A 57,671-nucleotide genomic window follows, 5' to 3' on the forward strand; every position below is an offset into this window, starting at 1 on the left:
AGCACAATCCATTTCAGGGAGGATTACTGCACCAAATTTTTGGAGAAGAATAAATGGTCTGCAAAAACAAATCGTGAACGATACTTCACATGGAATCGTCAAATTCGCAAAGGAGCATAAGTGTGATGTGATTGTATTTGAGTACCTTGATCAAATGAAAATGCCTAAAGGATTTTGGGGTGCGAAAAAACTCCGTTTCAAACTTCGGTATTGGCGAAAGAAAGGCATACAAAATAAAGTCGAAGAAATGGCCCATTACCTAGGAATGAGAATTTCAAGGATTAACGCTCGAAATACAAGTGCTTTAGCATTTGATGGCTCTGGAAAAGTGCAACGAAATGCTAAAAAAGACCTCGCTACGTTTACAACAGGAAAAGTGTATCATGCAGATTTACAAGCTTCATATAATATAGGGGCCCGTTATTTTATTCGTGCCATTCAAATTTCTCATGGAAATTCTCTGTTACGTCATGCAGGACTACACCTAGCTGAAGCAAGTTCAGGTAAATGGAAAGGGCAGATTGTCATTTCGAAACGTGGTAGGTCAAGACTTCGACGCTTCCTCTACTTAGCAACTATGAGCCTTGTGGTGAATAACCCTGAGTTTAAAGCTATCCATTCCCATAATGTGAGGGTTAAGAAGATAAAGAAAATGAAATCAATAATGAAACTGATAGGCAAACTAGCAAGGATTATTGTAGGAATAGCACGACGAAACGAATCTTACTGTCCAAATAAAGTCCAAGTATTAGCAGCATAAAAATAAACAATCGTTATATAAAATGTATCATTTAAAATACTTAACATAGATTTTGAATATTGTCTTATTCGTAGGATTTCAAATATGTACGGAGTACCAGGTTTCTCCAACAAAAGGGCAATGTGCCCCATTCGATTTAGCATAACTGGCCTCCACCCCTTGGATAGGCATGACGAAGGAATGAGAGGGCGAATGACCCGTTGAGACATGGGAGGGAAAGCCTCCAGGGGCGGCGTGGAGATGTACATTATATGGTAAAATGTGGAGTAGTAGCTAACTCCTTTATTTAACTATGCCTTCACGGAGCCAAAATAAACTGAACTCATTTCATTTATCAACTAATTTAATTCAAGGGTTATGAAATCCTGCGAATAAGTGAGCATTTAAGAGATAAACGTATCAAACTGAGGGAGTTGGAGAGGTTCACCAAAAAATAGGAAAATGTACTTACGAAAAATTCTAACTATTTGAGTTGTTATCGGTTATAGTAAATAGTATCAACGTAAAAGATTTACGAGAAACAAGGGAGTGTTTTGATGATTACCTATGCATCAAGAAGTGATGTGCCGGAGGGTGAAAAGTGGAAATTAGAGGATATTTATCCTTCTATAGAAGAGTGGGAAGCAGACGTACAAAAGATCGGACAAATGGCAGAAGGATTGAAGAAATACGATGGGAATATCCATAATGGCCAAACTTTATTATCCTATTTGTCAGAAAACGAAAAGGTATCTTTTTCTTTTAACAAAGTAGCTGCCTATGCAATGTTACAAGTTGATATTGATACACGTAATTCATTTGCCCAGTCACTACAAGATCGCACCAAGCAATTAGGTGTAAAATTGAGTGCGGCCACTTCTTTTTTTATGCCATTTCTATTAAGTTTGGAAGAAGCTACATTAAAGAAGTATATTGCAGAAGAAGAGGGTTTAACTTATTTTGAAAGAGATTTGTTTGAAGCATATCGCTATAAAGCACATGTATTAAGTAAAGAAAAAGAAGAAGTCATCTCTCAGTTAGGAGAAGCACTTTCTTCACCTAGTCATACATATAGCATGATAAATAATGCAGATATTAAATTTGGAGAAGTGACCAATGAGGATGGGAAAAAAGTAGAACTGACACGAGGGATGTACTCCAAACTGATTGAAAATAAGGATCGGAACAAACGAAAAGAAGCGTATAAAGCCTATTACCAACCATATGTTCAGTTGAAAAACTCGATTGCATCCACTTTAGCAGCAGCGGTGAAAAATAATGCCACGATTGCACGAATGCGAAACTATCCTTCCGCATTGGAAAAGGCATTATTTAGTGATTCCGTTCCAAAGGAAGTATATGAAAATTTAATTGCAACGACTAAAGCGCATATCGCACCAATGCATCGCTACTCGGAAATACGTAGAGAAATGCTCGGTGTAGAGGAACTGCGCCAATATGATTTATCTGTTCCTTTAGTGGAAGGGGCTGAACAAGACATCTGCTTTGAACAGGCATATGCCACGATGCTTAAAGCGCTTTCGCCACTCGGGGAAGAGTATACGAGAACACTGGAGTCCTTTAAAGATGCAAGATATATTGATGTGCGGGAAACACCCGGAAAACGTACAGGTGCCTATAATTTAGGCGTATATGGGGTACATCCATTTGTCTTATTAAATCATCATGATGACTTAAATAGTTTATTTACACTCGTGCATGAAATGGGGCATGCGATGCACAGTCATTTTTCACATAAAACTCAGCCGCAAATTACAGCAAAATATAGCATTTTTGTAGCAGAAGTTGCATCAACAGTAAATGAAGTATTGCTCATTCACTATTTACTTGAACAAGTAGAGGATGAAAAAGTGCGAAAATACCTGATCAATCATTTTATTGATAAATTTAAAGGAACACTATTTACCCAAGTAATGTTTGCCGAGTTTGAAAAAATTACTCATGAGAAAGCTGAAAAGGGAGAAGCATTAAATGCGAACGTGTTCAGTGAGATCTATGAATCATTATTCCGCGAATATAATGGAGATTGCGTTGTTTTCGATGATGAGGTGAAATATGGTTGGTCGAGAATTCCTCACTTCTATCGCCCATTTTACGTTTATAAATATGCAACAGGCTTTGCATCTGCCATTCATTTAGCGGATCGAATTTTAAAAGGAGACCAAGAAACTTTAGCGTCTTATCTTGAATTCTTGAAAAGCGGCAGCTCGGATTATCCGTTAGAATTGTTGAAAAAAACAGGTGTCGACTTAACATCACCAGAGCCGATACAAAATGCGCTGAAGCAATTTAGTGAATTGGTGGATGAATTTGCGAAAATGTAAGTAGGTGTCCCTGATTTTATGAAAATACATTGAATAAAACGGACCAAATCGTATATCGATTTGGTCTTTTTGATTGCTTTGTTTTCTAGTTCCGCTAATATCAAGACGAAGTTGTGATAGGATTTCATGGAAAGAAGGGAAAAATGTATAAGGAAGGAATGGATGCATATAGTTTCTCATGGAAAGAAGGGAAAAATGTATAAGGAAAGAGAGGATACGTATAGATTTTTATGGGAAGAAGGGAAAATGTATAAGGAAAGGGAGGATGCGTATAGATTTTCATGGGAAGAGGGAAAAATGTATAAGGAAAGGGAGGATACGTATAGATTTTCATGGGGAGAAAGAAAAAATGTATAAGCATAGAGCCGATCCTTATACATTTTCATAGATTCAACGCCAAAATGTATAAGGAAGCCTAGGTATATACATTCTTCTAAAATGAATCAAATTAAGAAATAGACCAATCTTATAATTATTTTTTATCCGCCTTCCAAATCGTCCAACGATCTTTTTCAACAATCGGTTGATGGCCGGGTAACTTTTCCTTCAGATAATCGACTAGGTCTTGCAATTGATAATCATTTAGCTCATGAAGGATGGAACGACCTGTTCGATTTATTACATCATCAAAAAGTTCTTGCCGCGTTTTATAGTTCCTCCTTGTTTCCCACAATGTATGTTCAGAAAATGTTTCAAAGCCAGTGTGCTTCAATGCATCACGAACATTCTCGCCGGAATGTCTTCGCGAAATTTCCTTTTCTACTAACTGTGGGTATTTTGTAAAAAAATATCCCCTAATATGTTCAGTACTTCCTTCAACTAAGCAATCATCAGGTGTACGATCTTGAATCATGCATGAGCCTCCACGTTTTAATATACGAAAGATTTCTTGAAAACAAGTTTCAATATCATTTAGATGATGGATAACTGCACGTATGAGCACGATATCGTATTGTTCACTAGGCAATCCCGTTTGTAAGGCATTGCCTAGCCTGAATTCAATATTTTGATAGGATTGCAAATTAACTTTTGCAGCAGAAAGCATCTTTTCTGAAAAATCCAGGCAGGTTACATGCAAGGCCCCCATATCTGCTAGAGCTTTTGCATAAATTCCACCGCCACAACCGATATCTAGCACTCTTTTTCCTTTAATATCGCATATCTGCTTAACAAATTGTATCCAAGAAGAGTCCGCTTCTCTTCTTGCATAGGTAAAATGGTCGTTTGGATTCTGAAAATTGATTGTCATCGCCAATCCCTCCCTGTTCTTGCTTTTAGATTAGCTCTATATATTTCATTAGTAAATTTAATAATTTTTATAAATACCCATAAGTATTTGTTATTTTGGACATAAATCTTGTACTTATGAATAACATGTGTAGTGGGAAAGAGAGAGGTAATCATTTAGTATTTCTTACTAAATTATAATTATTATAAAAAAGTATTGATTTTATTTTAATAAGTGTTATTATAGTTTCATAGTCAAAATAACTTGATGAGGTGATTTGATTGAGTACAAATAAGAAGTTAACGACAAGTTGGGGTGCACCAGTAGGAGATAATCAAAATTCAATGACAGCTGGCTCCCGTGGACCGACATTAATTCAAGACGTACATTTACTAGAGAAATTAGCTCATTTTAATAGAGAACGTGTACCGGAACGTGTTGTTCATGCCAAAGGTGCGGGTGCACACGGATATTTTGAAGTAACAAATGATGTTTCACAATACACGAAAGCAAAAGTATTTAATGGAGTGGGTAAACGTACACCATTATTCATCCGTTTCTCAACAGTAGCTGGTGAAAATGGTTCTGCTGATACAGTTCGTGATCCTCGCGGCTTTGCAGTTAAATTTTATACAGAGGATGGCAACTACGATATCGTAGGGAATAACACCCCTGTTTTCTTTATTCGTGATGCAATCAAATTCCCTGATTTCATTCATACACAAAAGCGTGATCCGCAAACACATTTGAAAAACCCTACAGCGATTTGGGATTTCTGGTCTTTATCACCTGAATCTTTACATCAAGTAACGATTTTGATGTCTGACCGTGGAATACCTGCTACATTCCGCCATATGCATGGCTACGGAAGCCATACATTTAAATGGGTGAATGAAGAAGGCGAAGGCGTTTGGATTAAATATCATTTTAGAACTGAACAAGGTGTGAAAAACTTAGCACCTGATTTAGCGGCTAAATTAGCGGGAGAAAATCCTGATTATCATACAGAAGATCTATTTAATGCGATTGAAAAAGGCGACTTCCCAGAGTGGAAGTTATATGTACAAATTATGCCTCTAGAGGACGCTAATACGTATCGCTTTGATCCATTTGATGTGACGAAGGTATGGTCACAAAAAGACTATCCATTAATTGAAGTCGGTCGAATGGTGCTTGATCGTAATCCGGAAAACTATTTTGCTGAAGTCGAACAAGCGACATTCTCACCTGGAACATTAGTACCTGGTGTCGATGTATCACCAGATAAGATGTTGCAAGGCCGTTTGTTTGCATATGCTGATGCCCACCGTTACCGTGTAGGTGCGAACCATAATCAATTACCAATCAACCGTCCGAAAAATGAAGTAAATAACTATCAACGTGATGGCCAAATGCGTTTTGGTAATAATGGTGGAGGCTCCGTATATTACGAACCAAATAGCTTCGATGGGCCGGCAGAATCACCGGAAGACAAACAGGCTGCTTATGCTGTTTCGGGATATGCGGATGCTGTTGCTTATGATCAATTCGACCATTATACTCAAGCGGGTGATTTGTATCGTTTGCTAAGTGAGGAAGAGCGTACACGCTTAGTTGCAAATATCGTTGAAGCAATGAAGCCTGTGAAGGTAGAAGAAATTAAGCTTCGTCAAATTCAGCATTTTTATAAAGCAGATCCGGAATATGGAAATCGCATAGCTGAAGGTCTAGGATTACCTCTACCTCAAGAAGTTTAATAGCATATTTATAAAAGTAGTATAGTAATCTCAATTTATTTCTCAAATTCTCAGGTTAGAGTAGGTATCCGTTTGCAGACGGGTACCTATTTTTAAATAGTGCATATTTTATATAAGGTGATCGTAATGTAAAAGGAGTGTTCGAATATGTTAAACAAAACAATTTGTCCTATATGTCATACAAAAATAAAATACTTAAAACATAGTATTCTTTGTAAATGCGGGATGAAATGTAAAACCAAAAAAACAATTGCTTAGTTATAAATGATCAGTTTAATTATCAATGTACCACTCCTTCCTAATTGTGAAAACGCTTCCAATATCTTTTTAATTAGCATATGATAGATATAGAGCTTCATATTTTTAGGGGGAGGTTACACAAATGGGGAAGCAAAAGAGGTTTGAAACAGAGGTTATTCATTGTGGATATGATTCGCTGCAACATCAAGGCAGCCTTGTTCCGCCGCTATTTCAAACGTCCACCTTTACATTTCCGTCAGCCGCAGAGGGAGAACGTCGATTTGCGGGAGAGTCGGAGGGGTATGTTTATTCACGTTTAGGAAATCCTACCGTAAAAGTACTTGAGGAAAGAATGGCAGCCTTGGAAAAAGGGGAGGTCGCACTTGCCTTCGGATCAGGAATGGCTGCTGTATCTGCAACTCTTTTTTACTTAACGAAAACAGGTGATCACATTCTTTGTTCGGAAGGAATATATGGCTGTACATTTGGGCTGCTGCAATTAATGAAAAAGAAGCATCAAATTCAGCATGATCTTATCCATTTTGCCGATGAAGAAACGGTCCGCGCAGCGATTCGCGATAATACAACCTGTATTTATATTGAAACACCGATTAATCCGACGATGAAGCTCGTAGATTTAGAGATGGTTTCTCGGGTTGCAAAGGAAAAAGGCATCCCGGTCGTCGTTGATAATACGTTTTGTTCTCCGTACTTACAGCAGCCATTAACATTAGGATGTGATTATGTCATCCATAGTGCAACGAAATATATTGGTGGACATGGTGACGTGATTGCTGGGATTGTCGTTGGCAGGAAGGAAGAAATGGGTGAAATGGCCATGACGACGCTGAAAGATATTGGAGGAATCATTAGCCCATTCGATGCCTGGTTGCTCATTAGAGGGTTAAAAACATTACCAGTGAGACTTGATCGCCATTGTGAAAATGCGAAAAAAATAGCAGTCCAACTGAAAAAGCATCCGAAAGTAAAGACGATGTACTTTCCTGGGGATCCGGATTTTCCACAATATGAGCTGGCTAATCGTCAAATGAAGCATCCTGGTGGAATGATCAGCTTTGAAATTGATGGAACAAAAGAAGAGGCCCAAGCCTTTTTAAATCACTGCCAATTAATTAAAATCGCTGTCAGCTTAGGTGATTCGGAATCACTCATTCAGCATCCAGCAACAATGACCCATGCAGTCGTACCTGAAGAGGAACGTTTGAAAATGGGGATAACCGACCAACTCATTCGTCTGTCTGTAGGGCTCGAAGCGTGGGAAGATATTTGGGAGGATTTACAACAAGCGTTGGATCAGTTGTGATATAGCTAAAAAGAAGCAGAGCAAACCCCATATGATTTGCTCTGCTTTTTCTATCGAATCTTTACGTAATCTTTTTAGAAATCAAAGTTATCAGGATCTGGTCCCACACGATGGTTCTCATTTAAACTATCGATTCGTTTCATATCATCAGCTGATAATTCAAAATCAAAGATGGTAGAGTTTTCAATAATTCGGTGTTCTTTTGTTGATTTAGGTATTGTGATAATACCATTTTGCAAATCCCATCGTAAAATTACTTGAGCGACTGATTTATTATATTTTGTTCCTATTTCTTGTAATGTAAAGTTATCTAGTAACTGGCCTTGCATTAAAGGTGACCATGCTTCCAATTGAAGTTGATGCTGTTTACAAAAAGCGAGAAGTTCTTTTTGGGATAAACGTGGGTGCAGTTCCACTTGGTTCACCATTGGTTTAATTTCTGCATCCTCCATTAAGTTTTGCAGATGATGAATTTGGAAGTTGCTTACGCCGATTGCTTTAACTTTTCCTTCTTGATAAAGGGTTTCTAATGCTTTCCAAGAATCTTTATATTTTCCCTCAACTGGCCAGTGAATAAGATAAAGATCTAAGTAATCTAATCCAAGTTTAGTTAGACTTGTATTAAATGCTTCAAGTGTTTTTTCGTATCCTAAGTCTGCATTCCAAACTTTGGATGTAACAAATAATTCTTCGCGAGATATGCCCGCTGCTTTTAATCCTTCACGAATTCCGATGCCTACGCCTTCTTCATTTTCATATACAGCAGCTGTATCGATACTCCGATATCCATTTTTGATTGCTGATGAAACTGAATGAATGGTGTCATCATTTGGTACTTTAAATACACCAAGTCCTAACCAAGGCATTTTTACACCATTATGCAATGTTGTTGTATCTTGTAAGTTTTTTATCATTTTAAATAATCTCCTAGAATCTGTTGGAAAAATTATGAATTAATTTGTTTTGTTTTAGTGAATTATATTTTTTTGATCTTTTCGTTCTAACGTGCGACTAATTCCAGTAAGAATTACCGCACCTACGACCATTAATGAACCTATCCAAGCTGTGTGAATGATTCCCATGGAATGGATGATGATGCCGCCCAAATAAGAGCCAATTGCTATCCCTGCATTAAATGCGGCAATATTTATTGCTGATGCGACATCAATTGCTGATGGCACAAATCGTTCAGCCAACATGACTACATACACTTGTAGGCCGGGTACATTCATGAAAGCTAATAATCCCATAAAGAGAATAGTTATTAATCCAGCTAGCTTATATGGTGCTGTGAATGTTAATACAAAAAGAACGACTGCCTGAACAATAAACATATAGAATAGTGCATCTATAGGGTTTCGATTGGATAATTTTCCTCCGATCATGTTACCAATGGCAATCATAATTCCGTAAATTAGTAAAATGGCTGCAACAGTACCTTCCTTAAAGCCAGTAATTTCTTGTAATAATGGAGAAAGATAAGTAAAGACAACAAATGTTCCTCCATACCCTAAGGCTGTAATTATAAATAGCAAAAGTAGACGACTGTTGGTAACTAATTTAAATTGATCACGAAAGCTTGTCCGAGTAACGGATTTTCTTAAATCAGACGGTATTAAAATACTATTAGCGATAAAAGCAATTACACCGACGATAATTATTACAATGAAGGCGATTCTCCATCCGAATTGTTGCCCAATAAATGTACCAAATGGAACACCGGTTACTGTTGCAACTGTAAGTCCTGTAAACATAATTGAAATTGCACTTGCCCTGCGGTTTTCCGGAACTAAATCAGCTGCAATGGTCGAACCGATAGACATAAATACACCATGTGAAAATGCTGAAATCACTCTTGCAATTAGCAGTACAGCAATAGTAGTTGCACTGCTAGCAATGCTATTGCCGATGATAAAAACAACCATAATCCAAAGTAATAAGGCTTTCCGTGGTATCCTTGAGGTAACAGCTGTAAGGATTGGTGCTCCGAAAGTAACTCCTAACGCATATAATGAAACAGTTAAACCTGCTGTAGTAACAGGAATGTGTAAATCATCTGCAATAAGTGGCAATAATCCCACACTTATAAATTCCGTTGTACCAATCGCGAATGCACTTACTGCTAGAGCCAATAGTGCGAATGTACTTCTTCTTTTATCCAGTGACATGAACTCTCTCCTCCTCTATAAAAAGTGAATAAAAACACAAATGTGTGTGTGAATAGAAAAAATTAACCGGCAAATGATATTATGAGATATAACGATCTTAATGAAAAGTACGCACTTTTTTGTAATATAGGTACAAAAAAGTAATATAGGCACTTAAAAGTACCTATAGGATGAGGAGGATTACAATGCAGAAAAAGAAATACAATATATCAGTTGAAGCGACGTTAGAAGTGATCGGTGGGAAGTGGAAATGTGTGATTCTTTGCCATTTAACACATGGGAAGAAGCGGACGAGTGAATTAAAACGGTTAATGCCGAATATTACACAAAAGATGCTGACGCAGCAACTAAGAGAACTTGAGGAGGATGGCGTCATCAATCGTATCGTATATCAACAAATCCCTCCTAAAGTGGAATATGAGCTAAGTGATTATGGATGGAGTTTAGAAAGTATATTGAATGCTTTATGTGATTGGGGTGAAAAACATATTACGAAGGTGTACGGGGACACATTTTCTGTACTGGAAGAAAATATTTTAAATGATCATTTAAAATGATAAAGGAAAACTCCAATTGTATCTAGAAGATATGGAGGGATACGACAAATGAGGTGTAAACAATGAAACCAAAAATTTATATAACTCGTAAAATACCAGAAGTAATTTACGATCAATTAACTGAGTTTGCGACCGTCCGTATGTGGGAAGAAGAGGAGACTCCAGTACCTCGGGAACTTTTATTACAGGAAGTTCGCGATATTGAAGGGTTGTTCTGTCTTTTAACAGAAACGATCGATGAAGAAGTGATCCAGCAGGCACCAAAGCTAAAAATCATTAGTAATATGGCCGTAGGATTTAATAATATCGATGTGACATATGCTAATAAACATGACGTGATTGTGACGAATACCCCGGGAGTGCTCACAGAAACGACCGCGGATCTTACTTTTGCATTAATGATGGCGACGGCAAGAAGATTAGTCGAAGCATCTGAATATTTACGTAAAGGTGATTGGAAAACATGGTCACCAATGCAACTAACAGGTAGAGATATTTATGGTGCCACGCTAGGAATTATCGGAATGGGAAGGATTGGACAAGCGCTTGCTAGAAGAGCAATCGGGTTTGGAATGAATATCCTTTACTATAATCGTTCGCGAAAAACTGAAATAGAAAAGAAATTAGGGGTTGAATACTGTGAATTTGAATCATTACTACAACAAGCAGATTTCATCAGTCTTCTACTTCCTTATAGTCCGGAGGTCCATCACTTAATAGGCGAAAAAGAATTTAAACAGATGAAAAAGACCGCAATTTTAATTAACACTGCACGGGGTGGAATTGTTGATGAAAGTGCTTTATATCATGCATTGAAAAACGGTGAACTTTGGGCAGCCGGCTTAGATGTTTTTGAAAAAGAACCGATTGATTTAGATTCACCGCTTTTATCATTGCCAAATGTGGTGACCCTTCCTCATATCGGAAGTGCAAGCGAAGCAACAAGACTAAAAATGGCTGAAATCGCCGCCAATAATATCATTCAAGTGTTAAAGGGCGGCCAGCCAATAACACCAGTGAAAATAAAATGAAGAGGTTAGACAATGGGATATATTGAAGAATTACGAAAGCTTGTTGGAACAAGACCATTAAATTTAGTAGGATCTGTCGTTGTAATGGTGGATGAAAAAGGGAGGATTCTGTTACAGCAAAGAAAGTATCCAAAGGAATCATGGGGGCTTCCTGGAGGGCTGATGGAGTTAGGAGAATCAGCGGAAGAAACGGCAAAACGGGAAGTGTATGAAGAGACGAGATTAGTTGTTGATGACTTACAGCTTATTAACGTTTACTCGGGTAAAAACTATTATATGAAGGCGGCAAATGGTGATGAATTCTACTCTGTAACTGTTGCCTACTATTCAAATACCTTTCATGGGGAAATGCAGGCCGACCAAACAGAAATTAATGATTGCTTATTTATAGACCCACATCAATTACCAGAGAAAATTGTCGGAAGTCATCGGGAAATTGTTGAGGATTATTTGTGTTTAATTAAAAACAGGAGTCACTAAGCCTCAAGTCTGAACGAATATTCATTCTAAAGTGCATTGTTGGAAGATTGTCCACTCCTATATGATGTATGTATAGAAGAAGGGAAAGGACGATATGCAATGAAAAAATTATTATTATTTTTACTCGTTCTTGTCGGTTTATATTTTATCGGCTCGAGTATAAAAGAGGCATCTTGGTTTCCGTTTAGTAAGGGTGATGCACATACTCAATCAATAAAACACATTGACTTACTTGATTTAAAGGTCGATAGCTCGAATACTGTCATTATTCCAGAAGATCGGGAAGATGTTAAAGCGGAACTAGAGGGCAAAGGAAAATTAGATGTTGATCGAAGTGGAGACACTATTCGAATCGAAGTAAAACGGAAATGGTTTCAACATTTTGGGTTTTGGAACAAAAGCAAACTGACGGTGCATGTTCCTCGAGAATATAATCGCGATTTGAATGTGACGATCGGATCCGGGAAGTTAACAATGGAAGGTCCTTCAAAAAAAGATCCAATGAAGTTGAAAAACATGAACGTGAATATGGGTTCAGGTCAGTTAGATCTAGAAAACTTAGATGTAAAACAGTATAAACATAATGGCTCATCAGGCATGGCAAATCTATCTTCTATCTCCACTCAAACGGGAGAAATTCGAATGAGTTCTGGTATTGTCAATGTGGATGGCTATGAAGGAGAACTTGATGCGACGCTATCTTCTGGTAAATTAAATGTTCAAATGGATAAGCTTGAGGATTCCATTAATGTCCATGTAAGTTCAGGTTTAGCCACGCTTGATTTACCTGATAATGCAGATTTCACCTTGAAAGGAAAAGTAAGCAGTGGAGATATTTCTTGTGATTTCCCACTTGAAAGCCAAGAAGTAGGTAATCATAAAGTGAACGGAAAACATGGTTCAGGAAAGCATACAATTGATGTTACGGTATCTAGCGGAAAAGTGAATATTTATTGATAATTAATGATTGAAAAGGCTGGTATCAAACTTGATACCAGCCTCTTCCTTTTAACTTATCCTCTTTCTTCTGCTTTTAATTTTGGAGATAAAAATGCAACAAAGAAGCCTAATAAGGCAATCACCATCATTGCAATAAATAGATGGTGCAGACCAAACACGAGAATTTCCCTTAAAGAAGATCGTGCTTCTTCAGGCAGCTTCTGTGCCAAGTTAGGATTAATCAATTGATTAAGACTATCTGTTTTTACATGGGAATGTGCGGTTTTTGTTACAACGGTCGAATTAAAGTAAGTTCCAAGTATGGCCACCCCGACGGACTGTCCTAATGTACGGAAAAACGTATTAGATGCAGTAGCCGCCCCGCGCATCGACCAATCAACTGCAGACTGAGAACTAACCATCGTTATCGTCATAACCATTCCGAAGCCAACTCCGATTAATGCAGCTAATAAATAGAAAAATAGCTCAGGTGTGTTAATCGAGAAAAACATTAACCAAATCGCCGAAATAACGATAATTCCCATACCGACTGCAACGGTTACACGTTCACCTTGACGCAGCAACATTCGCCCGCCGAGAAATGAACCAATCATCCATGTAAGAGACATTGGCGCCAACATTAAACCTGAAATAGTAGCTCCGTGGCCAATAACCCCTTGAACCCACATCGGAAAATAAACAGTTATACCAATTAATATACAACTTGCGAGAAAACCAACCGCATTAGCGACCGAGATGGCCCTTAAACGAAATAGCTGTAATGGAATCATCGGTTCTTTTGCTTTCGATTCAATAAAAACGAATAATATAAGTAAGATAATTGCACTTATAAGCAAAAGAATAATCGATGGAGATGTCCAATTATGCGTATCGCCGCCGCGTTGTAAGGCATAAAGCAAGGCGAGCATACCTATCGAAAAAGTAATCGCACCGGCAAAGTCGATTTTTTTCTTCGTTTTTTCGATATTTTCCTTCAAAGAAAAGCCAACCATCAGCATCGCGGCAATTCCGAATGGAACATTAATATAGAATATCCAATGCCATGATAGCTGATCGACGAAAAAACCACCGACAAGTGGACCAATAACACCGGCAATTCCCCAAGCGGCCCCCATAAACCCTAGTACCTTTGCCCGTTTTTCATATGGATAGATGTCCCCGATAATCGTAGTTGTGACGGGCAAAATGGCACCAGCACCAATTCCTTGGATCGCACGATAAATAATTAATTGTTCCATCGTTTGTGAAAGTCCACAAAGTGCAGAGCCAATAAGGAAAATAATTGTACCAAGTGTAAAAATAAATTTTCTGCCGTATAAATCAGAAAGCTTTCCAAAAATCGGAACAGTTACAGCAGAAGTAAGTAAATATATTGCAAAAACCCAATTCATTAATTCGATCCCTTTTAAATTACTGACAATTGTCGGCATTGCAGTACTAACGATAGTTCCTTCAATGGCAGTCAAAAAGGTTGCAACAAAAAGGGCGATCGTTACAGTTCGTTTATTTGTTTTCTTCATTCCTATCCTCCATTTTTCTTATTGCTACTGACTAGTATCATTCGAGACCTTCTATTTTGTCAAATATATCGTACAAGTATACGAAAGAAGTCATTATAGAATACCAATGCATGTCAAAAGAAGGATACTCATTAATAAAACAGTCTCAAAAGTAGTTCGTATTACCAAAATATAAAACTCTTTGTTATCAACTACAAGGACTTTCGGATTAATTCAGACAATGAATAATGATTCATAATTATCCCTACTAGGTTGATGTATATATTTTTTTGGGGGTTGAAATGGAATTTTTTTAACATAGTAAGGAGTCCCTATATGATTTATTAATAGAAGGGTTATTTTGCCAATATTTTCGCTGTGTAACAAAAATTACACTCCTGGTAATATTTAGTACTTTTGCCCCTGCTTAATAATTTCCATTCCTACGAAATGACTAAATCCTGAAAATTCAGACCTTAGTCGACAAATTTAGACAATTTTTTTAAAACCTAAGCGATATATTTAAGTTGACAACTAAGAACCTTCACCAAGAAAGTCTAGAGAAAGGAGGATACAGTTGTCATTTCTATTGTCAAAGGCTTTTTTCATGAACGAAAAGAGCAAATTATTTTGAAGGGGAGGAAAAAGAATGCCGAGGAAGAAAAAGGTTGTGAAGGCCACAAGTGTATTGGCCACAGTGTTAATGTCAGTTTCGCTTTTAACACCAAGTTTTGCGAATGCTGCTTCATTATCAGTAACGAAAAAACCACATACATCGGTTTTGGATTCGAGTGTTACGAAGTCGAAAATTAGTGATGCACTTCTTAAAAAGTTCAACACAGCCGATGAAAAGGTAACCTTTTTAATCAAATTTAAGGAACAGGCTGATACAGCTAAAGTTGCTAAAAAAGCGGCAACCAATGCCAAAAAGGCGAAGCTGTCAGGAATTAAAACAAAGCTTGCAAAACGATCAGCGGTTGTCTCCGAATTAAGAGCGACTGCGATAGAAACACAAGACGATGTGATTAAGTATTTAAAAAAGGAAAAGAAAAACGGCAATGTAAAGAATTTTGAATCCTTCTATATTGTCAATGGGATGGCAATAACAGCTACGAAGGAAGTCATGCAAAAGCTTGCTGGCTTTGAAGCGGTAGCGAAAGTCCTCCCGAACGAAACGCGTCAGCTATATAAAACAGGTGTAGCTGCACCGAATAAACAGGATCAAAAAGCTGAAAAGAATACAAAAGCTGAAAAAAGTGCAAAAACAGCTGAGAAAAAAGCTGGCACTAACAATATTGAATGGAATATTGATCGCGTAGGTGCACCACAAGTTTGGGATATGGGAATTGATGGATCGGGAACGGTCATCGCCAATATCGATACAGGTGTACAATGGGATCACCCGGCATTAAAAGAAAAATATCGTGGTTACAATGCAGCAAACCCAAATAGCCCAAATCATGAAATGAACTGGTTTGATGCAACTGCAGGTCAGTCTACTCCGTATGATGACCAAGGACATGGTACACATACAATGGGAACAATGGTCGGTTCTGAGCCTAATGGGGCGAACCAAATTGGTGTAGCTCCTGGAGCAAAGTGGATTGCGGTAAAAGCGTTCACAGCTACGGGTGGCACAGACGCAGATCTACTAGAAGCTGCTGAATGGATTCTTGCTCCAAAGGATGCACAAGGGAATCCACATCCTGAAATGGCGCCAGATGTTGTCAATAACTCATGGGGCGGCGGCCGTGGAATTGATGAATGGTATCGCGAAATGGTTCAAAACTGGCGAGCAGCGGAAATTTTCCCAGAATTCTCTGCGGGGAACACAGACATATTTGAACCTGGTGGACCAGGATCAATCGCAAATCCAGCAAACTATCCTGAAAGCTTTGCGACTGGTGCAACAGATATCAACAATAAATTAGGAAGCTTCTCCTTACAAGGTCCTTCTCCATATGGTGAAATAAAGCCTGATATTGCTGCACCTGGAGTAAATATTCGTTCTTCTGTACCTGGAGGCGTGTATGAAGGCGGTTGGAATGGAACTTCGATGGCTGGACCGCATGTATCAGCTGTAGTTGCGTTGTTACGGCAAGTAAACTCATCATTGACAGTTGATCAAATTGAAGAAATTTTAATGAACACTGCAACGCCTTTAACAGATACCACTTTCCCTGAAAGTCCAAACAATGGCTATGGACACGGATTAGTGAATGCATTTGATGCAGTTTCATCCATTATGAATGGTCTAGGAAAAGTGAAAGGTCAAGTAACGAAAGACGGGGATGACAATGAAGCTCCAACTTTCGAACATAGTGCACCAACTGAAACATATGCAGGAATGGATTTACCTTTAACAGTCCAAGTAAGTGATAATATTAGCGTATCTTCAGTTACTTTGGAATATAAAGAAGGAAATGAATGGAAGAGCATTGATGCACAAAGAAAATCAGGTGATTTTAAATCTGGAGAATATTCCGCGAAGATTCCTGGGGATAAAATTGCTACTCCTTCTTTAACGTATCGTTGGAAAATGAATGACTTTGGTAATAATGAAGTGACAAGTAATGAATACAGTGTAGAAGTGAAACCTGGAATCACTGTTGGCTATTCTCAAGACTTTGAATCTACACCAACGGGCTGGAGCTCTTTTGGAACAAAAGATTCATGGCAATGGGGTGTACCAACTTCCGGACTAAGAAGTGCTGCCTCCGGTGAAAAGGTTTATGCGACAAACCTTGCTGGAAACTATGATAACAGTGCAAACATGACGTTGGTAATGCCGCCAATCGATCTTCCGGAAGGTAATTCATACCTTCAATTTAAAAACTGGTATGAGCTAGAAACTCGTTATGATTTCGCTCATGTATTTGTTTCAACAGATAGGGAAAATTGGACACAGCTTCTACGTTTAAATGGAACAACAACTGCATGGACAGATCAAGAAGTAGATCTATCTGCTTACGCAGGTCAACGAATCTACATTGGCTTCAACGTAACTACGGATGGAAGTGTACAAAAACAAGGTTGGTATATTGATGATGTGAAGCTTTCCGCTAATTCGATTAGCAGTAAAACTTCCAAAGGCAACATGAATCTTGGAGTCGAAAAAGGCGATGACAAGGATTCTATGAAAAAAGAAAAGGTAAATCCAGCTTCAATTAAGCCAGAATTACCTAAAAAGGATGCCCCTCCGGCGAAAGAGGAACAAGTTAATCCTACACTATTACCGATGAATGCTCAAGTAAGTGTAGTAGAAACTGGACGTTCAGTAACAACAAATCCAGCTAACGGCGAATATGAAATGACACATGCAGCTGGCGACTATACTATACAAGCAGATGCATATGGATTCCGTTCTAAGCAACAACGTGTAACGATTGAAAATGATGGGGTAGCAACAGCTAACTTTGTTTTAGATGAGCTGCCAAAAGGAAATATTAGTGGTACGGTGAAAAACAAATCGACTGGGGAGCCTTTACAAGGTGCAACGGTTCTACTTGTTGAAGACGCTGCGGTGACACCGGTACAAACGGATGCGAATGGACACTATGAATTAACTGCTTATGAAGGCACATATACGTTGAAAATCATTGCACCATTCTATCATGGCCAAGAAAAACAAGTAACGGTAGAAGGTGGAGAAACAGCAAACGTTAATATTGATTTAGTTCCAATCATTAGTTACCCTGGCGGAGAAATTGGTTATGACGATGGTACAGCTGAAAATGCGCGTGCATTCTATGATGCGGGTAATGGCTGGGCAGTGAAAATGTCACTACCTGAAGGTAAAAAGACGGCAATTGTTACAGCTGGAGTGTTCCGTTTCTGGGATACTGAATGGCCTGTACCAGGTGGAACAGAGTTCAAAGTAGAAGTTTGGGATGCAACAGGAACTAATGGCGCACCAGGTAAGAAGATTGCTGGTCCAATCAATGCGACTGCACTTCGTAATGGTGAGTGGACAGTTGTTGATTTATCTGGAGAAGGAATCTCAGTAAATGGTGACTTCTACATGGTTTACATTCAAAGTAAAATTAACACTGCTTCTCCAGGCTTAGCAACAGATGAAAGCAGTCCAAATGCAAAACGCAGCTGGCAATACGTAGGCGGAGCATGGAGTCAATCTCCTGCAGATGAAGGAAACTATATGATTCGTGCCCGTGTAAGCTATGAAGTGGACGTACCAGCAATCACTTCACCTAAAGATGGTTCATTTACAAATGAAGGAACAGTAACTGTAGAAGGAACTGCTTCACCTTCAACAAATGTACACATCTTAAACAATGGTGAAGAGGTGAAAACTGTTCAAGCAACAGATAAAGGAACATTCTCTGCAGATGTGGCTCTAACTGAAGGAGAAAATGTCCTAACAGCGAAAGCTTCTGTGGAATCTGGTTCAACAGAACCGTCCGCACCAGTTAAAGTGGTGTATGACAAAACAAAACCGAATTTGATAATCGATAGTCCGAAAAATGATTCTAAGACAAATAAGGAAACAGTAACTGTTGAAGGTAAGGTCAGCGACGCCAATCTTGATTGGGTTAAAGTTGACGGTCAAAAAGCTACTGTAACCGATGGTAAATATTCAAAACGTGTGATGCTTGAAAATGGCGAAAACGTCATTAAAGTCGTTGCTCAAGACAAAGCGGGCAATAAAGTAACGAAGAAGGTAACCGTACATGCACAGTACGATGCACCTGCAATCGAAAATCTATTGCCAGATGCTGACAAGAATTTGAAGAAAGGTGATTCAATCAAAATCGAATTTGATAGTGCACCGGGATTAAAAGCAACATTCGCTATTCACATGCCTTTAACAAACGTTTCCAGTGATAATGCAACGGAATTGCCAATGATGGAAACATCATCTGGTCATTATGTTGGCTACTGGACCGTACCAAATGGCACAAAAGCAGATGGAGCGGTAGTCGAAGTAAAAGTAAAAGACGATTATGGCAATGTAGGAACAAAACTGGCGAGCGGTAAGCTTTATATTAAGTAATCTAATCCGAGTCCCCCCTGACTCGAAAATAGATGTTGCCTAGCAAGGAAAACCCCCCCTTGCTAGGTTTTTTGTTTTTCTATAAGGATTTTCTTTTCTTTATTGTTATCTACATATTGATGTGGTAATATTAAGATAACTTTTTTAGAACGGAGGGGTAGCCTTGAAGTTTGTAAGAATCCGATTTAAGGCTTTGTGCCGCTAATTAAATAGCGCAAGACTCTGCTAATCCTGTGCAGAGTAATCGGATTGGTCTGCCTACTTTTAGGAACCCTATTTTATTGAAACATTTATAGTATAAAGAGGGAGGAACGATTCTGCCCTCTTTTTTTGTTGTCTTTTTTTGGAACTGCTTATAAGGGTGCTCCCTTATTTTTGGGGAATTATATACATTATCCGATACTCAGGTGCGTGCAGCGAGCAGATTTGTAAGTTTATTTTTAGAAAATGGAGGGAGCAATTTTATGGAACTAAGGGAAAAAGCGATATTAGTAGGGGTTAATTTAAACCATCAAGACAATTTTGACTATTCAATGGAAGAGCTTCGAAATTTAACGGAAGCATGTGATATCGAAGTCGTTGGAGAAATTACACAAAATCTTCAAAGAATCAATAAATCACATTATGTAGGGACTGGAAAAATTGATGAAATTCGTGCGCTTGGGGAGATGGTAGAAGCAAATGTCATTATTTTTAATGATGAATTATCACCATCACAAATTCGAAATTTAGAGGCGGATATTGATTGTAAGGTTATTGACCGGACGATTTTAATATTAGATATTTTTGCTGAACGTGCGCGAACGAAAGAGGCACAGCTGCAAGTAGAGGTTGCCCAGCTGCAATATATGCTACCGCGCTTAGTCGGTCTTCGTGCATCTTTAGGTCGTCAGGGTGGTGGATCTGGCTTGGCCAACAGAGGTGCCGGAGAAACAAAGTTAGAACTTGATCGTCGAAAAATTGAGGCAAAAATCGTTGCCTTAAATAAAGAATTGGAGCATTTAGTTGCCCATCGGAAAACACAACGTAAACAACGGAAGAAAAATGATGTGCCTGTTGTTTCGCTCGTTGGCTATACAAACGCGGGGAAATCAACCATTATGAATGCGTTGGTAGAAAAATTTAACCCACTAGAAAATAAGCAGGTATTTGAAAAGGATATGCTATTTGCGACATTGGAAACTTCAGTTCGAAGCATTTCTTTAGCTGACCAAAAGTCATTTTTACTAACGGATACCGTCGGATTTGTTAGTAAGCTCCCTCACCATCTTGTTAAAGCATTTCGATCGACTTTAGAGGAAGTAGCAGAAAGTGACTTATTAATTCATGTCGTTGATTATTCCAATCCGAATTATGAACGGCTTATGGACATTACGAATGAAACATTAAAGGATATTGGAATTGAAAACATTCCAACCATCTATGCGTACAATAAATCTGATTTAATGGATGTTCAAATTCCGATGATTCGCGGTGAAGATGTATTTCTATCTGCAAAACAAAGAATTGGAATCGATGAATTAATCGAGTTGATTAGGAAGGAAATTTTCACAGATTATGTTCAGTGTGAAATGTTAGTTCCTTATGATCAAGGAAGGATTATTTCCTATTTTAAAGATCATGCAAATGTGATGGGGATGAGTTATGAGGAAACGGGAACGAAGCTTGTGTTGGAATGTAAAGAGAGTGATTATGAAAGGTATAAGGAATTTGTGATTTAAGGCGCTTTTCGTAAACATTGCTCTTTTTACAAAGAGATGCACTGATGCTAAATGGTATTACTAATACAATTGGGTTGGCTGATAAATGTCGTGAAAAAAGAGGATTGACCAATAGTAATCAATCCTCTTTTATTAAACTTGATATATCTTTTTCCCCAATGGGCTTATTAAGTGAATAATAAGTATCATTTATTTTAATTTCATTATCTAGGAAGGTTATATTAAATTCTTTATTGTTGGAAGAGAGAACGGCTTTATATATATAACCTTTTGTTTTTTCGTGATTTTCCATTTCTTTATATTCTTTTTCATTAAGAAGTTGAATAAATTGTTGTATTTTGTCTTTTTCAGTAATAGTGTGTCGGTTTCCATTTCTCCCGTCAATCACTTCTATTTTAGATACCGATTTATCACCTACAATCTCCATAAAATCCTTACTTCCTTTTGAACTTGTTTGAGAGCAACCACTAATTAATACTAAGACTAAAGATACCGATATTATAATAAAGTTTTTCATTTGATGGACGCACCTTGATTATATAGTCAAAATAAAAAGTGCATTTAACCCAATAATCTTTCGGTGTATTGTTCGATGTATCATATAGAATTTCCTCCTGTTTTCAATTATTAGATATGAGCGCGTATGTTATTTAAATATTTCTATTTATTGAAAAACCTCTGTTTATTGTAAAAAATTATTAAAAAAACACACGATTAGCAAATTAAAATTAAGGGGTAAAAAACTGTCCAAATTTGGTAGGAGGGTTTGTACTTATAACTGAAGGTTGATTTTACCGAGTTTGAAAAATAAACGGAAAAATTCCGTTAATTTAGGGAAATACTCATATTTCCCTAAAAATAAGGGGAGTTTTTCCGCTTACCTCATCCAAATCTTTGGATTTTGGCTCATTTAGAGCAGTTAATCGGAATAACTCCGCTTATATCTACATCTTAACCCACCCTTATATACAATAGACGGAAATTCTCCGCTTATTATTTATATAAAGTCTTGGTTCCTAAATGTGATCTAGTCTTTTTACATTCTATAGGCTTTTTTGTTTTATGAAAATTTTTACACGATAAAGTAAACGATGACGCTAAGACAGATCGATGTGATGACCATGGCGATAAGTGGTCGCAGGGCTTTGGTGCGAAGGTCTTTTATGCTGACGTTAAGGCCAAGGCCGACCATGGCAGCAGTTAGACACCATGTTGTTACATTGGAAACGCCATTCGTAAAGCCGTCGGATACAGGGATCTGACTTCCAAGAACATAGCTTCCGAATAGACTCATAACGATAAACCCAATTAAGAACCATGGAAATTCAATTTTATTTCCAGCAGTTTCTTTCCCGTGTTTTTTTCGATTCACAAAATACATGAAAATAAAGCAAAGCGGAACAAGAAGGAAAACACGTCCTAGTTTAGCTAGTAAACCGATTGCTAAGGAATCCTCTCCACCCGGTGCAGCGGCTAAGGCCACATGGGCAATTTCGTGTAAACTTGTGCCAGACCAAATCCCATACTCGACAGGGGTTAATGGTAAAATAGGGCGAAGAATTGTATAAGCAATGGCAAAGATTGTTCCAACTAAAGCAATAATTCCAACTCCAATTGCAGTCTCTTCGTCCTTTGATTTAATGATTGGAGCGACAGCGGCAATCGCAGCGGCCCCACACACTCCGGTTCCGACTCCTAATAAAAGGGAAATTGTTTTATCCGCTTTAAACACTTTAGCAAGCCACATCGTAAAGAGAATCGCAAAGGCGATCACACCTACATCACGAATAAGCAGACCGATTCCGTCTTGAAACACCGTATTAATATTTAATTTTAATCCGTATAAAATAATAGCGAATCTCAAAAGCTTCTTCGATGAAAAATTAATTCCCGATCGAATCGCTTCCGGGTATCCAAAAAATTGTCGGAACACAATAGCAATCACTATCGCGGATGCAAGCTGGCCGACATGATCGAATCCTGGGACTTTTGCTAAAAAGAAGCCAAGTAAAGCAATAAAAAAGGTAAATGCAATGCCACCGACCCAAAGGAGGGAAGACGGTTTTCGCTTCGGTTCCATCGGTTCAAGTACTTTTGCTCTTTCTTCCATGTCAACACCTCCAAAATTATTCTATACTATTACGATAATTCATCATTGACGATAAGGAAAATAAATATATATGATGTTCATAATAAGTAAAACTTATAAAGGGGGGAGGGAAGCTATGATGGATCAGCATTTACTCGTGTTTGTCACGGTTGTAGATAAGGGGAATTTTTCACGTGCGGCCGAGGAGCTTCATATGACGCAGCCTGCAGTGAGTCAATACATACAAGCATTGGAACGATCTTATGGGGCAAAGCTGCTTGATCGGAGCAATAAATTCGTTCGCTTAAATAAAGCAGGTGAGATTGTGTACTATCACGCAAAGGAAATTTTAGGACTTTATTCGAAAATGCAGGGCCTCATTGACGATTTGACGAATCGGGCAAGTGGACCGCTGTCTATTGGAGCGAGCTATACATTCGGTGAATATGTGCTGCCACACTTAATTGCGAAACTCCATCAACAATTTCCACTCATTAAACCTAAGATTACAATTGGGAATACGAAAGAGATCTCAGAGTTAGTTATTGGTCACCAACTGGATGTCGGAATTATTGAGGGAGAATATAAGGACCCGCATCTTTCAATTGAATCTTTTACCGAAGATATGATGTATGTTGTTGCCTCTTCCACTCATCCTTTATCTTTGCAAAAAAAGGAGATCCCAATTTCCGACTTAGAGAAGGAAACATGGATTATCCGCGAAATAGGCTCAGGAACGCGAGAGGCAACAGAAACCATTTTCAAACGGTTATCCATAGCTCCAACAGATACGATGGAATTCGGCAGTACCCAATTAATAAAAGAAACCGTAGAATCCGGATTGGGCATCACTCTTTTGTCTCAACTGGCAATAAGAAAGGAAATTTCGATGGGATTGTTAAAAACTCTCCCTGTTAAAGATACTCCTTTTAAAAGAAGTTTTTCAGTCGTCTTACGAACTTCCTTTCAAACGAAAGCACTGGAAGTATTTATAAGATTATTAAAGGAGCAGTTTAAAAAAAGGGGCTTCTCTTAACGATAAGTAGTTCCGTTTCGGTAGACCAATTAATGTCCTTTTTGAGGATAATCAAAATAAGCGGATATTTTCCGGTAAAATAGCAGAATGGATCTCGGTTCGGGGAATATAAGCGGAGTTTTTCCGATTAAGCAAAGCAAAATTACTTATTTTTGCGTTTTTCAAGTTAATAGTCGGAATCTTTCCGGCTATTTGAGGTATTTTCAGTGCTATTTCTTAAATAAGAGAAATTTTTCCGCTTATTTATCAAACTCGATTTAGCGTCTAAATGAGCTTGTACAACTTCTCCATTAGTTAACAAAAGCTTGAGAAAAAAATCCCAAGCTTTTGTGCTAATTATAATGTTATTTGTGCTGCGATTTTAGATTTTATCCATGTTATCGAAAACTACTTATCTTAACGAGACAGCCCTATAAAAATGTACTTCCAATAAAGGAATAAACAATGATGGTCGCAAAAAGAATAGTGAGATGATTAAGTGAAAAAATAAACATTGTTGTCGCCCATTTTTTAGTTGTCATTTTTTTATAGCCAACAATACTTAAGATAAGCCAGGCAATACTTAAAATGAGTGCGACTAACATAATCCCGATGCTAAATGTGATAAAAAGAAAACTTGCAGCAATTAAAGCAATCAAGTAGATATTTGTTTGTATATAAGTTCGCTTAAATCCTTTAACGACAGGAAGCATTGGAACATTTGCTGCTTTATAATCATCATACTTGCGGATGGCAATTGCATAAAAATGAGGCATTTGCCAAAGAACCATGATGACAAACAGGCCTAGAAGTGCTGGATGCATCATGTTAGTTGTAATCGCTGCCCAGCCAATAAGTGGAGGCATTGCTCCTGAAATACTTCCAACTTCCGTATTATAAATGGTACGGCGTTTCGTCCACATTGTATAAGGCACAACATAGAAGAATAAACCAAGAAGCCCGAAGAGTGCGGCAAGTGGTGTTGTAAATGCAAGGGATACTAATCCTACTACGGACATGATGATAGCAAGCAGGAGTACAGTTTTTGGCTGCAGTGCACCTGTTACTGTTGGGCGATTTTTTGTCCGTTCCATAATGGAATCAATATCACGGTCATATAAATTATTAAAAGCACCTGCAGCACCTATCACTAGAGCTGATCCGATCATCGCTAAAATGATCTCAGGAATCTTCTCAAGCGGGCTATAATCATTTATAAATAAAGCCAATGTTAACCCTGCAAACATGGCTAATAAGTTTGATTTAATAATACCGGTCTTAACCGTCTGTGCCAAAATGGTCGTTAGCGATTGTTTTGAGACTGCGCTAGACGTACTTTGAACACTTTTATCGATCTTTACATCGCTTCGCATAGTTATCCTCTTTCCTTTTTCCAAGGTTATCTGCCATATAAGTTTATCATAATTCATAGAAGAAAAGTTTGTTCAGCTTTGAACAATTTTTAACAGATATATAAACAACTGCTTTTCTTATGTTAGGAAAAAGGAATTACCCACCATTTTGTCGAATGTATGGGAGATGGAAATTGGTAAATGTAATTTGAAAGGAGCAAGAATATTGACCCATTCAAAAAAAATACATACAGAAAAAGTCGGACTTTGGGAAGAGGTACTAGATGAATTAAAGTTATCTCTCGAACCTAATGCGATTAAGACTTGGTTTAGTAAAGCAACAATCGATAGATTAAGCGAAAATGAAATGCTGGTTTGTGCGGTTAATGAATTCTCGGCAGACTGGATTAGGAAACATTTTCAAGCTGATCTCGAAAAGGCTGTATGCAAAGTATTGGATCAGAAGGTTCGCATTCATATTTCTGTTCAATCGTCGAAGTAAACGAGATAAATTAAACCGAGGAGGACGAGCGAATGAATTATTTATCGATTCGAAGAGCACGTCGGAAAGATATCGATGAACTAATCGACCTAATGCTCCAATATATCGTTGATTTTTATAAAAGACCGCGTCCTGAAGAGAAGGAGCTTCGAAACTTAATTGAACATTTATTATCTAATCCTGAAGTCGGCGTACAGTTTGTTGCAGAATTAGAAGGAAAACTGATCGGATTCTCCACATTATACTTCACTTTTAGTACGACAAGAGTGAAGAAAATTGCGATATTAAATGATTTATTTGTCGCTCCCAAAACGAGAGGTATGAAGATTGGAGAGCAATTATTCAAGGAAAGTTTAGCCTATACAAAAGCTAATGACTATGCGGCAATGTCATGGCAAACCGCACATGATAATCTAATCGGTCAGTCCTTATATGAAAAAATGGGCGGCCAGCAAACAAATGACGAATGGATTAATTATGAGATTAGTAATATGTAAGTATCGAAGGGGAAAATAGAGTGAAGAGAGTCAGTGCTGCATATAGATTTTATAAAAGGGATGGCCAAAATGTATAGGAAAGCGCCGGATGCATAAAGATTTTACAAGAAAAAGGACAAAAATATATAAGGAAAGTCCGGATACACATAGATTTTTCAAGTTGGAGGCCACAAATGTATACGAAACACGAAATGGAGAAAGCAATCCAACTAAGAGAAGAGGGACATTTAATAGAATCGAATGAACTACTGATTCAATTAGCCAAAGAGCATCACGGTGATCCCGTAATAAACTACCAATGTGCCTGGAGTTATGATGTGCTAGGTGAAGAACGTGAAGCTGTTCCTTACTATGAAAAGGCGATTTCATTGGGGCTTGAAGGGGAAGATTTAGAGGGAGCATTGCTTGGATTAGGAAGTACATACCGAACATTAGGTGAATATGAGAAGTCAAGACGTACTTTTTTAAAAGGAATCGAGTTATTTCCGCATAACCATGCAATACGGGTATTCTACGCTATGACCTTATTCAACTTAAAGGACCATAATCAAGCGATGGAAATTCTTTTAAAAAGTATAGCTGAAACATCGAATGATCCTCAATTGGTAAGCTACAAACGGGCGATTGAGTTTTACTCAGATAAATTAGATCAGGTTTGGGATTGAAAGGAGTAGTTACATGTTAAGTAAACAAGGTTTTGATTTATGGGCAAATGATTATGACCAAACGGTTCAACTAAGTGAGGAAAATAATCAATATCCTTTTGCCGGCTACAAAGAGATTTTAAATACAATTTTTAATGAGGTGATGCAAAAACCTTCATCTCATGTTTTGGATATCGGATTTGGAACAGGAGTTTTAACAACAAAATTATATGAACATGGGCAACATATTGACGGAATTGATTTTTCCGCGAAAATGATTGAAATTGCTAAAGAAAAAATGCCGCATGCCCATTTAATCGAATGTGATTTTTCACAAGGTTTACCTGATGGGGTAAAAGCGAAACGGTATGAATCGATTATCAGCACCTACGCATTACATCATCTAACTGACGAGAATAAGGTGGAGTTTATTAAGGAATTGCTGCCATTACTCAATGAACATGGGGCGATTTACATTGGAGATATCGCTTTTGAAACACGTGAAAAGCTCGAAGAATGCAGGCAGGAAAGTTTAGCTTATTGGGATCCTGATGAATTTTATTTCGTTAATGAAGAGATTGCATCGGCTTTGAGTGATGTTTGTAAATGTGAATTTCATGCAATTTCACATTGTGGCGGTGTGTTTATTATTTCTCGTTAATAACAGGGGAAAGAAATAGGAGGCTCGTTGCCCCCTATTTTTCAGAATGAGTGTATTCGATTAATTCGACCGCATTTTTTGGATCAGCCTGTGGGTCTACTTTTAATAAAATTGTATCAATATGTGGTTGAGTCTTCGTCGGGTCGGTTACTTTAACCGTCATTTTCACCTCGTAAATTCGTTTAGGAGGCTTAACGGAGAAGTTATTGTTAATTGTTAACTTCTGCATTTTGTCTAACGTCCAAGTTGCCTGGTCGCCATTTTCCTTTTTTACGACTTCCGTCACATAAGGGGAAATTACTTCAGCGAATATTTTATTAAAGTTTGCCGTCATTTTATTTTGTTGACCTTGATTAGCTGGTTCCGCCATTACAATGGAAGCATTTCCGAACACGAGTAAGCATGCTAATAAAACTGTTATTTTTTTCATTTTTTTCACCTCGAAGTTAATGTTTCCAGAATGTAGTTTTCTATTCATCTTTTTAAGGAGGTTTTTATGTGAAATACCCCATTTTAGAAAAAGGCGCAACAATTGGCATCACCGCTCCTTCTTCGGGCGTAGAAGCGGAATTACATGATTTGATTAAATCGGCATGTGATCGTATGGAACAGAAAGGTTATTCAATTATTTGCGGCGATACTGTATGGACACAGGAAAAAGCAAAATCAGCACCAGCAAAAATACGTGCGGCTGAATTTACTGACATGATGCAGAATGAGCAAATACAAGCAATTATTCCGCCGTGGGGTGGAGAATTGTTAATCGAAATTCTCGAATACATTGACTTTGAGCAAATGAAAAATAAGTGGGTGCTCGGTTATTCGGATCTAAGTGTTCTATTAATGGCTATCACGTTAAAAACGGGAATAGCAACAGCCCATGGAACGAATATCATCGACTTAAGAGGGGAAGTGACGGATGAGACGACCGCGATGTGGGAAACAGTTTTATCCACAAAACCTGGGGAAGAGGTACGTCAATATTCCTCTAACAAGTTTCAAAAGAATTGGCAACACGACAATCCATCCCCATGTGTGTTTCATTTAACAGAAGAAACAGAGTGGAAAACGACTACGAATAAAGATGTGAAAATAGAAGGTCGATTGCTGGGCGGATGCATTGATGTCATTAGACATTTAATCGGAACGCCGTATGGAGATGTGGCGGATTTTCGAAAAAAATATACGAATGGCGAACCTATCCTGTGGTACCTAGAAAATTGTGAATTAACAACCGCTGATTTACGGCGATCATTAGTTCAAATGAGGCTAGCTGGCTGGTTTGAAGGCTGCTCGGGAATTATGTTTGGCAGAAGTCCAGCTAATCAGCCAGTGGATAATTATACAGCTGAAGATATTTATGAGGAACTGTCAGCTGAACTGCAAGTCCCAATTATATATGACATCGATTGCGGTCATGTCCCACCGCAAATCACTTTCATTAATGGTGCATTTGCTGAAGTAGAAGTGGAGAATGGGAAGGGAATGGTTTTGCAGCGGTTTATTTGAAGGTAAGAGAATAAGAACAAAATCTTACCGAAGATCCCCTTTTGTGTAAATTATTTATTAATCTCGAATAATATAAATGAGTTTTTGGAAATTTGGAAAGTTCCTTCTTAACTGAAGGGCTTTTTTTCGTCTAGGGGCTAATATTTCAAATAAAAAAGACAGGTTCCCCCATCTACTGATTTCGTTGATCTAGTTTCTTCAATATGCTTCTTAAAATATCATTTCTTTCTTGCTGCAATCTAATGAACCGCAGTAGAAACCAAATGACAAATACGATTGGAACAACGTAAAAAAGAATCGCAAGTAAAGGTAAAGTAGAAGTAAAGATAGAAACCCAAGACATATTCAAACCCTCTTTCGAATGTTATTGGATAATTGTACCACGTAGGAAATAGCTGTTGTACAATAAATTTAATATAGCCATACATTTTGGCTGAAGATAAATTTCTGAAATCTAACGGAGGAAAATCAAATGAATCATATTCCAGTAAGGGTAAATGAAGTCTTATCGGTTTATTTTGATTTTTTTGAGTCAAAATTGCCTAATTTGCTTGATTCCTATTATCTTTATGGTTCTACATCATTAGGAGAATATAATGAAAGACAAAGCGATATTGATTTCATAGCTGTTGTGAAAAGAGAAATGAGTGAAATAGAGATACATAGGTTGAAAGACATACATTATCATATGCAAAAAAGATTTCCTCATACGACTTTAGATGGGGTGTATATTCTTCAAATTGATTTGGAATCTCCCAATAAAAATACTCCGTTATGCCCCTATTTTAACGATGGAAAGTTCCAAGGATTTAAGAAGTTTGATCAAAACTCCATTGATGCCTATCAATTAAAAAAATACGGGGTTACTGTGAGAGGCGAAAAACTTGAAAATGTTAATTTTGATGTAAATTGGGATGTCTTAATAGAAAATATGCGCGCTAATCTGAATACATATTGGCGTAACTGGGCGAATGATTGTAAACAGTTCCTCTCTTTAAAATACATTGGGTTATTTTTTAATTTAGGAATGATCGAATGGGGAGTATTAGGCGTATCCCGTCTTTATTATACATTCCGGGAAAAGGATATAACCTCAAAAGTAGGGGCTGGAGAATACGCGTTAAGGACCGTTCCTCAAAAATGGCATAAGATTATCAATGAATCAATGAGATTACGGAAGGGAAATAAAAAATCCTTTTACACATCAGTTTTTGCGAGACGAAAAGACGCATTAGATTACATGGAATTCATCATTCGAGAAAGCAATCGTCTTTTTACTGAAGATAATAGACTAAGGAAATAGGGGAACTCTGGGTATTCGCCGTTTCATTTAGAAAATGCCTACATAAATTATAGGGTATTAACCCATAAGGAGAGATGCCCATATGTATCCGTTTGTCAATTATCAAATACCGTCCGTCCCATACGAATATAACCCATATGACGAGTATCAGGACTATTATGATCGCAATACACAAGTATCACAGCTACTTCAACTTCCACAATGGCGGCAGTTGGAACGTCGTGTCACTCAGCTTGAAAGGCAAAATGAACGCCAAGAAAGAGAAATTAATCAATTACAGCGCCGACTTCAACGAGTCAATCAACGGCTTCGTGTCATAGAGAACAGATTCAATATTCCGTTCACACCATTTGATGGGGAATTTTGATTACCACAAGTAATTTTTTCCTTAACATTTAGTCGCAGCTTGTATACTTTCTAAAACAAACGAAGAAGGTTATTTTGACAACTCCGAAAACTAAAATTTTAATAGGAAATCAGGGGAAAATCATCTGCTGATTGCAAGAAAATTCTGTATAATATATTTAGGTAGGAGCACTACTATCTGGTGCTCTGTTTTTATTAGAAAAAAAGTGGGGGTGAGGTATTCAATGTCTAATGATAATGAGATTTTATTTGAAAAGGGTAAACAAAATGATTCAAAATTGAAGATAGAAAGGAAAGAGGGAGAACCGACTCCAGCTTTCAAAGGGGCCTCTTGGGCAGCGCTATTAGTAGGTGTTGCGGCATATCTAATAGGCTTGTTTAATGCAACGATGCTATTAAATGAAAAAGGCTATTACTTTGCGGTCTTAATATTCGGGCTCTACTCAGCGGTATCCTTACAAAAAGCAGTAAGAGATAAAGATGAGGGAATACCAGTTACTACTATTTATTATGGAATTAGTTGGTTTGCGCTTATTGTAGCAATTGCATTAATGGTTATCGGTTTATACAATGCAGGAAGTATTGATTTAAGTGAAAAGGGATTTTATGGTATGGCATTTGTGCTTAGTTTATTTGCTGCGATAACGGTTCAAAAGAATATTAGAGATACACAGAGAGCAAGGGAAAGGGATTGAGTTATTTTTGTTCATTTGACTGGAGGCTCTTTCATATCTGACAATCAATATTGCATTAGAAAGGGCGGTATTTTAAAATAATCCCGCTCTTTCTAATGGATATTCATCAAAAATTATATGTATCTTCTAAAATAAGAAGAGAGTATTACTTTCTCTTCTCCTACATAGCCCACAGATTCAATTGTATATTTTCCGTATTTATAACTGACTTTTTTGGTATTCTTGTCTTCTGCTCGCTTCGTTTCATCCAACTTGGCAATTGATAAAGAAATATTTGTTTTAAAGGGGTGTTTGTATGGAGGATCTGCTCTTAATGATTCTATCTATTCTAGTTATCATTTATAAAATACAGAAAAACAAAGAAATCTTAAGAAAGCTTACAAATATTCAATTGGTAGGTGTATCTTTGGCCTTTCTTTTAACGATAATATTGAGTTTTTCTTGCATTTATTTTGGTGGCAAATGGATTAGGGGATATTCCCTCCATCCGGTTCTGACGTTCATAAGTCAAGTGATTATTATCATTGTATCAATGGGTTTAGGAGTAACAGCCTTATATAAAGTTTTATATAAAATTACTAAGGGGATTCTTCCTAAAGAAAGTGAGTAGCTTCCTTTTGGTTAACATAAGAAAAATAGGATTGGTAAATAGTGTTTTGCCTATAAAAAACATATAATAGTTACATCAATTAAATATATATAAACTGTTAGCCGAAAGGAAGATAATATAAATGGAATAGGCGTAAGTACGTTTGTCGAAACAACTCCGGATGTGGTAACCGGTAAAGTAATTAGCCACGCACAAAGATTGCGTGAGGTAGTGGATGAAATAGTTCTAGCTGACCAAGTAGGCTTGGATATTTTTGGTGTGGGTGAGCATCATCGGAAAGATTATGCGGCATCATCTCCAGCAGTTGTACTTGCTGCAGCTGCTTGAGGAACAAGAACCAGTGTATATACTAAAGAAGTATCTCCAAAGCAGTTTATGGGGAACATGAAGCAACATTTCTGCAAATGATGTACCTCAAGCTAAGCCTGAAAAACATCTAATCAATTGGAAACGAGGATTGTTGGGAGAAGAAGGCGAAAATTCGATATTTGGAGAAAACTGAACGAAAAGAAAAAACCGATCCTCTTGCTAAGAGAGATCGGTTTCATTTAAATACTATTACTGAAATTTTAAAAAAAGTCCTTATGATTGATATTTTTTAATTAATTCAACAAAGGCATTCACAAAAGTTTGCAAAAATTGAACTGTTCCATCATTGTTTATTTTACCGTTTTCATCTATTAAGTTTGCTGAATTGGCTAGATAGACTTCTGGTTGTTGAACAATCGGCATATTTAAAAATGTTAGTGATTGGCGTAAATGGTGGTTTGCACCAAATCCGCTCAAATTACTTATAGATTGGCTAATAATCGCTGCTGGTTTGCCATTCCACACACTTTCGCCATACGGTCTTGAACCTACATCAAGCGCGTTTTTTAATACTCCTGGTACAGAACGGTTATATTCAGGGGTTACAAATAAAACAGCGTCAACTCCCTTTATCGTGTTGCGGAAGGTGGTATATTCTGATGGGGAATTACCATCATACTCCTCATTATATAATGCGAGATTGCCGATTTCGACAAACTCTGTTTCATAACCTTCAGGAAATAGCGAGGCAACATTTTTCGCAATTTTTTTAGATAAAGATTCTTTTCGTAGACTTCCAACTACAATACCAATTTTCGTCATTTTTCATCATCCTTTTTTCTTTTTAGTCTTTCTCTACATGCATATATTATTTATTAGAATGAGAGAAATATGCATTTTTTATAGTATTTTAATAACTATCTTCCCTTTTGCATGGTGAGTTTCACTGAGTGCGTGAGCTTCTTTGATTCCTTCCGCTGATAGTGGAAAGGTATGTCCGATGATCACTTTAAGTTTCTCATCTTGGAGAAGTTCAGCAAGTTTTTTTAATTGTTCTCCATTAGGAATCAGCCAAACAAGATCAGATTTAATATTTTTTTGTAAAGCTTTTTGTTGATCAGGTTTAGAAACGATAGATGCTAATCGGCCCCCTTCCTTTAAAACGGTAAAGCTTTTTTCCTGTACTTCTCCCCCTAATGAGTCAAGAACGAAGTCAAATTGATGCAGAATGCTTTCAAAATCTTGTGTTTTATAATCAATTACCTCATCAGCACCGAGGGATTTCAAAAAATCAGAGTTCCTTGCACTAGCAGTTGTAGCAACATAAGCCCCCGCATTTTTTGCCAATTGGATGGCGAATGTTCCAACTCCACCTGCACCCGCATGTATAAGTACTTTTTCTCCTTTTTTTACATCGCCAAACTCAAATAAACATTGCCAAGCGGTTAATCCAGTTAATGGTACACATGCCGCTTCTTCATAGCTAATATTATCTGGAATTTTGGCTAGGAGATGAGAATCAATTGCTGTAAATTCAGCATAAGTTCCTCTATTTGTAGTCTCTGGACGAGCAAAGACCTTGTCTCCAATTTTAAAATTTCTCACATTACTACCTAATTCAACAATGTCTCCCGCTGCATCCCATCCTAAAATAATAGGGAAATCAAAAGGTAACATTTCTTTTAAATATCCTTCTCTCAGTTTCCAATCAATCGGATTAATGGAAGTTGCATGAAGCTTCACCACAACTTGATTTTCTTTTGGTGTCGGTTGTTGCATTTCTTTTTCCTTAAGTTCCTCTTTGCCGCCATATTTTTCAATCACAATCGTTTTCATTGTACTCACCCTCGATTCGAAAATGGATTATTAAAAAAATTAATGTAGTAGTTTTCATGGTTTTGATGACCGAAACTTATGAAGATTAATCGGAAAAATTATGCCTACTGGCTTTTTAACCAGCAAAAAAACGCTTGGAGTTTAAATCCAAACGTTTATATATAAATTAAAACGCCGCTGTCCAGCCTGCATCTGCTGCAAGCACAGTTCCTTGATTCATCTGAAGCTATCATTGTCAATACAACCTGGAGGGACTTCCAAAAGGTAGATATTCCCGGATCCATTAATTGATGGTGGAATCCAACTGGGATAGAGTAAAGAATAAGTAATAAGAAAGTAAGCCTCAATAAAGAATTACTAAAAATCTTTCCACCAAATGATCTTGGAAATCGCAACATACCAGTATATGTAAGCTGGAAGTAGTCAGAAATAAACGAGTGGGTGGCCAAATAAAATAAAAAAGCAAAGAGACAGCGTTTTAGACGCCTACTCTTTGCTTGAAGTTTTGATGCAATATCTATACTGAATATTCTTTAAAGTAATACAGCCATGAAGTTTTTCTAAATAGGGTTTATAATGTTAATCCACCATCTACAAGAACAATCGAACCTGTCATATAGCTTGCTTTATCTGAAGCTAGAAAAGCAACCATCTCAGCGAGCTCTTTCGGATCAGCATAACGGCCCATTCTCATATTGGAAACTTCGTCTGGCACGTAACCGCCTTGTGCAAACTGTGCTTCTACACCAGTTGTTAAAGCAGTTCTCACACCGCCGGGACAAAGGGCATTAATGCGGATTCCTTTTTTTGCATATTCCATTGCAGCACCCTTTGTAAATCCTACAACTGCATGTTTACTTGCAGAATATACAGCTACACTATGTTCAGGACGAACCCCTGCAGTAGAAGCAGTGTTAATAATAGAGCCGCTTCCTTGTCCCTCCATTACTTTTAACACATATTTCATTCCAAGGAAGACTCCTTTTACGTTAATATCCATAATGCGATCAAATTCGGATTCCTCTACCGAAGTGAATGGAGCAAACTTTTGGATAATACCTGCATTATTGAAAAATATATCAATACGTCCGTATGTTTCGACTGCTTTGTTTACATAGTTTTGTACATCTTCAGTTTTCGAAACATCTGCTTGAACGAAGATTCCTTCGCCGCCTTGTTCTTTCACTAGTTTTAATGTTTCTTCCCCAGTTTCCTTATTGAAATCGACTAATACAACAGTTGCGTCGTTTTCGGCAAGTTTCAAACTGCTTGCTCTTCCGATTCCACTTCCTGCCCCGGTGATAACAGCAATTTTATTTGATAATTCCATGTATATCTCCCCTTGTCAATTATTTAATACATGACCTAGTATATCCCTTGTAATGATTAATTTATTGTATTATCTTACGATTAATAGTATTTATTTAATGGAATGAATTTGAAGGAGATTATTAAACATAGATGGAGATAAACGTAGCTGATTTACAATATATATGCGAGCTAATTTACAAAGCTCATAACATATCAGTGTATAATGTTAATCAATTTGGTGAATTTGAATATGAATTCTCAAGAAGTGATTTGCGGGAGAATCCATATTATGCCCCTTTTATGGAACAGATAAGTGTATACACTTATGAAGATGATCCAAATGATTTTCCTATCTTTTTTACAAATTCAAATTTGAATTTTTTCTTTATAAATCTTAAAAAATCCAACCTTTTTATAGGCACTATTATTGTCGGACCAGTCCTTGAGTCAAAAATATCCGGTGAAACGATTACCAAAATTATGGACGCTTTTAAAGGGGAGGTGAATAAAAGGCAGCTTATTGAATATTATCAATCCGTTCCTATTATGGATAAGCAGCAACTGCTGACGATTAGTTTATTAATGTATTATTTAATTTATCGTAAAAAATTAGATGAAACATTTGTTGTACAAAACAATCAAGACCTAACTCCCGACTTAATTGAAGTAGCAGATCTAGATCTTGAGCTATCTAAAGGTAGAAGGAATTTTCTTTTTCATTCCAATCTTTCATATGAAAGGGTTTTGCTAGATTATGTTAAGAACGGACGCGTCGATAAATTAAAGGATGTTTTTGATTATTCCATTGTTGGTGAAGCAGAACTAGGATTATTGTCGAAACGGAATCGTTTAAGAAGTGAAAAAAATTTAATGATAACGGGAATTGCTCTAGTTTGCAGAGCGGCCATCGAAGGCGGATTAAACGATGAAACCGCATTTACTTTAAGTGATTTCTATATTCAACGACTAGAGGAATTAAGAAGTTTAAAAGCAATATTAAAAGTGACAGAAGAAGCTATAAAGGATTTTACCAATCGTGTATCCCAATTAAACAAAGCAAAATATTCTACTCCGATAATCGAATGTCAGCATTATATTTATAACCATCTTTATGGCGACATTACACTCAATAATCTTGCAGAAATGTGTTGTTTGAGTCCCAATTACTTATCATCCCTTTTTAAAAAGGAAGTAGGTATCTCAATTAGCGAATATATTCAACAGCAGCGAATAGAAGAAGCAAAAAAACTGCTAGTAATAACAAAACATCCGATTTCTGATATCAGTACATGGCTAAATTTTAATGATCAAAGCTATTTTATAAAGGTTTTTAAAAAATTCGTTGGTGTAACACCAAGGCAGTTTAGAAGTGAGCATCCATCTGGACAAAATTCTACACGATCATAGCTGTAAAAATTTCTGTTAGTAAATAGTTCCGTAGTAATGTGTTATTGACAGATATAAAGCAATATTGTTAAAATTGAAGCAAAGCATGTACAATTAAAATATGGATTGTTACTGTTCGGCAGGCAAAACCTAAGTTTGTGAAAGGGGTATCATTAATGATATTCTTATAAACAAATTTAGGTTTTTTATTGTTTTTGATTCTAAAATATTTTAATCAAGGGCGAGTGGGAAATGAAAATTAAAAAAATATTAAATAATAATGTCGTTATATCGGAAAATGAATGCAATCAGGAAATTGTCGTTATGGGTAGGGGATTGGCTTTTCAAAAAAAGGTCGGAGAAACTTTCGATGCTGCTAAAGTTGAGAAGACATTTGTTTTGGAGACTCAAGGAATTTCCGAAAAGCTTGCAAAATTATTAAGGGATACGTCAGAACGATATTTGAACATTGCTTCAAAAATTATGGACTATGCCCAGGATCATCTTCCTTACAAATTAGATGAGTATTTATACGTTGCATTGACCGATCACTTAAGTTTTGCGATCAGCAGGTATAAGCAAGGGATTCATTTGAAAAATCCATTACAATGGGAAATTCGTAAATATTATAAGCGGGAGTATCAAATCGCACTAAGAGCCCTCGAGATTATCAAAAAGGATACAGGTATCGCCCTCGGGGAAGACGAGGCAGCATCTATTGCCCTTCATTTAGTTAATAGTCAGTTATCGGGCGATAACATGGCAGCAGCTGTTCAAATTACAGAGATGGTTAATACAATTTTGAATATCGTAAAATACCATTTTAAAATGGAATTAGACGAGAATTCAGTGAATTACGAACGGTTTTTAACTCATCTTCGCTTCTTCGCTGTTCGGTTTGTCCGCAAAGAAAAATTGGATGAATCAGTCGATCAATTCTTTTTTGAGCAGATCCAATTAAAGTATCCGGATGCATATGCATGCGCAAAAAAAATCACCGCTTATTTAAGTAATCAGTTTAATTGGGAATTAACGAAAGACGAGGAAATTTATTTAACAGTGCACATCCATCGGGTTACGAACCGCCAAAAAATGAAGGAAGAATCCGATTAAAAGTACTTTAAAATGATTTTTAAGAAAGCGTTGACATATGGTGAAAGCGCTGTTAAAATAAATCTAAATTAATAAGTAAATTCTTTTAGGATTGTTACTGGTAATGCAGGCTAAACCTAAATTGCTCCGTCTTTTATTGACGTGCAATTTAGGTTTTTTTGTTGGCTGTTCAATACAAGCAGCTTACATTTTTACAATAAGGAGGCGGATCTTTCATTCAAACAAATTTAATAACTTCGTTTAGGAATGTTACCTATCTGGGCATAACCTGAACTAATCTGGAAAGGCATATACATGCGTATTCAGATTGGTTCAGGTTTTTTTATTCAAAATGATAACAAGAAAGAAGGGTCATTTTATGAAATATGAACAACTAGCTAAAGATATTATTGAAAATGTCGGCGGCAAAGAAAATGTAAATAGTGTTGTCCATTGTATTACTCGTTTACGATTTAAATTAAAGGATGAGGGGAAAGCCAATACAGATGTTCTAAAAAATATGGATGGCGTCGTTACGGTCATGAAAAGCGGTGGTCAGTATCAAGTAGTCATCGGCAATCATGTGCCTGATGTGTATAAAGATGTTGTAGAGATTGGAGGTTTTCAAAACCAATCACCGGTTGAAGAAGATGGGGACAAGAAAAAGCAAGGCGTGTTTAATAGTTTCATCGATATCATTTCCGGTATCTTTACTCCGACATTAGGGGTATTAGCAGCAACAGGGATGATTAAAGGATTTAACTCCTTATTTGTCGCATTAGGTTGGTTTAGTGATAAATCTGGAACGTATCAAATTCTAAATGCAGTTGGTGATGCGTTGTTCTACTTCTTCCCAATCTTCCTTGGTTATACGGCAATGAAGAAATTTGGCGGAAGTCATTTTATCGGGATGGCAATTGGTGCAGCGTTAGTTTATCCAACGCTATCTGGTTTATCAGCTGGTGAGCCGTTGTACACATTATTTGCTGGAACGATGTTTGAATCACCAATTCATATAACTTTTCTAGGGATTCCAGTAATCTTAATGTCTTATTCTTCATCAGTAATTCCAATTATTATTTCTACCTATGTAGCAGCAAAATTGGAAAATTGGCTTAAAAAGGTTATTCCTGATGTTGTAAAAATGTTTTTAGTTCCATTTTTCACTTTGCTTATCATTGTTCCACTTACATTTATTGTTATTGGACCAATTGCAACATGGGCAGGGCAGCTTATCGGACAACTAACCCTTTGGTTAATTGGTTTAAGTCCAATTGTTGCAGGTATCTTCCTTGGAGCATTCTGGCAAGTATTTGTTATATTTGGCCTACACTGGGGTCTTATCCCGATTGCAATTAATAATATTATGGTCATGGGTCAAGATACAATCTTGGCATTAATTTTTGCCGCTACATTTGCACAAATTGGTGCTGTTCTTGCCATTATGCTTAAGACAAAAGATAAAAAGTTAAAATCATTAAGTATTCCAGCATTTATTTCCGGTATTTTTGGTGTAACAGAGCCAGCGATTTATGGAATTACGCTTCCAAGGAAAAAACCGTTTATCATTAGCTGTATTGCAGCAGCTATCGGCGGAGGAATTATTGGTGCCTTTCACGCGAAATCATATATGATGGGCGGTCTTGGCATATTTGCCTTCCCAAGCTTTATTAGTCCAAAGGAAGGAATTACAATGGGACTTTGGGGGGCAGTCATTGGAGCTGTAGCAGCGTTCATTCTAGGTTATATTCTAACTGCTTTATTTGGCGGAAAAGAAAAGAAACTTGCTGAGGGTTTAGGAGCAACAGTTGGAACACAAACGACTGCAGAACAAAAACAAGCTGTAAAACATCTGAAAAACGAAATTATTTCAAGTCCATTCAATGGCGAAGTAAAAGCTTTATCTGAGCTAAAAGATGCTGCTTTTGCATCAGGTGCACTTGGAAAGGGCGTAGCAATTGAACCATCAGAAGGTAAATTAGTTTCGCCTGTATCTGGTACGGTTTCAGCCTTATTTCCAACTAATCATGCGATTGGGATTACTACAGACGAAGGTGCAGAAATTTTAATCCATATTGGAATGGACACTGTACAGTTGGAAGGGAAATACTTTTCTGCCCATACAACGCAAGGCGCTCGTGTTGAAAAGGGGCAATTGCTAATTGGGTTTGATATAGACAAAATAAAAGAGGCAGGATTCTTATTAACAACACCCGTGGTTGTGACAAACCATGAGCATTACGATCTGGTTCCAACCAGTGAAAAGCATGTGAAGGCGGGTACTCGATTGATCGAGTTGCAGGTTAACAATGAAAATAACAATAGGGTTGTAATCTAGGATTACTTCCCCTTCATAATATTACAAAAGAAAAGGAGTCTTTATCATGAAAAAAAATACATTTCCAAAAGATTTTTTATGGGGTGGTGCCCTCGCTGCGAATCAAGTAGAAGGCGCCTATCTTGAAGATGGCAAGGGATTAACTACAATTGATGTCATGCCAACAGGGAAAAACCGTTGGGATATCGCGACAGGGAAGATTGAATCCTTCAAGCCGATTGAAGGTGAATTTTATCCTTCACATGAAGCAATTGACTTTTATCACCGCTTTAAAGAGGATATTGCTCTTTTTGCAGAAATGGGATTTAAAGCATTGCGTGTGTCAATATCATGGGCGAGAATTTTTCCAAATGGAGATGATCAAGAGCCAAATGAAGCAGGCTTGAAGTTCTATGATGACTTATTTGATGAGCTTTTGAAGTATGGAATTGAACCGGTAGTGACGATTGCTCATTTTGATGTACCTATACATTTAGTTGAGGAGTATGGAAGCTGGAGAAATCGTAAACTAGTTGTGCTATTTGAAACATATGCGAAAACAATTTTTAAACGATATAAAGACAAAGTGAAATATTGGATGACATTTAATGAAATTAATATGCTTCTTCACCTACCGTTTGTTGGAGCAGGTCTTGTTTTTAAAGAAGGTGAAAACAAATTACAAATTCAATATCAAGCAGCTCACCACCAACTTGTAGCAAGTGCACTAGCAGTTAAGGCATGCCATGAAATGATTCCGGATGCGAAAATTGGTTGTATGCTTGCTGCAGGAATGACCTACCCGTATACTTGTAACCCAGATGATGTTTATAAGGCGATGGAAAAAGATCGTGAATCATTCTTCTTTATTGATGTACAGTCACGTGGAGAATATCCTGGTTATGCAAAAAGATTTTTTGAAGATAATCAACTAACCATTGAAATGGAAGCTGGTGATGAAGAGCTTTTGAAAAATCATACGGTTGATTATATCGGATTTAGTTATTATGGAAGTCGGGCAACAAGTACAGATCCAGAAATTTTAAAACAAATATCAAGTGGAAATGTGTTTGCTTCAGTAGAGAATCCATATTTAGAGAAGTCTGAATGGGGATGGCCGATTGATGCAAAAGGTTTCCGAATTACCGCCAATCAGTTGTATGACCGTTACCAAAAACCTTTGTTTGTGGTGGAAAACGGGCTTGGTGCTGTCGATGAAGTAACACCTGAAGGAGAAATTATTGACGACTATCGAATTGAGTACTTAAGAAAACACATTGTTGCAATGGGAGAAGCGATTCAAGACGGAGTTGAAATGATCGGATACACAAGCTGGGGACCGATTGACATTGTCAGTGCTTCCACTGGTGAGATGAAGAAGCGCTACGGTTATATTTATGTAGATCGAGATAATGAAGGAAACGGAACCCTAAATCGAATGAAGAAGAAAAGCTTTTACTGGTACAAAAACGTAATTGAATCAAACGGGGAAAACCTCAATTAAGTAATTATACCAACTCTATGATTGCAGGCGGGCATTCCTCCTGCAATCCTAATAAGGAAGAATGAAAATATGGAGGGGAACCTATGAAAAAATTAATAGTTACAATGTTTTCTCTACTACTTGTTTTCTCTTTGGCCGCCTGTAGTCAATCTAAAAATAATGATGAAACAACAAAAACAAAAAATAAAGATAAGGATAGCAAAGTTACCTTTTATATTACACGACACGGAAAAACCATTTTTAATACGAACGACCGGGTTCAAGGTTGGTCAGATACACCGTTAACAGAAGATGGTGTAAAGGTAGCGGAGGATTTAGGTAAAGGTTTAAAATTAGAAAACATTACTTTCGATGCTGCCTATAGCAGTGATAGTGGAAGAGCGATTGAAACAGCTAATCTAGTCTTGAAAAACAGTGGTCAGAAAGATGTAAAACTAAATCAAGATAAAAATTTACGAGAAGTCTATTTTGGTAAATTTGAAGGCGATTTAAATGGGGCTATGTGGGGTCAAATAATGAAGACATTGAATCAAAATTCAATGGAAAGCCTCATGAAATTAGGCCTGCCAAAGATCGTTGACACTATCTCAGCTATTGATGAAACAAAACAAGCTGAAAATTGGCAGCAAGTTTCAGATCGCTTTAAAACTTCAATCGATCAAATTGCGAAAAAACAGGAAAACAAAGGTGGCGGGAATGTTCTAATTGTCAGCCACGGCATGTCAATTGATGCGTTTATATCCATCATTGCTCCAGATCAGCCACTTGTTCAATTAGAAAATGCCAGTGTGACAAAAGTTGAATATAAAGATGGTAAATACACTGTTAAATCTGTGAATGACATGAGTTATGTTGAAAAGGGAGAAAAAGGCCAGTAAGCTAGTTCAAACGGAGAAAACCTTTAATCTTTGTCATTCATTTATAGAAGGTTTATAATAGATGTAAATTGAATAATAATTTTTCCAGGATTGTTACTGGTAAAGCAGGCAAAACCTAAGAAAGCATAAAGTCTTGTTACGGCAGGATAAATTCTTTCTTAGGTTTTTTGTTTTTTTGTAGAACATTAAGTGAAAAATTAGGAGGAAGAAAAATGGCTACGAATGGTAAAAAATTTCCTGAATCTTTTTTGTGGGGTGGGGCAACCGCTGCTAACCAATTGGAAGGTGGATTTCACGAAGGAAATAAAGGGATGAATATTGCAGATGTACTTCCGGGAGGAAAAGAACGTTTAGCAATCTTGCAGTCACCAGGATTTGACTTCCAAATTGACGAGAGTAAGTACTATCCTAATCATGAAGCGATTGATTTTTATCATCGATATAAAGAAGATATCGCATTATTTGCTGAAATGGGTTTCAAAGCATATCGGATGTCTATTGCATGGACTCGGATTTTTCCAAATGGGGATGAGTTAGAACCAAATGAAGATGGATTAGCCTTCTATGATCGTGTTTTTGATGAACTACATAAATATGGAATTGAACCGGTTGTCACCATTTCGCATTATGAAATGCCAGTTAACTTAGTAAAAGAATATGGAGGCTGGAGAGATCGTCAAGTTGTTACATTCTTTGAAAGATATGTGAATGCGATTTTTAAACGTTATAAAAATAAAGTGAAATATTGGATGACGTTTAATGAAATTAACAGCGGTTTGATAATGCCAATTATGGGGCTTGGCTTTGCGATCCACAAAGAAGAGGATCGTTACCAACCAACATTCCAAGCTTATCATCATCAATTTGTCGCGAGCAGTATTGCGGTAAAAGCGTGTCATGAATTAATCCCAGATGCCAAAATTGGTTGTATGATCTTATTTGCTCCAGTTTATTCTTACGATAGTAATCCTGAAAATGTGATGTATGCACTTCAGGAAGAAAACATATTTAATTATTTTTGTGCAGATGTTCAAGTACGTGGTGAATATCCAACATTCATCAAACGTTATTTCAAGAAGCATAATATTGAATTAGACATCCATGAAGGTGATCTTGAACTTATTAAAAAGCACACAGTAGACTATATCGGTTTCAGTTATTATATGTCCCGAACAGAGAAGAAGGACAAGAGTGATCAAGAGAATACTCAAGGAAATATTATGTCCGGTGTAAAAAATCCATTCTTAAAAGCAAGTGATTGGGGTTGGGAAATTGACCCAATTGGACTTAGAATTTCATTAAACAAACTATATGGCAGATATCAAGTTCCATTATTCGTTGTGGAAAATGGGCTAGGAGCGTACGATAAAGTTGAAGAAGATGGCTCTATTAATGATGACTATCGAATTGATTATTTACGTGAACATATTAAAGCAATGGCTGAAGCGATTGAAGACGGTGTCGACTTGATGGGATATACAAGCTGGGGATGTATTGACTTGGTGAGTGCATCAACCGGCGAATTTTCGAAACGCTATGGTTTCATCTATGTCGATAAACATGATGATGGCAGTGGTACATTAGAACGTAAGAAGAAAAAATCCTTCTACTGGTATAAGGATGTTATTACTACGAATGGGGAAAAATTATAAATCATGACTTTATGATATAGTATTATAAAGGGGAGATTTCATTGAAATCTCCCTTCTTATCAACAAAACTTTTGAAAAGAGGGTTCCAAATGAGTAAATCTAGCAGTTCATTGAAAGGCTATGTTGGTACTTATACAAAAGGAGACAGCGTAGGAATTTACAGCTTTACTTTAAATACGGAAATACCTGAAATTAAAGATGTACAAGTAGCAGCTGAGTTAGGCAATCCTACATATTTGACTATAAGCCAGGATAATCAGTATCTTTATTCTGTTATTAAAGAAGGAGATAAAGGTGGTGTAGCGGCTTATTCCATTTCTGATCAAGGTGAATTACATTTATTAAATAGTCAGCTAACAGAAGGAGCCTCACCTTGTCACGTTAGTGTAGATAATGAAAAAAATTATGTAGTAACAGCCAATTATCATAAAGGAACAGTAGAATTGTACCCAGTCAACAAGGAAAATGGGTCAGTTTCACCGGCATCTTCTACTGTACAGCATGAAGGCTTCGGTCCTAATAAAGACAGACAAGAAAAACCACATGTCCACTATTCAGGTTTTACTCCTGATGAAAAATACATTGCTGTAATCGATTTAGGAATTGATAAATTAATTACATATGCAAACAATGATGGTGTATTAGAAGAAGTGAGTAGCTTATCGGTTCATCCAGGAAGTGGACCAAGACATTTAGAGTTCCATCCGAACGGAAAATATGCATATTTAATGACGGAGCTAAGCTCTGAAGTCATTGTTTTATCATATGACAGTGAAAAAGGTTCCTTTAAGGACATCCAATACATTTCAACAATTCCTGCTGACTTTACTGCCAATAATCAAGGAAGTGCGATACATGTCACAGCAGATGGTCAATTTGTCTATGTTTCAAACAGGGGACATAATAGCATTGCTGTCTTTAGTGTTGATAAAGAATCCGGAAAACTGACGTTTATTGAACACACATCTACTGAAGGAGATTGGCCAAGGGACTTTGTGCTCGATCCATCGGAAAGATTTGTTGTTGCCTCCAACCAAGAGTCAGGCAATCTCGTGCTATATACAAGAGATGCTGCTACCGGTAAATTAACGCTAGTTCAGTCTGATATAGCAGTGCCTTATCCGGTATGTGTTAAATTTTTGAAATAATATACTACCTCTATAAGATAAAAAAGCTGACTCAAAAGGTTTTTAATGAGTCAGCTTTTTTATGTAACTTCCTAAGAAAAAAATATATTTTTTATTTAAATGTATAGACATTTAAAAATAAATGGCTATAATAATATTTGTAAGCGGTTAATGAAAGCGTTATTAATTGTTCTATTAAACTACTATTCATATACAAGATAAGGAGTCTGATTTCGATGAAAAAAATTTTATTAGCTTGTAGTTCAGGAATGTCAACTAGTCTTTTAGTTACAAAAATGGAACAATACGCAGCTTCAATCGGTGAAGAAGCGAAGATTTGGGCAGTTGGTCAAGATCAAGCGAAAAAAGAAATGGCTGATGCCGATGTTGTCTTAATAGGACCACAAATGAGTTTCTTGAAAGGCGAATTTCAAAAAGAAGCAGACAAATACGGCATTAAAGTAGATGTCATTGATATGATGGCTTACGGTTTGGCAGATGGTAAAAAAGCTTTTGAACAAGCTGTATCTTTAATGTAACGGAGGATTAGTATGGAAAACGTAAATGTAGATGAACTAACTGGTGAACAAATTAATTTTATGCTGATTCTTCATAGTGGGAATGCAAGAAGTAAAATCATTCAGGCACTACGTGAGTATCGTGAAGGCAAGGTTGAAGAAGCAGATATTCTATTAGTTCAAGCAGAAGAAGATTTGAATAATGCCCATCAGATTCATTTTAAGATGGTACAAAAAGAAGCTTCAGGCGAAAAGGTCGAGTTTACAATGCTGTTAATGCATGCAGAAGATCATTTAATGTCAACGATAACAATGAAAGAACTTGTGAAAGAATTATTAGATCTATTTAAACAAAAAAATATCTAAAAAGGGGAAAAACAATGTTCGAGAAACTAAGTAAATACCTTGTTCCGATTGCTGGTAAACTTAATAACAATCGCTATTTGGCAGTGTTGCGCGATGCATTTATGCTTGCCTTCCCATTAACTATTTTTGGTTCGATTTTCGTTGTTTTAACTAATTTGCCCTTCCTAAATAAAATAATGAGTAAGGGAGCAATCGCTAATTTCCAAGATATGTTTGGTATTGCTTCATCAGCAACAATGGGAATCATGTCCGTCTTCGTTGTTTTTGGTATAGGTTACTATTTGTCTAAAAGTTATAATGTGGAAGCTGTTTTCGGTGGAGCAATTGCCCTTGTCTCCTTCTTAATATTAACACCATTTGTCGCTCAAGCAGAAAATGGTGATATCGTAACAAGCGTTATTCCTTTAGACCGATTAGGTGCAAAGGGAATGTTCCTTGGTATGATAACCGCATTCCTAGCAACTGAAATTTACCGTCGTATCGTTCAGAAAAATATTACTATTAAAATGCCTCCTGGTGTTCCACCAGCAGTAGCGAAATCATTCGCGGCATTAATACCTGCACTTATTACATTAACTGTATTTTTAGGGATAAATATTTTTGTCACACAATTATTTAACACAAATATGCATGATGTCATTTATAAAGCAATTCAATCCCCATTAGTTGGTTTGGGCAGTGGAATTATTCCTACGTTAATTGCAATATTCTTTATTCAAGTTTTATGGTTCTTTGGATTACATGGACAAGTAATAATCAACTCTGTCATGGATCCAATCTGGAATACTTTGATGATTGAAAACCTAGAGGCATATAAAGCTGGAAATCCTGTACCGAATATTATCTCAAAACCATTTATGGAGATCTACACAGTAGGTATGGGTGGAACAGGTATGACTTTAGCAGTTGTCCTTGCGATTCTTATATTTATGAAAAGCAAGCAAATGAAGCAAGTTGGTAAGCTTGGCTTAGGACCTGGTTTGTTCAATGTAAATGAACCAATTATCTTTGGGTTACCAATTGTTATGAACCCAATTATCGTTATTCCTTGGATTGTTGCACCGATGGTTGTTACTCTCGTTTCTTACTTTGCGATGTCTACAGGTCTTGTTCCTCCACCAACAGGGGTAGCAGTTCCATGGACGGTTCCATTCTTTATCAATGGGATAATGGCTACAAACTCATTGGCCGGCGGAATACTACAACTTGTAAACATGGCCATTGTTTTCGTCATTTGGTTCCCATTCTTAAAGGCATTGGATCGCAGCAATGTGCAAAAGGAAAAAGTAGAAGTAAACAAAGCTGGATAATTGTTAACTTTATAAATCATTTAAAAGGGCAGGTAAAAAATCGGAATAAGCAAGAGTTTTTGCTAAACCGTATTCACTGCCTTTGTTTTTTGAAGATTCAACCAAGATTTACTAAAATGAAAAAGGAGATATAATCATGGCAAGTATAAATGAAATAAATTATCGTTTCCCTGAAGGGTTTTGGTGGGGATCAGCAGCTTCCGGTCCACAAACAGAAGGGGCAGCAGATGTAGACGGAAAAGGAAAAAATATTTGGGATCATTGGTATGAAGTCGAGCCAACTCGGTTCTTTGATGGAGTGGGACCTAACAAAACTTCACAATTCTATTATAAATATAAAGAAGATATTAAGTTAATGAAAGAGACTGGCCATAATTCATTCCGTATGTCTATAAGTTGGTCTAGATTAATCCCTGGTGGGAAAGGCGAAGTAAATCCAAAAGCAGTGGAATTTTATAATAATGTTATTAATGAAATGATTAATAATGAGATTGAGCCGTTTGTTAACTTATTCCATTTTGATATGCCGTTTGAATTGCAAGAAATTGGCGGGTGGACAAATAGAGAAACCGTACATGCATATGTAAACTATGCTCGTACTTGCTTTGAACTATTCGGTGACCGAGTAAAATACTGGTTTACTCATAACGAACCTATTGTTCCGGTTGAGGGTGGATATTTATACGATTTCCATTATCCGAATGAGGTGGATTTTAGAAAGGCGGCTCAGGTAGCTTACCATTCTATTTTAGCGAGTGCTATGGCAATTAAAGAATATAAATCGTTAAATCAAGGTGGAAAGATCGGGATTATTTTGAACTTGACACCTTCATACCCAAGAAGCCAAAATCCTGCAGATGTGAAAGCTGCAGTAATAGCAGATGCATTCTTCAATCGTTCATTTTTAGATCCTTCTGTAAAAGGTGAGTTCCCAAAAGAGTTAGTCAAAATTTTGAAAGAAGAAGGATATTTGCCAGCTATTGAAGAAGAGGATTTAGAGCTTATTAAAAATAATACCGTTAACATTCTTGGTGTCAATTACTACCAGCCTAGACGTGTCAAAGCTAAAGAAAACATGCCAAATCCTGAGGCGCCATTTATGCCAGAGCGTTTCTTTGATAACTATGTGATGCCCGGTCGTAAAATGAACCCGCATCGTGGTTGGGAAATTTATGAAAAAGGTATTTACGATATTCTTATCAATTTGAAAGAAAACTATGGAAATATTGAGTGTTTTATTTCTGAAAACGGTATGGGTGTTGAAGGAGAAGAAAAATTCCGTAATGATCATGGCATGATTGAAGATGATTATCGAATTGAATTTATTCGGGATCATTTAAAATGGGTTCACAAGGCCATTCAAGAGGGTAGTAATGTAAAGGGATATCATATGTGGACATTCATGGACAACTGGTCATGGACGAATGCTTATAAAAATCGTTATGGTTTTGTCTCCGTGAATCTTGACAAAGATGGTGAACGAACAGTTAAGAAAAGCGGAAAATGGTTTAAAACTGTTTCTGAACAGAACGGTTTTTAAAAAAGATGGTTGGTTTCAACCATCTTTTTTAAAGCTATTGTATGATAGAAAGTAATATCATTAATTAGGATGGAGAATCGCAAATGACTAAGTATGAGATAATTTCATCTGAAATGAGAAAAAGAATAAGGGAACAGTATTATCCTATTGATCAGCCTATACCTGATGAAATTTCGTTAGCTAAAGAATTCGAATGTAGCCGAATGACCATGAAGAAGGCCCTCGACATATTAGTAATGGAAGGGTTGCTTTACCGTAAAAGAGGGCATGGGACATTTATCGTTCAATCAGCTATTAATGACAAGCGGGTTTTTGTTGATACGAACGAAGGATTTTCTAAACTAATGCGAAATAAAAAAGTAACAAGTAAAATAATAAAATTTGAAGTTCAATTTCCGTCAGAAGAAGTGGCTATGCAATTAGCAATTGATATAAAGACCCCAGTCTATGATATTATTAGGTTAAGGCTTGTCGAAGATGAACCATATGTTATAGAAAAAACATACATGCCATCTACATTAATTCCAGGTATTAATGATGAAATTCTTAAGGGGTCAATCTACTCCTATATCGTCGACAATTTGGGTTTAACGATAGCAGGATCTCACCGAAAAATAAGAGCCTGCAAGTCAGATAAGCTTGATCAAGAACATTTGGTATGTTTCCCTGATGATCCGATTCTAGAAGTGGAACATGTAGGATTTTTAAATAATGGCGTTCCTTTCGAGTATTCTTTTTCACGTCATCGATATGATAAATTTGAAATTACAACAATTAACTTCAAACGGTAGTAGGGGGAGAATTCATTATGTTAGGGGCAATTGAAGCAGGTGGTACAAAATTTGTTTGTGCTGTTGGCGACCATCTAGGCAATATTAAAGATAGAATCCAAGTTCCGACAACTATTCCTGAGGAAACAATGAAGGACGTTATTTCCTTCTTTCGGAAATATCCAATAGAAGCAATTGGAATCGGTTCGTTTGGTCCTATCGATGTGAATCTCGATAGTCCAACATATGGGTATATTACTTCCACGCCAAAAACAGCATGGAAGAATTACCCTTTCATGCAGACGATAAAAGAAGCATTTTCGGTACCGGTTGGCTTTAACACAGATGTAAATGCAGCAGCATTAGGAGAAGCAACCCTAGGCGCGGCAAAAGGTTTGGATAGTTGCCTTTATATTACAATTGGTACTGGAATTGGTGCGGGGGCAATCGTACATGGGAAGCTGCTTCAGGGTGTGACCCATCCGGAAATGGGCCATATTTTGGTTCGGCGTCACCCCGATGATTCATATAAAGGGAAATGTCCTTATCATCATGATTGTTTAGAAGGTCTTGCGGCAGGTCCTAGTATTGAAGAACGTTGGAATGAAAAGGGAATTAACTTGGCTGGACGTTCGGAAGTATGGGACTTAGAAGCTTATTATATTGCTCAAGCACTTATGCAGTACATGCTCATTCTTTCACCAAAGAAAATCATTTTAGGTGGAGGGGTAATGAAACAGAAACAGATTTTTCCTCTGATCTATAAGCATTTAACGGAATTGGTGAATGAGTATGTATCCTTGCCGGAGCTATCGAATTATATTGTTAGTCCGGGATTAGGAGATAATGCTGGAATTACGGGATCGCTCTTACTAGCACATGAAGCATATCAAAATCAATAAATCTTGGAGGGGCAAATCGTGCAACCATTATTTTTACAACCAGTTTTTAAGGAAAGAATTTGGGGCGGAACAGCGCTTAAAAAGGAATTCGGCTATGATATCCCTACAGACAAAATCGGTGAATGTTGGGCGATTTCCGCACATCCGAATGGACCATCTGTTATCGAAAATGGACCATTTGCGGGTGTAACATTAGATAAATTATGGAATGAACATCCTGAGCTTTTTGGAAACCCTTCTGAAAAGGTTTTTCCTCTTTTAACTAAAATCTTAGATGCTAATATGGATTTGTCTGTTCAGGTACATCCAAACGATGCGTATGCAATGAAGAATGAAAATGGTGAATTAGGAAAAACCGAGTGCTGGTATATCATCGATTGTAAAGAAAATGCTGAGATGATCTTTGGTCATAATGCCCTAACGAAAGATGAATTTATTCAATTAGTGGACAAAGGACAGTGGAATGACCTTCTTCGCAGAGTAAAGATTAAGCCAGGCGACTTTTTCTTTGTTCCAAGTGGCACGATTCATGCACTTTGTGAAGGCACGCTTGTTTTGGAAACTCAACAAAGCTCAGATACCACTTACCGTGTTTATGATTATGATCGCCGCGATGATCAAGGAAACTTACGTGAACTTCATATAGAAAAGGCAATTGAAGTGACATCTGTTCCCCACCAAGAAATCAAGGGAAACACTTCAATTGAAGAAAAGGGAGATTTAACAATCACCACATTTGTAAATTCCGAGTTTTTCTCTGTTTATAAGTGGGACGTAAAAGGAAGTGCTTATTTTACAGCGAATGATCAATATTTGCTTATAAGTGTTTTAAAAGGAAATGGTACTTTCATTCATAATGATGAAACATACTCGTTAACAAAAGGCACGCACTTTATTGTTCCAGTAGGAATGGGAGATTTTGAAATACGTGGTGATTGCCAATTAATTGTATCTCATAAGTAATCTCAAATATAATTTAAAAAAATGCAATTAGCTATTTTGTACAGAAATAGCTAATTTTTTTTAGATTCAAAAGGTTGTTAACTCCGTCGTGAATTTGTACTTATTTCCAATTTAAGTAAAGGGATAAATGGGATAAATACAAAATATATCTTAAAGTTACAGCTTCAGAACTATGGTTAAACATTTCCATTAACAAGGTTATATTAGTACCTCTTTTTATCTGGTGATATCCAAAGGTTTTTCTCAATGAATGTGTACCTATATTTTCAATACCCAATTCATTGGCAGCATCACTAATTATTTTCCATGCTTGAACCCTAGATATAGCTTTATTTTTTCCTTTTCTACTTCTGAATAAAAACATTTCGGGGTCTCCTGTATAATGATTTGCTGCGTAATCGGATATTGCCTTTCTTACCTTTTTAGCTAGAGCTACTTTATTTTCTTTTCCAGTTTTTTTCTCTTTTAATGATAAGTGAGACCGGACATTATTTTTTCCATCCATAACATGTTTAAATTGTATGCGGACTAAATCAGATATTCGATAAGGCGAATTTATACCAATCGTAAATAAAAGAAAATTCCTTTCACTTTGAGCAAGAAGGATTTTTTTCATACTATCAATTTTTTTAATATCTCTTATTGGGTCAACGAATTTCATTATTCATCAACCTCATTGAAAATATCGTCATTGAAAAACTCGGATAGGGTAATTCCAAAACCAAGGGAAAGTTTTTTAATTGTATTAATTTGAGGGTACTTTGAACGCCCATTCATGAACTCTGAAATGGTCGGCTGATGAACACCTGAACGTTTGATTAACTCATTGAGTGTCCAGTCTCTTTCTTTACAAAGATTTTCTATTCGTGTTTTTACAGCTTCTCTAATTTCCATGGTCATTTCTCACCTTTCAATGAAATAACGAATATAACATAATATCATTATATATATTATTAAGTAATATTCAAATTGAAGATGTTCTCGGAAAAGACATAGAAAAAGCCGAAACCCCTTGAATTATAAGAGTTTACGACTTTTTATGAATCTAACATATTTATATTGTGTTAGATTCGAGGTTTCATTTAAATAGAGAGAATAAAATGCTATAATTAAAGGACAATAGCATAACGGTTAACTCAAGGGTGGCTAGCATCACTCCCATTTTTTTAGAAGGGGGGTGGTGCTATGATGACGGTATATGAAAGCATTTCTCTCATGATTGCGTTCGGAGTGTTAATTATAGCGCTGCTGTCATTTAATCAAAAAAAATAATCCACCCTTGAGTTCGTGGCTCAGGTGGATTATTTCTGTCTGCTGCTAGCCCCCTTGAAGGGAACCAAGCTATTGTTATGACTGAAGGTGCTCCAACATCTTCAGTCGTTTTTAATGTATTCATTTCTAAGTACAGTATACCCTTTTTTTCTAAAAAAGAAAACATGCAATATTATTGAATGTTAATTTTACTTTATAATAATGTGGAAACTAACTGATGCTAATAGTTTGATTTATAATTTTATCATTATGAGATTTAAAAAATCGGTCTATTGCTTTAAATATTTTATTATCATATTTACTATCGTCCAAAATAAAACCGAGCTTATTCAAAACCTCCTTGAATTCATCACTATACAAAATGTTTCTCTGTTCTCTTTGAAAAGGGAAGTCTATCCACATTTCAAAATCCTCAAATTCCAAGATGAAATTAAAGTTGTCGTTTGGTCTGCCATTAAAACAAGGTAGTTTGTAATAATGAAATTCTTTGGAATCTCTATCCCCAATATATTTAATATTTTTAACAGGTGAAGGCTCATCATATAAAACTTTACTACATTCATATATTTCAATTATATTTTGAAGGAGTACATCTTTATCATATGTTCTGTCACCAAAAGACATACCATTAAGAAAAAATACCAATCTACCATCTTTTTTAGCTTTCACATGTATAGGGATAGAAGAAGAGTATTTACTGTCATAAGCTATTAATTTCTTTTCAGTAAAATCGTATTCAATAACATTATAAGTAAATACATTGGTTTCTAAGTTCTCCATATCAACATCAGTGTTTACATCAAGAAAATTGACTAAATTACGTGGCCCAGTTCCCCTATAACCGCATTGAAAATTATATGTACTTAATTTATCTGTTTCTACCCATAAGTCCCTAAAAACAAAAATACTGTTTGTCATTTCTATGTCATCGAATTTTTCGCTAGGTTTTTCAATTATCCTGTAGTAACCATTTAAGAAAAGTTCATAAGTATTAAATGAAACAACAACTTTAGATAAATCAACGTTCAAATTGACGCTCATATTTCACATCTCCTTTAGAAGAATGATTTTATTATAGACGTTCATGCCGCTTCCGCGGCACCATCAGCAGGATGAAAATGGATCAACGTCGAAGTATATTTTTACGGCTGGCGAAGGGAGGTCGCGTCTCTATGGTGCTGCGAGCCCGTAAGTTAGACAGATCCCAGCGACCAGGTGCACCACAGATTGTTGCTTCATTTTTGGAAGCACGGAGGGTAGATTAACCAGGATGGTTGCTGCACCAGCCCTTTAATCTATACAGCCGTAGAAGGAGAAAGACTATGGACGTCGTTTACAGTCACTGCTGCGGGCTTGACGTTCATAAAAAGAACGTTGTAGCCTGCGTGATTACTCCGGAAGGGAAAGAGATTCGGACATTTACAACGATGACGGACGATCTCATCAACCTCGTGGATTGGATCAAAGCCAAAGAATGTACGGTCGCAGCTATGGAGAGTACAGGCGCCTTTTGGAAGCCGATCTACAACCTGCTTGAACTGGAAGACGTCAAACCAATGGTCGTCAATGCCCAGCACATTAAGAATGTTCCGGGCCGCAAGACAGACATAAAAGATGCAGAGTGGATTGCCGATTTGCTTCGTCACGGCCTGATCAAAGGCAGTTATATCCCTTCCCGTGATCAACGTGAATTGCGGGAGCTGATTCGTTATCGCCGGAGTCTCATCGATGAACGGGCGCGGGAAACGAATCGTATCCAAAAGGTCCTTGAAGGAGCCAATATCAAATTGTCTTCCGTCGCCAGTAATGTTCTTGGTAAATCCGGCCGCGCAATGATTGAAGCCATGATTGCCGGCGAGGAAGATCCTGAAGCCCTGTCGGCACTGGCAAAAGGTCGGTTAAAGAACAAAAAAGAAGAGCTGATGCGTGCATTGAACGGCTTGATGGGGCCCCATCAGAAGCTCCTGCTGGAAACCCAACTGCGCCATATTGACTTCCTTGATCAGGAAATCAAAAGGCTCGATGAAGAAGTAAAGGCGCGAATGCTCCCTTTTGAGGAGGTCCTGGAACTGTTGGAGACCATTCCCGGAGTCGGCCGGCGCACATCAGAACAAATTCTGGCTGAAATTGGAATTGATGTAGAAGAACAATTTGGCTCCGCTGCCCGAATGTGCTCATGGGCAGGATTGTGTCCAGGGAATAATGAAAGCGCCGGAAAACGGAAGTCAGGCCGAACGCGCAAAGGGAATAAAAAACTGCGAAGCGCTCTTGTAGAAGCTGCCCGGGCGGCGGCACGAACAAAGAACACATACCTGTCAAGCCAATATCATCGCATTGCCGCCAGGCGTGGTGCAAATCGAGCCGCCGTTGCCGTTGCTACTTTTCTACCGGAAATAGGGTTATTTACACAAAATTATTGACACACCCTTATCCTGTTTAAAATATTGTTCAACAGTATCAGCAGGAGCAATATCATTGTCAATTAATTTATGATTAATTAAATTGCTTTCCTTCATCTTATTTAGTTCATTATTTGAAAGAATGATTGAAATAGGTTCATTGGCTTTTTTTTTTTTGCTTCCACTTGGGGTCCTACCAACAAAAAGCGCAAAACATACGCTAAGCAAATTTCGACATAAATAAAGCCGAGTTTTCCTACGCTAAGAAAATTCGGCTTATTATTTATTGAATAAGAGGGCGCAGCGAATGTAAGCTTGCTATTTTCTTCATATCAAAGGTGTATTCCCCAAGAAAATTGATATGTTCCCATCCTAATGGCGAAATATGTTTTAGTAGATCTTCTTGAAAATCCCCTTTTTCCTTCAACAATTTTGTTGCTTCGGTAAGATATACGGTGTTCCATACACTAATAGCGTTAATTATAATATTTAAAGCGCTTGCACGTTGAAGTTGATCTTGCAGTCCTCGTTCCCGTAACTCCCCTCGTTTTCCAAAGAATAATGATCTTGCCAAGCCATTCATAGCTTCTCCTTTATTCAATCCTCGTTGAATACGCCTACGTAGAGCTTCATTAGATATGTAATCTAAAATAAAAATAGTTTTTTCGATTCTTCCCATTTCTCGTAATGCAGCAGCTAACTTGTTTTGCCTTGCATATGATCCCAATTTCCCCATAATAAGCGAACCAGACACTTTTCCTTCTCGAATCGAATGGGCTAAACGGAGCACGTCATCAAAGTTTTCCTGAATAATCTTTGTGTTAATCCGTCCACGAAGTAATTTTTCTAGGTCAGGAAAATCACTTGGCTTTTGAATTGTGTATAGTTTGGAATCAGCTAAGTCACGAAGCCTTGGCGCAAAACGAAAACCTAACAAATGACTTAATCCGAATACAGAATCTGTATAGCCGGCCGTGTCTGTGAAATGCTCTTCAATATTTAATTCTGTTTCATGATGAAGCAACCCATCGATGACATGGACAGCATCTCTTGCATTGGTATTAATGACTTTCGTATAAAACGAGGAAAATTGATCACTTGTAAACCTATAAATGGTTGCCCCTTTTCCTGTGCCGTAGTGGGGATTTGCTTCGGCATGCAACGATGAAACACCAACCTGTACTCGCATTCCGTCGGATGAAGATGTGGTGCCATCTCCCCAATAAGAAGCTAGAGCAAGTTTGTGTTGAAAATTTACCAAAGTTGCCTGTGCTCGATTTATAGCATCATCATATAATCTCCATTGTGCGGCATTGGCCATCTGATGATAAGTAACTCCAGGTGTAGCATCTGCCATTTTAGTCAATCCAATATTCGTTCCCATTGCCATAAGCGCAGCCATCAAAATGACCTTTTCTTCTCCATTTGGAGGGCGATTAGTGGAAGCATGTATTAACATTTCGTCAAAACCTGTCCAGTGCGCTACCTCCATTAAAAGATCAGTAAGCTTAATTCTCGGAAGCATATTATATAAGGATAAACTGAAAGTTCGTGCATCTTCTGGGGTATTCTTTTCCAAACGATCCACTCTAAGTTTTGCTTTTTCTATATTTATTCCTTCAAGACTATCAAGGTTATTTGAAACCCATGTAAGGCGTTCAGCTAGAGCTTTCTTTCTTTCCTCAAGGTATTCCTCTGCTGATGAACGAACTGCCAGTCTAGTTTCTTTAAGATTGGTTGTTGTCCATTCATCTTTGGGAACAAGGTACTCCTCAAAGTCTTTATGAAGCCTACTGCCGACTACAGATACGTCTCCTGAACGAATATGATTTTTTAATTCCGTAAGGGCAGCCATTTCATAATAATGTCGATTAATTGTTCCTTCCTCATCGTATACATGCTTTTGCCATCGTTTTGGGACGAAATCTAATGGAGCT

General features: G+C 37.1%; 54 protein-coding genes and 2 pseudogenes (1 of these 56 running past the window's edge). 38 read left to right on the forward strand and 18 right to left on the reverse strand.

All coding sequences use genetic code 11. The features are described from left to right. From B5V89_RS20485 to B5V89_RS15355, 3 genes are all read left to right on the forward strand, one after another. Nucleotides 1-760 (forward strand): transposase (locus B5V89_RS20485; RefSeq protein ID WP_244913513.1); only part of this gene is annotated, 760 nt, incomplete at its 5' end. 536 nt (nucleotides 761-1,296) lie between these two features. Then, nucleotides 1,297-3,084, forward strand: a complete 1,788-nt coding sequence (pepF, locus tag B5V89_RS15350) for an oligoendopeptidase F (protein ID WP_108072801.1) — start codon at nucleotides 1,297-1,299, stop codon at nucleotides 3,082-3,084. 126 nt (nucleotides 3,085-3,210) lie between these two features. Further along, nucleotides 3,211-3,441, forward strand: a complete 231-nt coding sequence (locus B5V89_RS15355; protein ID WP_133174942.1) for a hypothetical protein — start codon at nucleotides 3,211-3,213, stop codon at nucleotides 3,439-3,441. Nucleotides 3,442-3,556: 115 nt separating this feature from the next. Here B5V89_RS15355 and B5V89_RS15360 read toward each other — a convergent pair whose 3' ends face one another. Beyond that, nucleotides 3,557-4,333 (reverse strand): class I SAM-dependent methyltransferase, encoded by a 777-nt coding sequence (locus B5V89_RS15360; protein WP_066235044.1) that lies wholly within the window; start codon nucleotides 4,331-4,333, stop codon nucleotides 3,557-3,559. Nucleotides 4,334-4,593: 260 nt separating this feature from the next. Between B5V89_RS15360 and katA the strand changes: the two genes are divergently transcribed. Together katA and megL are read left to right on the forward strand one after the other, a co-directional pair. After that, on the forward strand, nucleotides 4,594-6,048 hold the full coding sequence (gene katA / locus B5V89_RS15365; protein ID WP_066235042.1) for a catalase KatA: 1,455 nt from the start codon (nucleotides 4,594-4,596) through the stop codon (nucleotides 6,046-6,048). A gap of 382 nt (nucleotides 6,049-6,430) precedes the next feature. Further along, complete coding sequence (gene megL, locus B5V89_RS15370; protein ID WP_108072803.1) at nucleotides 6,431-7,612, forward strand: methionine gamma-lyase; 1,182 nt, start codon at nucleotides 6,431-6,433, stop codon at nucleotides 7,610-7,612. A gap of 74 nt (nucleotides 7,613-7,686) precedes the next feature. On the opposite strand, the gene B5V89_RS15375 is transcribed toward megL, so the two are convergent. Together B5V89_RS15375 and B5V89_RS15380 are read right to left on the reverse strand one after the other, a co-directional pair. After that, nucleotides 7,687-8,526 carry an aldo/keto reductase gene (locus B5V89_RS15375; protein ID WP_108072805.1) on the reverse strand — a complete coding sequence of 280 codons (840 nt, stop codon included), beginning with the start codon at nucleotides 8,524-8,526 and terminating at the stop codon, nucleotides 7,687-7,689. A 54-nt stretch (nucleotides 8,527-8,580) separates the two neighbouring features. Continuing rightward, complete coding sequence (locus tag B5V89_RS15380) at nucleotides 8,581-9,780, reverse strand: MFS transporter (RefSeq protein WP_108072807.1); 1,200 nt, start codon at nucleotides 9,778-9,780, stop codon at nucleotides 8,581-8,583. A gap of 185 nt (nucleotides 9,781-9,965) precedes the next feature. On the opposite strand from B5V89_RS15380, the gene B5V89_RS15385 reads away from it, so the two are divergent. From B5V89_RS15385 to liaG, 4 genes are all read left to right on the forward strand, one after another. After that, nucleotides 9,966-10,337, forward strand: coding sequence for a winged helix-turn-helix transcriptional regulator (locus B5V89_RS15385; protein ID WP_108072809.1), 372 nt, complete (start codon nucleotides 9,966-9,968; stop codon nucleotides 10,335-10,337). A 62-nt stretch (nucleotides 10,338-10,399) separates the two neighbouring features. Further along, the gene (locus tag B5V89_RS15390; protein ID WP_108072811.1) at nucleotides 10,400-11,368 is read left to right on the forward strand and encodes a 2-hydroxyacid dehydrogenase; all 969 of its coding nucleotides are present in this window, start codon (nucleotides 10,400-10,402) and stop codon (nucleotides 11,366-11,368) included. A 12-nt stretch (nucleotides 11,369-11,380) separates the two neighbouring features. Next, on the forward strand, nucleotides 11,381-11,848 hold the full coding sequence (locus B5V89_RS15395) for an NUDIX hydrolase (RefSeq protein WP_108072814.1): 468 nt from the start codon (nucleotides 11,381-11,383) through the stop codon (nucleotides 11,846-11,848). Between the two features lie 99 nt (nucleotides 11,849-11,947). Continuing rightward, nucleotides 11,948-12,805 carry a LiaG family protein gene (liaG, locus tag B5V89_RS15400; RefSeq protein WP_108072816.1) on the forward strand — a complete coding sequence of 286 codons (858 nt, stop codon included), beginning with the start codon at nucleotides 11,948-11,950 and terminating at the stop codon, nucleotides 12,803-12,805. Between the two features lie 56 nt (nucleotides 12,806-12,861). Here the strand turns inward: liaG and B5V89_RS15405 are convergent, their stop codons facing one another. Beyond that, nucleotides 12,862-14,328 (reverse strand): MDR family MFS transporter, encoded by a 1,467-nt coding sequence (locus tag B5V89_RS15405; protein WP_108072818.1) that lies wholly within the window; start codon nucleotides 14,326-14,328, stop codon nucleotides 12,862-12,864. A gap of 628 nt (nucleotides 14,329-14,956) precedes the next feature. Here B5V89_RS15405 and B5V89_RS15410 point away from each other — a divergent pair. Together B5V89_RS15410 and hflX are read left to right on the forward strand one after the other, a co-directional pair. Continuing rightward, complete coding sequence (locus B5V89_RS15410; RefSeq protein WP_108072820.1) at nucleotides 14,957-19,318, forward strand: S8 family serine peptidase; 4,362 nt, start codon at nucleotides 14,957-14,959, stop codon at nucleotides 19,316-19,318. Between the two features lie 464 nt (nucleotides 19,319-19,782). After that, entirely contained in the window at nucleotides 19,783-21,039 is a 1,257-nt protein-coding gene (gene hflX, locus B5V89_RS15415; RefSeq protein ID WP_107920656.1) for a GTPase HflX, read from the forward strand. Nucleotides 21,040-21,157: 118 nt separating this feature from the next. Here hflX and B5V89_RS15420 read toward each other — a convergent pair whose 3' ends face one another. Both B5V89_RS15420 and B5V89_RS15425 read right to left on the reverse strand, forming a co-directional pair. Then, the gene (locus tag B5V89_RS15420; RefSeq protein WP_108072822.1) at nucleotides 21,158-21,556 is read right to left on the reverse strand and encodes a hypothetical protein; all 399 of its coding nucleotides are present in this window, start codon (nucleotides 21,554-21,556) and stop codon (nucleotides 21,158-21,160) included. 555 nt (nucleotides 21,557-22,111) lie between these two features. Then, entirely contained in the window at nucleotides 22,112-23,149 is a 1,038-nt protein-coding gene (locus B5V89_RS15425; protein ID WP_066235003.1) for a YeiH family protein, read from the reverse strand. Between the two features lie 118 nt (nucleotides 23,150-23,267). Between B5V89_RS15425 and B5V89_RS15430 the strand changes: the two genes are divergently transcribed. Continuing rightward, nucleotides 23,268-24,164, forward strand: a complete 897-nt coding sequence (locus tag B5V89_RS15430; protein WP_107920528.1) for a LysR family transcriptional regulator — start codon at nucleotides 23,268-23,270, stop codon at nucleotides 24,162-24,164. Between the two features lie 410 nt (nucleotides 24,165-24,574). On the opposite strand, the gene cyoE is transcribed toward B5V89_RS15430, so the two are convergent. Then, nucleotides 24,575-25,516 carry a heme o synthase gene (gene cyoE, locus B5V89_RS15435; protein WP_066235000.1) on the reverse strand — a complete coding sequence of 314 codons (942 nt, stop codon included), beginning with the start codon at nucleotides 25,514-25,516 and terminating at the stop codon, nucleotides 24,575-24,577. A 205-nt stretch (nucleotides 25,517-25,721) separates the two neighbouring features. Between cyoE and B5V89_RS15440 the strand changes: the two genes are divergently transcribed. From B5V89_RS15440 to B5V89_RS15455, 4 genes are all read left to right on the forward strand, one after another. Further along, on the forward strand, nucleotides 25,722-25,997 hold the full coding sequence (locus B5V89_RS15440; RefSeq protein WP_160331479.1) for a DnaA N-terminal domain-containing protein: 276 nt from the start codon (nucleotides 25,722-25,724) through the stop codon (nucleotides 25,995-25,997). 32 nt (nucleotides 25,998-26,029) lie between these two features. Next, entirely contained in the window at nucleotides 26,030-26,494 is a 465-nt protein-coding gene (locus tag B5V89_RS15445; RefSeq protein ID WP_066234993.1) for a GNAT family N-acetyltransferase, read from the forward strand. Between the two features lie 173 nt (nucleotides 26,495-26,667). Continuing rightward, on the forward strand, nucleotides 26,668-27,159 hold the full coding sequence (locus B5V89_RS15450) for a tetratricopeptide repeat protein (RefSeq protein ID WP_066234991.1): 492 nt from the start codon (nucleotides 26,668-26,670) through the stop codon (nucleotides 27,157-27,159). A gap of 13 nt (nucleotides 27,160-27,172) precedes the next feature. After that, a complete protein-coding gene (locus tag B5V89_RS15455) occupies nucleotides 27,173-27,799 on the forward strand; it encodes a class I SAM-dependent methyltransferase (RefSeq protein ID WP_107920526.1) in 627 nt (208 codons plus the stop codon). Between the two features lie 34 nt (nucleotides 27,800-27,833). Here the strand turns inward: B5V89_RS15455 and B5V89_RS15460 are convergent, their stop codons facing one another. Beyond that, nucleotides 27,834-28,229 carry a DUF3888 domain-containing protein gene (locus B5V89_RS15460; RefSeq protein WP_165797712.1) on the reverse strand — a complete coding sequence of 132 codons (396 nt, stop codon included), beginning with the start codon at nucleotides 28,227-28,229 and terminating at the stop codon, nucleotides 27,834-27,836. 68 nt (nucleotides 28,230-28,297) lie between these two features. Here B5V89_RS15460 and B5V89_RS15465 point away from each other — a divergent pair, with 68 nt between their 5' ends. Then, complete coding sequence (locus B5V89_RS15465; protein WP_066234985.1) at nucleotides 28,298-29,308, forward strand: S66 family peptidase; 1,011 nt, start codon at nucleotides 28,298-28,300, stop codon at nucleotides 29,306-29,308. A gap of 172 nt (nucleotides 29,309-29,480) precedes the next feature. Here the strand turns inward: B5V89_RS15465 and B5V89_RS20165 are convergent, their stop codons facing one another. Then, nucleotides 29,481-29,651: a hypothetical protein gene (locus tag B5V89_RS20165; RefSeq protein ID WP_165797711.1), complete on the reverse strand. Its 171-nt coding sequence runs from the start codon at nucleotides 29,649-29,651 to the stop codon at nucleotides 29,481-29,483. 129 nt (nucleotides 29,652-29,780) lie between these two features. On the opposite strand from B5V89_RS20165, the gene B5V89_RS15470 reads away from it, so the two are divergent. From B5V89_RS15470 to B5V89_RS15490, 5 genes and pseudogenes are all read left to right on the forward strand, one after another. After that, on the forward strand, nucleotides 29,781-30,611 hold the full coding sequence (locus tag B5V89_RS15470) for an aminoglycoside adenylyltransferase domain-containing protein (RefSeq protein ID WP_066234983.1): 831 nt from the start codon (nucleotides 29,781-29,783) through the stop codon (nucleotides 30,609-30,611). Nucleotides 30,612-30,693: 82 nt separating this feature from the next. Further along, entirely contained in the window at nucleotides 30,694-30,978 is a 285-nt protein-coding gene (locus tag B5V89_RS15475) for a hypothetical protein (protein WP_066234980.1), read from the forward strand. Nucleotides 30,979-31,201: 223 nt separating this feature from the next. Beyond that, on the forward strand, nucleotides 31,202-31,672 hold the full coding sequence (gene yiaA / locus B5V89_RS15480; RefSeq protein ID WP_066234977.1) for an inner membrane protein YiaA: 471 nt from the start codon (nucleotides 31,202-31,204) through the stop codon (nucleotides 31,670-31,672). A 313-nt stretch (nucleotides 31,673-31,985) separates the two neighbouring features. Then, a complete protein-coding gene (locus B5V89_RS15485) occupies nucleotides 31,986-32,282 on the forward strand; it encodes a hypothetical protein (RefSeq protein ID WP_133174949.1) in 297 nt (98 codons plus the stop codon). Nucleotides 32,283-32,408: 126 nt separating this feature from the next. Further along, nucleotides 32,409-32,606 (forward strand): annotated as a pseudogene (locus B5V89_RS15490) (LLM class flavin-dependent oxidoreductase); the annotation flags it as partial. Nucleotides 32,607-32,864: 258 nt separating this feature from the next. On the opposite strand, the gene B5V89_RS15495 reads toward B5V89_RS15490, so the two are convergent. From B5V89_RS15495 to B5V89_RS15510, 4 genes are all read right to left on the reverse strand, one after another. Continuing rightward, nucleotides 32,865-33,413 (reverse strand): NADPH-dependent FMN reductase, encoded by a 549-nt coding sequence (locus B5V89_RS15495; RefSeq protein ID WP_108072826.1) that lies wholly within the window; start codon nucleotides 33,411-33,413, stop codon nucleotides 32,865-32,867. A 78-nt stretch (nucleotides 33,414-33,491) separates the two neighbouring features. Continuing rightward, the gene (locus tag B5V89_RS15500) at nucleotides 33,492-34,427 is read right to left on the reverse strand and encodes an NADP-dependent oxidoreductase (protein WP_108072828.1); all 936 of its coding nucleotides are present in this window, start codon (nucleotides 34,425-34,427) and stop codon (nucleotides 33,492-33,494) included. 155 nt (nucleotides 34,428-34,582) lie between these two features. Then, nucleotides 34,583-34,876: a cbb3-type cytochrome c oxidase subunit I gene (locus B5V89_RS15505; protein WP_181294692.1), complete on the reverse strand. Its 294-nt coding sequence runs from the start codon at nucleotides 34,874-34,876 to the stop codon at nucleotides 34,583-34,585. Nucleotides 34,877-34,998: 122 nt separating this feature from the next. Next, entirely contained in the window at nucleotides 34,999-35,757 is a 759-nt protein-coding gene (locus B5V89_RS15510; RefSeq protein ID WP_108072832.1) for an SDR family NAD(P)-dependent oxidoreductase, read from the reverse strand. 131 nt (nucleotides 35,758-35,888) lie between these two features. Here B5V89_RS15510 and B5V89_RS15515 point away from each other — a divergent pair, with 131 nt between their 5' ends. The 14 genes from B5V89_RS15515 to manA all read left to right on the forward strand — a co-directional run bounded on the left by B5V89_RS15515 (nucleotide 35,889) and on the right by manA (nucleotide 52,063). Then, a complete protein-coding gene (locus B5V89_RS15515; RefSeq protein WP_108072834.1) occupies nucleotides 35,889-37,145 on the forward strand; it encodes a helix-turn-helix domain-containing protein in 1,257 nt (418 codons plus the stop codon). 231 nt (nucleotides 37,146-37,376) lie between these two features. Beyond that, nucleotides 37,377-38,237: a BglG family transcription antiterminator LicT gene (licT, locus tag B5V89_RS15520; RefSeq protein WP_108072836.1), complete on the forward strand. Its 861-nt coding sequence runs from the start codon at nucleotides 37,377-37,379 to the stop codon at nucleotides 38,235-38,237. Nucleotides 38,238-38,595: 358 nt separating this feature from the next. After that, nucleotides 38,596-40,554, forward strand: a complete 1,959-nt coding sequence (locus B5V89_RS15525) for a beta-glucoside-specific PTS transporter subunit IIABC (RefSeq protein ID WP_108072838.1) — start codon at nucleotides 38,596-38,598, stop codon at nucleotides 40,552-40,554. A gap of 46 nt (nucleotides 40,555-40,600) precedes the next feature. After that, on the forward strand, nucleotides 40,601-42,037 hold the full coding sequence (locus tag B5V89_RS15530; RefSeq protein ID WP_108072839.1) for a 6-phospho-beta-glucosidase: 1,437 nt from the start codon (nucleotides 40,601-40,603) through the stop codon (nucleotides 42,035-42,037). Nucleotides 42,038-42,120: 83 nt separating this feature from the next. Beyond that, on the forward strand, nucleotides 42,121-42,915 hold the full coding sequence (locus B5V89_RS15535) for a histidine phosphatase family protein (protein ID WP_108072840.1): 795 nt from the start codon (nucleotides 42,121-42,123) through the stop codon (nucleotides 42,913-42,915). 212 nt (nucleotides 42,916-43,127) lie between these two features. Continuing rightward, a complete protein-coding gene (locus tag B5V89_RS15540; protein WP_108072841.1) occupies nucleotides 43,128-44,567 on the forward strand; it encodes a glycoside hydrolase family 1 protein in 1,440 nt (479 codons plus the stop codon). Between the two features lie 89 nt (nucleotides 44,568-44,656). Further along, nucleotides 44,657-45,715, forward strand: coding sequence for a lactonase family protein (locus B5V89_RS15545; RefSeq protein ID WP_108072861.1), 1,059 nt, complete (start codon nucleotides 44,657-44,659; stop codon nucleotides 45,713-45,715). Nucleotides 45,716-45,930: 215 nt separating this feature from the next. After that, a complete protein-coding gene (locus tag B5V89_RS15550; RefSeq protein WP_108072843.1) occupies nucleotides 45,931-46,233 on the forward strand; it encodes a PTS sugar transporter subunit IIB in 303 nt (100 codons plus the stop codon). 12 nt (nucleotides 46,234-46,245) lie between these two features. Continuing rightward, on the forward strand, nucleotides 46,246-46,578 hold the full coding sequence (locus tag B5V89_RS15555; RefSeq protein ID WP_108072844.1) for a PTS sugar transporter subunit IIA: 333 nt from the start codon (nucleotides 46,246-46,248) through the stop codon (nucleotides 46,576-46,578). A gap of 14 nt (nucleotides 46,579-46,592) precedes the next feature. Then, the gene (gene celB / locus B5V89_RS15560; protein ID WP_108072845.1) at nucleotides 46,593-47,888 is read left to right on the forward strand and encodes a PTS cellobiose transporter subunit IIC; all 1,296 of its coding nucleotides are present in this window, start codon (nucleotides 46,593-46,595) and stop codon (nucleotides 47,886-47,888) included. A 136-nt stretch (nucleotides 47,889-48,024) separates the two neighbouring features. Next, nucleotides 48,025-49,428, forward strand: a complete 1,404-nt coding sequence (locus B5V89_RS15565) for a glycoside hydrolase family 1 protein (protein WP_108072847.1) — start codon at nucleotides 48,025-48,027, stop codon at nucleotides 49,426-49,428. An 83-nt stretch (nucleotides 49,429-49,511) separates the two neighbouring features. Continuing rightward, complete coding sequence (locus tag B5V89_RS15570) at nucleotides 49,512-50,219, forward strand: GntR family transcriptional regulator (RefSeq protein ID WP_108072848.1); 708 nt, start codon at nucleotides 49,512-49,514, stop codon at nucleotides 50,217-50,219. 17 nt (nucleotides 50,220-50,236) lie between these two features. Continuing rightward, entirely contained in the window at nucleotides 50,237-51,100 is an 864-nt protein-coding gene (locus B5V89_RS15575) for an ROK family protein (protein WP_181294693.1), read from the forward strand. Between the two features lie 15 nt (nucleotides 51,101-51,115). Then, on the forward strand, nucleotides 51,116-52,063 hold the full coding sequence (manA, locus tag B5V89_RS15580) for a mannose-6-phosphate isomerase, class I (RefSeq protein ID WP_108072862.1): 948 nt from the start codon (nucleotides 51,116-51,118) through the stop codon (nucleotides 52,061-52,063). Between the two features lie 100 nt (nucleotides 52,064-52,163). Here manA and B5V89_RS15585 read toward each other — a convergent pair whose 3' ends face one another. Continuing rightward, nucleotides 52,164-52,679, reverse strand: a complete 516-nt coding sequence (locus B5V89_RS15585; RefSeq protein WP_244913514.1) for a tyrosine-type recombinase/integrase — start codon at nucleotides 52,677-52,679, stop codon at nucleotides 52,164-52,166. A 44-nt stretch (nucleotides 52,680-52,723) separates the two neighbouring features. Then, nucleotides 52,724-52,957 (reverse strand): helix-turn-helix domain-containing protein, encoded by a 234-nt coding sequence (locus B5V89_RS15590; RefSeq protein WP_181294694.1) that lies wholly within the window; start codon nucleotides 52,955-52,957, stop codon nucleotides 52,724-52,726. Between the two features lie 294 nt (nucleotides 52,958-53,251). Between B5V89_RS15590 and B5V89_RS20760 the strand changes: the two genes are divergently transcribed. Continuing rightward, nucleotides 53,252-53,335, forward strand: a complete 84-nt coding sequence (locus B5V89_RS20760) for a putative holin-like toxin (RefSeq protein ID WP_376785304.1) — start codon at nucleotides 53,252-53,254, stop codon at nucleotides 53,333-53,335. On the opposite strand, the gene B5V89_RS20170 is transcribed toward B5V89_RS20760, so the two are convergent. Together B5V89_RS20170 and B5V89_RS15595 are read right to left on the reverse strand one after the other, a co-directional pair. Next, nucleotides 53,319-53,459 carry a hypothetical protein gene (locus tag B5V89_RS20170; RefSeq protein ID WP_181294695.1) on the reverse strand — a complete coding sequence of 47 codons (141 nt, stop codon included), beginning with the start codon at nucleotides 53,457-53,459 and terminating at the stop codon, nucleotides 53,319-53,321. The two genes, B5V89_RS20760 and B5V89_RS20170, sit on opposite strands and share 17 nt — an antisense overlap. Before the next feature lie 86 nt (nucleotides 53,460-53,545). Next, nucleotides 53,546-54,376 (reverse strand): hypothetical protein, encoded by an 831-nt coding sequence (locus tag B5V89_RS15595; RefSeq protein ID WP_108072853.1) that lies wholly within the window; start codon nucleotides 54,374-54,376, stop codon nucleotides 53,546-53,548. 281 nt (nucleotides 54,377-54,657) lie between these two features. On the opposite strand from B5V89_RS15595, the pseudogene B5V89_RS15600 reads away from it, so the two are divergent. Further along, nucleotides 54,658-55,713: pseudogene (locus B5V89_RS15600) on the forward strand (IS110 family RNA-guided transposase); the annotation flags it as partial. A gap of 304 nt (nucleotides 55,714-56,017) precedes the next feature. Here the strand turns inward: B5V89_RS15600 and B5V89_RS15610 are convergent. Beyond that, nucleotides 56,018-57,671, reverse strand: the 3' portion of a protein-coding gene (locus B5V89_RS15610; RefSeq protein WP_108072854.1) for a Tn3 family transposase. It continues 1,304 nt past the right edge of the window; 1,654 of the gene's 2,958 nt are visible here — the last part of the coding sequence; the start codon falls outside the window, past its right edge — the gene reads right to left on this strand; its stop codon occupies nucleotides 56,018-56,020.

It is taken from the genome of Heyndrickxia sporothermodurans (assembly GCF_003055045.1).
Classification (GTDB): domain Bacteria; phylum Bacillota; class Bacilli; order Bacillales; family Bacillaceae_C; genus Heyndrickxia; species Heyndrickxia sporothermodurans.

Coding starts and splice junctions, on each gene's coding strand:
- B5V89_RS15475 (WP_066234980.1), top strand. CDS start 30,694: ATGTATCCGTTTGTCAATTATCAAATACCGTCCGTCCCATACGAATAT.
- B5V89_RS15385 (WP_108072809.1), top strand. CDS start 9,966: ATGCAGAAAAAGAAATACAATATATCAGTTGAAGCGACGTTAGAAGTG.
- cyoE (WP_066235000.1), bottom strand. CDS start 25,516: ATGCGAAGCGATGTAAAGATCGATAAAAGTGTTCAAAGTACGTCTAGC.
- B5V89_RS15395 (WP_108072814.1), top strand. CDS start 11,381: ATGGGATATATTGAAGAATTACGAAAGCTTGTTGGAACAAGACCATTA.
- B5V89_RS15550 (WP_108072843.1), top strand. CDS start 45,931: ATGAAAAAAATTTTATTAGCTTGTAGTTCAGGAATGTCAACTAGTCTT.
- B5V89_RS15500 (WP_108072828.1), bottom strand. CDS start 34,427: ATGAAAACGATTGTGATTGAAAAATATGGCGGCAAAGAGGAACTTAAG.
- B5V89_RS15525 (WP_108072838.1), top strand. CDS start 38,596: ATGAAATATGAACAACTAGCTAAAGATATTATTGAAAATGTCGGCGGC.
- B5V89_RS15405 (WP_108072818.1), bottom strand. CDS start 14,328: ATGAAGAAAACAAATAAACGAACTGTAACGATCGCCCTTTTTGTTGCA.
- B5V89_RS15590 (WP_181294694.1), bottom strand. CDS start 52,957: ATGGAAATTAGAGAAGCTGTAAAAACACGAATAGAAAATCTTTGTAAA.
- B5V89_RS20165 (WP_165797711.1), bottom strand. CDS start 29,651: ATGTCTTGGGTTTCTATCTTTACTTCTACTTTACCTTTACTTGCGATT.
- celB (WP_108072845.1), top strand. CDS start 46,593: ATGTTCGAGAAACTAAGTAAATACCTTGTTCCGATTGCTGGTAAACTT.
- B5V89_RS15555 (WP_108072844.1), top strand. CDS start 46,246: ATGGAAAACGTAAATGTAGATGAACTAACTGGTGAACAAATTAATTTT.
- B5V89_RS15570 (WP_108072848.1), top strand. CDS start 49,512: ATGACTAAGTATGAGATAATTTCATCTGAAATGAGAAAAAGAATAAGG.
- B5V89_RS15425 (WP_066235003.1), bottom strand. CDS start 23,149: ATGGAAGAAAGAGCAAAAGTACTTGAACCGATGGAACCGAAGCGAAAA.
- megL (WP_108072803.1), top strand. CDS start 6,431: ATGGGGAAGCAAAAGAGGTTTGAAACAGAGGTTATTCATTGTGGATAT.
- B5V89_RS15410 (WP_108072820.1), top strand. CDS start 14,957: ATGCCGAGGAAGAAAAAGGTTGTGAAGGCCACAAGTGTATTGGCCACA.
- licT (WP_108072836.1), top strand. CDS start 37,377: ATGAAAATTAAAAAAATATTAAATAATAATGTCGTTATATCGGAAAAT.
- B5V89_RS15515 (WP_108072834.1), top strand. CDS start 35,889: ATGGAGATAAACGTAGCTGATTTACAATATATATGCGAGCTAATTTAC.
- B5V89_RS15585 (WP_244913514.1), bottom strand. CDS start 52,679: ATGAAAAAAATCCTTCTTGCTCAAAGTGAAAGGAATTTTCTTTTATTT.
- B5V89_RS15510 (WP_108072832.1), bottom strand. CDS start 35,757: ATGGAATTATCAAATAAAATTGCTGTTATCACCGGGGCAGGAAGTGGA.
- B5V89_RS20170 (WP_181294695.1), bottom strand. CDS start 53,459: ATGAATACATTAAAAACGACTGAAGATGTTGGAGCACCTTCAGTCATA.
- B5V89_RS15445 (WP_066234993.1), top strand. CDS start 26,030: ATGAATTATTTATCGATTCGAAGAGCACGTCGGAAAGATATCGATGAA.
- B5V89_RS15380 (WP_108072807.1), bottom strand. CDS start 9,780: ATGTCACTGGATAAAAGAAGAAGTACATTCGCACTATTGGCTCTAGCA.
- B5V89_RS15545 (WP_108072861.1), top strand. CDS start 44,657: ATGAGTAAATCTAGCAGTTCATTGAAAGGCTATGTTGGTACTTATACA.
- B5V89_RS15390 (WP_108072811.1), top strand. CDS start 10,400: ATGAAACCAAAAATTTATATAACTCGTAAAATACCAGAAGTAATTTAC.
- yiaA (WP_066234977.1), top strand. CDS start 31,202: ATGTCTAATGATAATGAGATTTTATTTGAAAAGGGTAAACAAAATGAT.
- B5V89_RS15430 (WP_107920528.1), top strand. CDS start 23,268: ATGGATCAGCATTTACTCGTGTTTGTCACGGTTGTAGATAAGGGGAAT.
- B5V89_RS15530 (WP_108072839.1), top strand. CDS start 40,601: ATGAAAAAAAATACATTTCCAAAAGATTTTTTATGGGGTGGTGCCCTC.
- B5V89_RS15495 (WP_108072826.1), bottom strand. CDS start 33,413: ATGACGAAAATTGGTATTGTAGTTGGAAGTCTACGAAAAGAATCTTTA.
- hflX (WP_107920656.1), top strand. CDS start 19,783: ATGGAACTAAGGGAAAAAGCGATATTAGTAGGGGTTAATTTAAACCAT.
- B5V89_RS15595 (WP_108072853.1), bottom strand. CDS start 54,376: ATGAGCGTCAATTTGAACGTTGATTTATCTAAAGTTGTTGTTTCATTT.
- B5V89_RS15375 (WP_108072805.1), bottom strand. CDS start 8,526: ATGATAAAAAACTTACAAGATACAACAACATTGCATAATGGTGTAAAA.
- B5V89_RS15420 (WP_108072822.1), bottom strand. CDS start 21,556: ATGAAAAACTTTATTATAATATCGGTATCTTTAGTCTTAGTATTAATT.
- B5V89_RS15485 (WP_133174949.1), top strand. CDS start 31,986: ATGATTCTATCTATTCTAGTTATCATTTATAAAATACAGAAAAACAAA.
- B5V89_RS15355 (WP_133174942.1), top strand. CDS start 3,211: ATGGAAAGAAGGGAAAAATGTATAAGGAAGGAATGGATGCATATAGTT.
- B5V89_RS15450 (WP_066234991.1), top strand. CDS start 26,668: ATGTATACGAAACACGAAATGGAGAAAGCAATCCAACTAAGAGAAGAG.
- B5V89_RS15540 (WP_108072841.1), top strand. CDS start 43,128: ATGGCTACGAATGGTAAAAAATTTCCTGAATCTTTTTTGTGGGGTGGG.
- B5V89_RS20760 (WP_376785304.1), top strand. CDS start 53,252: ATGACGGTATATGAAAGCATTTCTCTCATGATTGCGTTCGGAGTGTTA.
- B5V89_RS15455 (WP_107920526.1), top strand. CDS start 27,173: ATGTTAAGTAAACAAGGTTTTGATTTATGGGCAAATGATTATGACCAA.
- B5V89_RS15460 (WP_165797712.1), bottom strand. CDS start 28,229: ATGAAAAAAATAACAGTTTTATTAGCATGCTTACTCGTGTTCGGAAAT.
- B5V89_RS15575 (WP_181294693.1), top strand. CDS start 50,237: ATGTTAGGGGCAATTGAAGCAGGTGGTACAAAATTTGTTTGTGCTGTT.
- B5V89_RS15470 (WP_066234983.1), top strand. CDS start 29,781: ATGAATCATATTCCAGTAAGGGTAAATGAAGTCTTATCGGTTTATTTT.
- B5V89_RS15565 (WP_108072847.1), top strand. CDS start 48,025: ATGGCAAGTATAAATGAAATAAATTATCGTTTCCCTGAAGGGTTTTGG.
- B5V89_RS15360 (WP_066235044.1), bottom strand. CDS start 4,333: ATGACAATCAATTTTCAGAATCCAAACGACCATTTTACCTATGCAAGA.
- B5V89_RS15535 (WP_108072840.1), top strand. CDS start 42,121: ATGAAAAAATTAATAGTTACAATGTTTTCTCTACTACTTGTTTTCTCT.
- liaG (WP_108072816.1), top strand. CDS start 11,948: ATGAAAAAATTATTATTATTTTTACTCGTTCTTGTCGGTTTATATTTT.
- pepF (WP_108072801.1), top strand. CDS start 1,297: ATGATTACCTATGCATCAAGAAGTGATGTGCCGGAGGGTGAAAAGTGG.